This is a genomic window from Brevibacterium sp. AGC70 (assembly GCF_057334195.1).
The window spans coordinates 405,576-462,155 of the sequence record NZ_JBHFIH010000018.1 but is presented as its reverse complement, the minus strand read 5'-3'; the positions used below and the strand labels follow the sequence as shown (position 1 = coordinate 462,155).

Here is a 56,580-nt window from a genome sequence, read left to right as displayed (position 1 = left end):
GGGTGGCGAAGCTCTTCCATTCGCGTTCGTTCTGGATCGCCAGCATGATCTGGGTGCCGTCGCCGCAGGTGAAGGCGCCATAGGGGGCGATGGCAGCGTGCGAGGTTCCGGCCCGAGTGGGGCGGGTGCCGCTGCCGTGGGTGAAGTAGAGGGGGTAGCCCATCCATTCGACGAGGGAGTCGAAGAGGCTGATCTGCAAGGTGGCGCCCTCGCCGGTGCGTTCACGATTGAACAGCGCGGTGAGAATGCCGGAATACGCGTACATTCCGGCGGAGATGTCCGCCGTTGAGATTCCCGTCTTCGCGGGATGATCCTCAGTCCCCGTCACAGAGACCAAACCTGCCTCGGCCTGCACAAGTGCATCGTATGCCTTGGCATCTTTGTACGGTCCGTCTGGTCCGTATCCGGAGATCGAGGCGTAGATGAGTCGATCGTTCATGCCGCGCAGCTCTTCGGCGCCGAAGCCCAGTCGCTCGGCGGCGCCGGGGGCGAAGTTCTGGATGAACACGTCGGCCTCAGCGACGAGGTTGTTGAGGATCTTCTTACCCTCCGGGTGTTTGAGGTCGAGGCTCAGGCTCTCCTTGTTGCGGTTGAGCCACACGAAGTGGCTCGCCATTCCGTTGACCGTGGTGTCGTAGCCGCGAGCGAAGTCCCCGGTTCCGGGTCGTTCGATCTTGATCACACGAGCACCGAGATCGGCGAGTTGCCGAGACGCGAAGGGAGCGGCCACAGCCTGCTCGCAACTGATGACGGTGATCCCGGATAAGGGAAGTTCAGCGTGCAAGGGGCCTCCACAGCGAGTTTTCACGAGTTGACGTTCAAATAATACATCTTCTGACTGAGAATGCATTATTAACGATAGAATCTATTGATCGGGATAGACTCATCAAGTCAGACGTGACGATCGTAAGCACGTGTAGTGAGAGCGACGAGCAGAACGAAGGAAAACGGCAGATGGATCAAGAGTCGGCTTCAACGAAGCGTGACATGATCGTCCTCGGCCTGCGCAGGAAGATCCTCGGCCGCGAACTCGAACGCGGCGAACGCCTGCGCCAGGACCAAGTGGCAGAATGGTTCAGCGCCTCGATCACCCCGGTCCGTGAAGCCCTGCGGATTCTCGAGTCCGAAGGCCTTGTGTCCTCCGAGGCTCACCGCGGTGTCCGTGTCGCCGGCGTCGACATCGACCGGCTCAAGTCTCTGTTCATCACCCGCAAGCTCACCGAGACCTTCGCTATCGCTCGCGCGACGACAAGGATCTCCCGTCACGAGCTGCGCCAGGCAGAGAAGCTCCTCGAGGCCCTGGACTCCGCCAGCGAGGAGGGCGATGCAATGGGACGCAATACCCGCAACGAGGAGTTCCACTTCTTCTTCTACGACCGGTGCGGACTGCCTGCCCTGCGTGATGACATCGCGACCCGGTGGCGAGCCTTCCCATGGGACCTCACTCTTGACAGCTCGGACCGTCTCAATCAGGTCCACAGTGAGCACCAGGCCATCGTCGATGCCGTGAAACGAATCGATCCGGATGCTGCGGCGACCCACCTCGGCGATCACATCACGAACGGTTTCCTCCGCCTGGCCGAGTCAACGACGGGTGAGCCGATCGCCGACCCCTTCGACTTCGACGCGGACTGAGCACAGATCCGGTGAGGAGAGCCAAGTCTGCTGTGAATCGAGACAGATCAGGTCCCTCCCGCTTTGAGCTCCTTCATGATCCTGCGTGCGTCTCCGCATCTCCCGAAGCCAGTTGCGGATCTATCCGCAACAGGAGCTGGGCGGCGAATCGCGCATCCGGATCCTCGAGATCCAAATCGGCGATCTCTGCCAGGCGCCGCAGTCGATATCGCAGAGTATTCGCATGGACGTGGAGAAGATCGGCTGCTTTGCTGACATCGCCCATGCAGGCCAACCAGGTATCGAGAGTCAGCACGAAGTCGGTGTGATTGCTCAAGTCGTAGTCATGCAGTCTGTGCACTGGTCCGGTCAATTGATCATGACGCAGTGACACCTGGTCGCGCAGGTCCAGCAACAGCGAATCGACATAGACTCGTGAAAGCACAGCCACCGAAACACTGCGGTCTCCACGGTCAAGGCAGACGCGCAGAGCTCGACGCGCGCCCTCTCTCGCGCTGAGCAGGTCCCGCGAATCCGTGACGATCGGTCCGATCCCGCCGCAGACCCTGACACGAGTTCCCACCCGGGCAACTAGGTCGTTGACCAACCTCTGCGTCTGAGCCTCCCCGGCGTCTACGTCGTTGACCGGAAGTATCCCGAAGATTGTGCCGCCCAGGCGCGCCGCACTTGCCTGCGGGCGCACCGCGGCTAGGTAGACGTTGATGGCGTCGGCGATCCTCTGAGTCTCGATGGCTTCGTCCAATTGCGAACTCTCGTCCGGGTCGACTCCGAGCGCGAAGACCGCGATCGGAGACGATTCGACGCCCAGCTTTCGGATCGCGTACCCGGCACCGTCCCCGCCCTCGAGCGCGGTGGCGAGGAGGTCGGCCCTCAGCCGGCGATCCAGTCCGTCACCTGCTCGAAGCCTGAGCATGTGCAAGGCTGCGATCTTGGCCATGTCCTTCAGTATCTGCGCCCGCTCCTCGTCGATCTCATCGGGCAGGGCTGCCCAAACTGAGCCGAGAATCTCTCCCCCGGCACGGACCGCGATCGCCACACGGTTCTTGATCTCGACCCCGTCGACATCGAGTCTGATTGATACCGGATCAGTCGAGGAATACAACCTGGTGAAGAACCCGGCAGACTGCAGCCTGCGCGTGTATTCGACGGGTACCTGCCTGTCGAGGATCGTTTCGATACGTGGGCCATCCGCGGCGTCCTGACCCGAGGAGAAGGCGAGAACCCGGGAATTGCGATCCTCGATGGTAATCGGGGCACCCAGCAGCGAGCCGATCGCATTCGCTACTGCGAAGAGGTCCCCGCCGGGGAGCCCATCAATAGTTTCAGTGTCATCGACCCCGCGCGGATCGACGAGCAGAGAATTGATGAGATTGCTCAGCTGCGTCCACGAAGCTCCGGACACCAGGGTGAACACGCAGATCCCGTGTCCATAAGCGGCCCGGGAGAGCGGCTCCAACACTTCCCCCGGTCCTCGCACGATGAGTACACGCGCGCCCGCTGCCGCCATGCTTCCCAGACATCGCCGGATATCGGCGGAATCAGCAAGACCGATGCCCAAGACGATCGACCCGGCGGGAATGATCTGATCATCGTGGGGGTCGAAGGCAACCACGCCGGTCACCGCTTGATGAGGCTCAGCGATTGTGGTGAGCGGATTGAGCAGAGTGGAACCGAGGTCATCGAGGATTCGTTCGAGGGTCAGTTGTGAGGACAGCCGCGGCAGAGGGGAACGCAGAGATGAGGATCCGGGCGACGTTTGGGTGAGACGCACATGTGTGGGGAAATCAGGCACCATCGATTCATCCTAGCGGCAGACGCCGGCTCTCTGCCGCTCGTTGGTCACTTGGACAAGTCGCCCATCGGATCGCTGGGGGATTCGACGAAGTGGTGCCGGTCATCACATTGGAATACTCGAGACTGGAGGTACTCACCAACTCAACGAGGAGGTTGGAGTGACAGGACAATCACCCTTGACCGTGCAAACAGCCCCCGGCCAAGCACCACCGGGCCACGCCGCACCCACACGGGCATCGGCTCTCGTCGGGCATCCGATGACGATGTACCTGCTGCGGAGATTCGGATACATCCTCATATCCCTGTTCGTCCTGGTCACGATCTCTTTCCTGCTCGTACAACTGATACCCGGTGACCCGGCCCGAGCCTCGGCGGGGGAAGCCGCTCCCCCCGAAGCAGTGGAGGCCAGAAGGGTCGAGCTCGGCCTCAACAAACCTCTGATCATCCAATACCTGGCGTTCTGGAGAGGTCTCTTCTCCGGGGACCTCGGAGACTCGATCAGCCTGCGCATTCCAGTCATCGATGTCATCACCGGGAGGGCACCGGCAACACTGGAGCTCGCCTTCATCGCCGTGGCGATAGCGCTGGTCGTGGCAGTGTGTCTCGGGCTCATGTTCGGTGCCCTCACTCGTTCCGGCAAACGGCACGGCACCGAGATCGGATTCACCTCCGTCACCGCGGTCGTCGCCGTGATTCCAGAGTTCCTGGCCGGTATCATTCTCGTCTATCTCTTCGCTGTGAGCTTCGATCTTCTGCCTGTGGCCGGGCGGACCGGTCCCGCTTCCTATGTACTGCCGGTCATCGCACTGGCGATCGGGCCTACAGCGGCGCTGACCAGGATCGTTCGAGCTGAGAGCCTGACAGTTCTGCGACAGGACTACATCCGCACCGCGCGCTCGAAGCGAATGTCATCGATCCGCCTGTACGGCAAACATGTGCTGCCCAATTTGCTGACCTCGACCCTGACGATCTCCGGTCTGCTCCTGGGTGGAATGATCGCCGGGACTGTGTTGGTCGAAAGCATCTTCGCCTGGCCGGGGCTCGGTGGAGTCATCGTCGATTCCATACAGGGCAAGGACTATCCGCTCATCCAGGCGATCGTCATCTTCTACGGTCTCGTCGTTCTGCTCATCAACCTAGTCGTCGATATCGCTCTGATTCTGCTTGATCCCCGAACCACATTGGATGCAGCATGACTACTTCCCGCAGACTTATCGCTTCCCTGCGCACACCATTAGGAATGCTCGCCCTCCTGGCGTGCGCGGCGCTCTTGTTCCTCGTCGTCCTGGGACCTGTGATCTGGGGGACCTCAGCCGCCGCCACCGACACCTCCAAAATCGCCACCGGAGCGAGTCCGGAGCATCCGTTCGGCACCGACGGCAGCGGCCGCGATATCCTCCTGCGCACGCTCGTCGCCGCCCGCCTTTCCGTGACGATGGCGCTGGCAGCCACAGCAGTCGGCGTCAGCGTCGGAATCGTCGTCGGACTGCTGCCATTCATCCTGGGCGGCCGATTCGGTCAGTGGATTGTCGCGGGCATCAATATCGGTGTGGCCTTCCCCGGGCTTCTGCTGGCCATCTCCTTTTCGGTGATTCTTGGTCAAAGCGGGCTCGCCGCTACCCTGGCGATCGCCATTGCCATGGTCCCCTCATATGGTCGGCTCACCCACAACCTTGGAGCCTCGGTGTGGGGCCGTGATTTCATCTCCGCGGCCCATGTTCTCGGTGTGCCGGTCTGGAAGACGGTGCTGCGTCATGTCCTGCCCAATGTCCGAGACCCGCTCATAGTCAATGCCGCGGTCACCTCGGGCAATGCACTGGTCTCGTTCGCCGGTCTGTCGTTTCTGGGCCTCGGCATACAGGTGCCTCACTACGACTGGGGGCGGATGCTCAGCGAGGGCATGAGCCGGATCTTCGTGAACCCTGCGGCAGCTCTGGTTCCGGGAATAGCAATCATTCTTGCGGGACTCACCTTCGTGCTCCTCGGCGAGGTGCTGGGCGCCGCGCTGGGCACCGGAGCCCGCAGTTCGGTCATCGCCAAGTTCCGCCGACGTCAGAAGGCCCGGGAGGCAGTTCTCGAATCTCCCGCCTCCTCCACCCTCTCTCTGTCAGAGGACGCGGTGTACTCCGTGCGCAATCTGCGAGTCAGCGCATCTGGGCATCATGGAGAACCGAACGACCTCGTCAAAGGTGTGTCCTTTGACATCGGCCGGGGCGAGATCGTTGGCATCGTCGGCGAATCCGGTTCCGGCAAGAGCCTGACGCTCATGTCGCTGGCAGGGCTCATCGAGTCCCCACTGTATGTGAGTGCCGATTCCGCTCACTTCGACGGAGAGGACCTCACAATCAGGGCCGATGGACACCCCGCACGTTTGGACCGCCATTTCGGTGAGAAGCTGGCCATGGTTTTCCAGGACCCCATGGCGTCACTCAATCCTGCCCTCCATGTCGGTGGTCAGGTCGCCGAAACTGGTCTCCTGCACTTGGGGCTGAGCCGCGCCCAGGCCCGTGATCGCGCGATCGAGCGCCTGGAAGATGTCCGCATCCCCGACGCCCGCCGTCGTTACGGGCAGTATCCGCACGAGTTCTCCGGCGGAATGCGTCAGCGCGCAATGATCGCTGCCGGACTCATGGGTTCTCCTTCCCTCATCCTTGCCGATGAGCCGACCACTGCTCTCGACGTCACGGTTCAAGCGGAGATTCTCGCCCTCCTGCGTCAGATCAATGCAGATGTGGGGACATCGATCGTCTTCGTCTCCCACGACATCGCCGTCGTCACGTCGCTGTGTACACGTGTTCTCGTGATGTACCGGGGCCATCTGGTGGAGAACATTTCCGCAGAAGCTCTGCGTGCAGGTCACGCAGAGCACCCCTACACCCGGGCTCTGCTGGCAACGGTTCCCACCATGTCGACACCCCGTGATGTGCCGCTGCCGTCGATCCCCGATGGCACGGACTTCCTCGCCGAGGCGGATCAGCAGGAACGGTCCGATGCGGAATGTGCCCCCGGCCCGGAGGCCTCCTCGACAACCAATTCAGTGTCGGGGACCCCCGCGGCATCTGCACCCATCTTCGAGGAGGAGTCACGATGACCCGAGCACTGAGTTTCGATTCCGTGAGTATCAGCTACGGTCGCGGGGCAAACACATTCACAGCCGTCGATTCGGTCAGTCTGCGCCTAGTTCCCGGGGAGATCCTCGGGCTCGTCGGGGAATCAGGCTCTGGCAAATCAACCCTGGCCAGAGCCGCTGTCGGTCTGACTGAACCAGCGGCAGGACACATCCGCCTCGGAGACACTGTGATCTCAAACGCCACGGGAACGGCGGTGAAGGAACGCAGACGCATTCAGATGGTCTTCCAGGATCCCCAATCCTGCTTCGATCCTCGCCGGACGATTGGCGAATCCCTCGACGAGGCAATCGTCGCGGCTCATCGCAGAGAGAACGAACCTCGCCCCTCAACACGGTCGCGTGCCGCCCGTGTGAGCGAACTTCTCAACTCCGTGTCACTACCGGCCGATCGCGCCGCCAGTATGCCGGCTGAACTCTCGGGTGGTCAGCGGCAGCGGGTGGCAGTGGCCCGATCCATCGCAGCCAAACCCGAAGTCATCCTGGCTGACGAGATCACCTCGGCTCTCGATGTCTCGGTCCAGGGCACGGTACTCAATCTGCTGCGAGAACTGCAACAGGAGCTCGGGTTCTCACTGCTTTTCATCAGCCACAACCTGGCGGTCGTTCGGGCAATCTGCGAACGAGTCGCGGTGATGAGAGGGGGACGACTGGTGGAAGTGGGCGAAACCCTCGACATCATGGAGTCTCCGAAGCAGGAATATACGCGCGAACTCATCGCCGCCGTCCCCTCATTGTGAGCGACGTCCTCCCCTCCGCCTGCGTGGAGCCATCCCCACTCCGAGCGGCGTCCTCCCCGTATATGTGCGGAGTCGCCCCCCTCCTCCTGAGCAGCGCCGGGAGACAGCAGCGCGCCCGGTGCCCCAGGACATTAGGGCCAGGGGCACCTAGCGTCCGCAACGGACAGATCAGGCAGAAGGAGTGTGCGTCCTCACCCATTCGATGACCCGTTGGTTGTAGTCTCGGCGGTGCGTCACAGGTCCGTTGAGAATGAACACATGCGAGCTCTGCGGGTAGACGACGAGCCTGGTCTCAACTCCATTCCCCCGGATCCTCGAATACCACAGCTCCGCTTGGTCGACGGGGCAGCGCTGATCCTCCTGACCGTGGAGAATGAGTGTGGGCATAGCGACCCGGTCCACGTGATGGATGGGCGAGAGATGGTCGAAGGCCTGCGAACCGAACTCAACCTCGCACAGGTGCGGCCCCATATCGCTGGTGGCTGCGAACATGTCCAGATCGCAGATGAGCCCTCCAGGAACGGCCGCAGTGAAGCGTTCAGGATGCTTCGATGTCAGCCAACAGGTCATGTAACCGCCGTAGCTGTATCCGGTGACGGCAACCCGATCCGAGTCGACCAGGCCCTCTTCGATCAAGGCGTCGAGCGGTTCGAGGAAGTCCTTCTCATCGGCCTCGCCCCATGCGCCTCGGGTAGCTTTCAGGAACCGGGAACCATAGCCATCGGAGGCCCGTGGATTGAGAGTGAGGATGTTCCACCCCTCCGCTGCCAGCACCTGATGGTAGATATGTGCGATGTCAGCGACTCCGGTCCAGGCATTGTGCGGGCCGCCATGAATGTCGAGCAGCGTGGGCGCTGGCCCTTCCGTCGACTCGGCACGCAACAGCCATCCGTGGACCTCGAAGCCATCGGAGATGGAAAATCTCAAACTCCTCGGCCGGATGAAAGCGGCGTCGGGAATGTCCTCGTCCCAGAAATGCGTCAGCTCGCGCACCTCACCCGATTCGACGTCGAGCGCCATGATCTCACCAGGTCGATCAGCATCAGACACTCGCATCACGGCAACGGTGCCGACCACATCGAGGCCGCTGATAACCGCGGTCGCAGAAATTGGGTGGTGGAGAACCTCCACTCCCCCGCCAGCGCCCCGCGGTGCGTCGAGGTCGATCGACACCAGTATGCTGCGCCCCCTTTCACGCACGCAGAAATAGAGACGAGCGTCCTCACCGAAGACTGGAGCACCCCCGGGGTATCCGGACCCACCGCCCATCACCCCGAGATCAAGGTCATCGGTGAGCATCGTGATCCTTGAGGTGTCCAGATCAAGCCGGGTCAGCCTGGGCAGTTCGATACCCGGAACCATCTGACCGATCGCGATCACGGCGGTGCTCTCGGGCGTCCACACCAGTGGCCCACTCAGGCTGTGCGCGGCCCAGGGGAAACGCAGGCTTCTGGTCACAGCATCGGTGTCGACGAGGCCGATCTCCTGCGCCGGCACTCGCGCTGAGGCGGTGGCGCGGGTGCGCACGAATGCCAGCATGCGTCCATCCGGTGACCACTTCGGGTCAGTGCTGTTGCCATCGGTGAGGATGTCCGTGCTGTCTCCACCGCCGACTGGAATTAGCCGGATTCGGCTGCGTGCCGTTCCGATCCATCCCAGACCATCGATCTTATGAGCAGGTTCGCCATCAACCACCAGCGCAGCCCGAGGCTCCGTTGGTTCCTCGTCGACAAGGCAGGGCAGCGCTATCGTGGTCCCGTCCGGAGAGAACACAGGGGTGCCGAGCGCCGCCAGTCCAGTGGTGTGAATGGTGACCTCACCGCCGCTTACCGGGACCAGGCAGAGATCGGAGCTGCCGGCGTTCGCTCTGAGGAATGCGACCATCGTCCCATCCGGAGACAGTGCGGGCGCGGTGTCATTGTGCCCGGATGTCAACGACCGGGCAGGTCCTACGCTGGTCAGGGGCAAGACGCGCAGTTCCGATACGCTTGGCCCTTCCACCGGGTGCCGTGCGGCGACGATGAGCACGCCATCGCCTCCGAGCAGGATTCGCGCGGCCTGCGGATCGGTGATCCGGTTGAGAGTATCGAGGTCGGGGGCCTTCATGGCAGAGGCACCTCCTGCAGACGCGTCCGGTATCTCTCGACCTTCGCCCTATCGACCTCTATGCCCATGCCCGGCCCGCGGGGCACATCGACGATGCCGTCGTGCATTCTGATCGTAGTGGTTGTGATGTCTTCGGCGAAGAAGCGGTCCGAGCCGGAGATATCACCCGGCAGAGTGAACCCGTCGAGGGCGGCGAGCGCAGCATTCGCGGCGCGTCCCAGTCCGGTCTCCAGCATGCCTCCGCACCACACTGCGATGCCGTTGGCCACGGCGAGATCGTGGATCTTGCGGGCGGCGAGATATCCGCCTACACGGCCGGGTTTGATGTTGATGATATCGACAGCACCGAAAGCGATGGCATCCGCTGCAGCTTCCGGGGAGTCAATGGATTCATCAAGGCAGATGGGTGTGCGAAGAGTTGATCTCAGCAAGGAATGCTGCCTCAGATCGGCTTCACCCAAAGGCTGCTCGATGAGGAGGAGTCCGTAATCATCGAGTTTGGCCAACGTGGTGGCATCGGCCAGTGTGTATGCGGCATTCGCATCAACCTGGAAAAGGAGATCATCGCCGAATTCCTTTCGCACAGCCGCCACCGGAGCGATATCGGCGCCCGGCTGAATCTTCAGTTTGATCCGTGCATAGCCTTCGTCGACGTATCTGCCGATCACCCGCACGGTTTCGACGGTGGACTCCTGGATGCCGACAGAGACGCCGGACGGAACCGTGGTCCGCACGGCTCCGAGATAGTCGTGGAGCGATCGATCCTGTGATCTCAAAGCGGCGTCGAGGATCGCCATCTCCATCGAGGCCTTCGCCATGGGCTGACCGATGACATGGGACAACAGGCTCGACACTCGTTCTGGATTGAGGTCTTCTCTCTCGGCGAGCACCGGTGCCAGCCAACGCATGACCACCTCGGCGGCGCCGTCAAGGTGCTCTGCGGAATAGAAGGGCCGGTCCAGGGCCACGTTCTCGCCCCACCCTGTGACGGAGCGTCCATCCTCGGTCTCGACCTGCGCTTCGATGAGGAAGCAACGTTTATGGGTTTGGGTCATAAAGGAGGTGGTGAACGGTGAGACCAAGGGCAGCTCAAGGTGGTGGATACGCAGAGTTCTCAGTTTCATTAGGGTCCTCTCTCAATATTGGTGAGCGGTTGATGGTCACGGGCGGCGCAGCACATACTGACCGTGGTGGGGACTGTGGCGGGAGAATCCGACGACTCGCCAGTTGTTGCCGAGCAGATCGGTGAAGGCGTCCCGGGTGACCAGGCGCCACGCATGTGCTCGGACCGGGTCCTCCTGCCGCAGTGCCTCGATGTCCCACGGAACGGCGATGCTCACGGCGTCGACTCCGACTGTGGGCGGGACGTAGAGAGACGGTGTCCCTCCCCTGTCCTCGATCGCCGAGGTGATGCCTGCGTCAGTCTCAAACGTCGGCGCGGTGGGATCGCAGGTGAGATCCCAGAGGATGAGCATTCGGTCCGAGAGTTCTCCGGCGTTGATCGAGTCTGTCATCTGACCGTAGAAATTCTGGAGGTATTCGACCGGGATCGCTCCGAGGCGTCCGATATTGAAGTAGGCGTTGCGACACACCAAAGGGTCATAGGTCCAGGTCATCTCCACGATTCCTTTCTCCAGACACCACGCTCGCTGCCGCAGCTTGATCGCATGCCCGAACCCACGTCCTGCAGAGCCTGGGAGAAAGCCGACGATGTGGGAGTGGAACGGAGATCTGGCCGGACCGCAGAAACCCACGGCGGCTCCGACCGCCTCGGCACCTAGGCGGGCCAGGAACACCGGGTTGCCGGCATGCGACATGGCGGTAAGCGCCGAATGGTCGATGATCGGTGCTCCCGGTGTCTTCCAGATCCGGGAAAAGATTTCCACGACCGTTCGCAGATCCTGAGGATCACGGACCTCCTGGATATCGAGGCCAAGCTCCGCACATCGCGCATCTGCCATGAATTCGGCCTCGAGCACGACGGACCGTGGAGGAGCCAGACGATTCATACTGTGTCCTTTCACCGTAGGAAACTGTGCTCCCAGCATTTCGTGTGTACGTGGCCGCGCACATCGGCGGATCGGAGCAGGGTTCGTGTCTGCGATTGTCGGGAACGACAAAACCGCCTCGTCGCCTACTCCAGCCGCCGAGGGCCCTGTCGACTTGGACGAAACAGGTATCGCATCTTTGTCCTGAACTCCGAAGCCGACCCCCGGTGCCTTTGAGGAAGATGAGAATATGATCCTCGACACAGTGATCGGACGACTCGAAGATGAGCTGGGCATCACCTCTTTTGTCCATGCCCGCGACCTTGATCAGGTCCACGGCTCGCATGAAGGCTCCGGAGTCGGAGCCAGAGAAGCAGAGCCCGTAGTCACCGCCAGCGTGTTCAAGCTCCCGGTGCTCGTAGAAGCCTGCATCCGAATGAGCACTGGCAGCATCCCGGGCGATTATCGGATCAGCCTGAATCCGGACGATTTTCCTGTGCAGGGTGGGACCGGACTGGCGGTCTTCACCGATTCGGTGTCCGTGTCCTTCCGAGACCTCTGCCTGTCGATGATGACCGTCTCGGACAATCGCGCCACCGATGTCGTCATGAACATCCTCGGCCGCACCTCCATCAATGCACGGATGCGAGAGCTTGGACTGACTTCCACCGTGCTCGAAGGAGACTGCCAATATCTCTTTGACACAGCGGCTGCCGATCTGGCATCCCTGGAGCCTCCGGTGGCCTACGATGCAGAAGGTTCCAGCGAGGCTTGGTCGGAGACTCGAACCCTAGATCCGGATCGAACGAACCGTTCAACTCCAGCCGAGACGACGGCACTGCTCGCCGCGCTGTGGAACGAGGTGGGCATACCCGCTGCCGCCTGCACAGAGGCCAGGCGAATCCTGGGGCTGCAGGTGTGGCCACATCGTCTGCGACGGGGATTCGGCGACGAGGTGTCCGTGAGCGGAAAGACCGGAACCCTGCCTTTCATCCGCAATGAGTCCGGGGTCGTCGAGTTCCCGGAAGGCGACAGATACGCCGTGGCTGTCTTCCTACGTACCCCTTCGTCCCTGTCGATCAATCCCAGATACGACGACGCCATCGCCGACCTCGCTGCTGCTGCAGTTACTGATCTTCGCTCGGTTCGAAAACTCACTCAATGAAGAGGACATCATGAAGAAACGCTTGCTCGCCGCCGTTGCCGGACTCTGCGCACTCACCCTCACCGCCTGCGGTGGAGGTGGCGGAAGCGGAGCCTCAAACGGTGAAGGAGACCCCGTCATCGACGGCACCCTCAAGGTTGCCGTCAATGAGGATCCTGGCAATCTGTTCCGACACGTAAATACCTCGGCGACTCTCAGCTATGTCTATCCCTGGGCCTACGAATCCCCCGTCTACTTCGACGATGATGGCGAGCCCCAGGGGTGGCTGGCGGAGAAGTGGGAAGAGACTCCGACATCGCTGAGCTTCACCATTCGCGAGGGAATCACTTGCGAGGACGGGTCACAATTGACAGCCGAGACCGTGGCGAACAATTACCGGTGGATCCTCGATCCCAAGAACTCATCCAGCTTCAAGGGCCTCGTCGTCCCAGCCGATGCGACTGTGAAAGAGGACGAGGACGCACGGACCGTGACCGTCACGACGAAATCTCCCAATTCCTTCCTCCTGCCCCAGATGGGAATCCAACCGATCTACTGTCAAAGTGCCTTGGATGATCCGAAGAGTGTGGAGACCGCCACGAACGGCACCGGCATGTACTCGCTCAAGCAGGCGGTTCCCGGAGATCACTACACCTTTGAACGTCGAGATGATTACAACTGGGGTCCCGAAGGTTCTCCGACAGGAAAGACACCCGGCGTGCCCAAAGAAGTCGAGATCAGCATCGTCGACAATCCGAGTACTCGCGCCAACCAGCTCATGTCCGGCGAACTGAATATCGCCGCGGTGCAGGGTCCCGATGAGGAACGTGTGGCCTCCACCCTCCAACCGTTCTACCAAGACGACCTCATCACCGGCGGATTCGCCTACAGTCAAGCCAAGAGCGCGCCGACAGCCGATGAGAACGTGCGCATCGCCCTCACCGAGGCTCTCGACCTCGACGCGCTCATGCAGGTCCAAACGGCAGGCCAGGGCAAACGCGCCGAACGACTGGCAGTGCTCAAACCGACGATCTGCACCTATGATGCGGCAACCACTAATCTGCCGAAGTCCGATATCGCCGATGCTGAATCACGACTCGATGCGGCCGGCTGGAAGAAGGGGTCAGACGGCAAACGCAGCAAGGACGGGAAGCCTCTGACTCTCGATTTCGGATGGTACACGCGTTGGCCCGAAACCTCGTCGACAGCCGAACTCATGGCCGAGCAATGGTCGAAGATCGGCGTCGGAGTGAAGCACCACGGTACGGATGCAGGCGCCTTCCTCGAGAAGATCAATTCGCCCGGCGCCGCCGAGGATTTTGATGTGATCTGGTTGGCCTCGAACTACTCGGTGCCCAATGTGCTCGCGACCTTCGTCTCCGGCCAAGCACCGCCCAAAGGATCCAACTACGCCAGCATCTCCAACCCACAATTCGACAAAGAAGTGAAGGAAGCATCGAAACTCAGTGGCAAAGAGGCCTGCGGCAGCTGGGAGAAGGCAGAGGCCTCGATGTACCAGTCTGCGGATTATGTTCCCTTTGCCGTGCGACCGGATATCACCTTCGGCCAAGGCGTGAAGAACTCACTGGGCCAGGGCTGGACGAACGTCAACGGCATCACCTTGGTCGAATGAGACGACGCTCGACTCAACAGCAATATGATGGCAATGCAAAGGAGCACCACATGACAGCCCGACTTGATCCACAGATCTTCGATCCCACCCGGTGGGAGGGAATCCTCGCCGATGTCGCTCGCAGGCACCAGGTGCCGGGGATCGTGGCAGGCGTTCTGCACGTCGATCCCACCAGCGATACGGAGCAGCGGTTCGTCGCAGCCGCCGGGGTCTCGAACCTGCGCACGGGCGTGGAGACCGATCGGTCCACGCTGTGTCAGATCGGATCGATCACCAAACTGCTGACGTCGACGATGATCATGCAGCTCGTGGACGAGGGGAAGCTGACCCTCTCCACCTCGGTCTCTGAGGTCCTCCCCGACCTGAGATTGGCCGACCTAGATCCCGCCGAACTCACCGTTGCTCATCTGCTCACGCACACCTCGGGCATCGACGGCGACCTCTTCACCGACACTGGCCGCGGAGGCGACTGCGTGGAGAAATACATCGCCACACTGTCCGAGGCGAAGTCCCTGTTCAGCCCGGGCGAGGGATTCTCCTACTGCAATTCCGGCTTTGTCATCGCCGGCCGCATCATCGAGGTCATCGACGAGGTCACGTGGGATCAAGCCTTGGACATCAGGATCTGTCAGCGGTTGGGCATTGAGCATATGTTCACCCTGGCCGAAGACATCATCTCCCACCGACATCAGCATGGACATGTCGTGGTGCCGGGCACCCGAGCTTGGGCTCCTGCACCGGTCTCACAGATCACTAGATCCATGGGTCCCGCCGGACTTGTCACTTGCAGCGCAGACGATCTGCTCAGTTTCGGTGCCGCAATCCTGCGCTCGGGACAGACGAGCACTGGGGTGCCGATCCTCAGCGAAGCCTCCGCTTCGCTTATGGCCGAGCCCCAGCACACTCTCATCGATCAAGCCGCCAGCACCGCACCTCAGTGGGGGCTGGGGTGGATGCTTGATGAGTGGGAGGGTCAGAAGCTCCAGTGGCATGGCGGTACGACCATCGGCAACAACGCCTGGTTCCAGGTCCTGCCGGAGGCCGGTCTCGTGTTCGTCGTCTTCTGCAACGGCGGAGTCGCACCGCACGCCGCGCCCGAAGTCTACGGAGCCTTCGCCCGCACCTTCGCAGGGATCGATGCTCCGCCGGCCCACCACCCCCGATCGATCCCGGACACATTCACGATCCCCGAGGTCCACCTCGGCGAATATGCCGATGCCAGCACCACTCTCACAGTTATGAAAACCGAAGACGGTACCTACCAGGCACGAATCGGCAGCTCACTCGGCGAAGGTAATGACAACCCACCGCAGACGATGAATCTGTATCCTTCCGAGTCCGACACATTTGTCCTGGGTCGGCCCGATGGCCTCAGTGCATGGTCACCCTTGGCCTTTGCCGACGTCGGTGGCCGAGAGGTCGCCTATGTAGGCATCCGCTGCCTGCCACGTGCCGAAATCGCTATGCCAGTAAACGGAACATCGGCGAAGCCAGCCGCAAAACAAGCCACGGAGGCCGGCGTATGAAACCGACGATCATCTTCACCGGCGGACGGTACATCGACCCCGCCAGCAAGGTCGATGAGATCACCGATGTGCTCATCAAGGACGGTCGCATCGCCGAGCTGGGGTCTGGTCTGCGTCATGTTGATGCCGAGGTCGTCGATGCCACCGGTCTCATCATCGGCCCGGGCTTCATCGATCTCCACTCCCACGTGAATTCCATTGCCGGGCAGCGCCTGCAGGCCATGGACGGTGTGACGACTGCACTCGAACTCGAGGCCGGTTTGCTCCCCGTGGAACGCGCCTACACTCAAGCCGCGGAGGAGGGGCGCCCGCTGCACTATGGGTTCTCCGCATCGTGGGGTATGGCGCGAGCTGCGGTGCTGTCCGATCTGCACTTCGACGCGGATCTGGTCAGCGGCCTGTCCATGCTCGCTGATCCTCATTGGCAAGCCGACTCAAGTCCCGCTCAACTCACTCAGTGGCTGGGACTCCTGGAGACGGAACTGGAAGCCGGGGCTCTGGGCATCGGGATTCTGCAGGGGTACGCTCCCCGCACCGATCCACGCGAGTATCTCGCAGTGAACGAACTGGCGGCCAGGGCCGGGACACCGACGTTCACCCACGTGCGGGAGATCACCGAATCGGACCCGACGACTCCATTCGACGGTACCGAGGAGGCTGCCAGGGCTGCAATGGAGTTCGGCGGTCAGGTGCACCACTGCCACGTCAACAGCACCTCACGCCGACACATCGATCGAGTACTGTCCACCATCGACCGTGCACAGGAAGGCGGGGCGAAGTTCAGCGTAGAGGCCTATCCATACGGGGCCGGCAGCACCGGGATCGGTGCGGCCTTTCTGGCTCCGGAGAGGCTGCCAGCCTGGGAGCTGACTCCCAGCAGTATCATTCTGGTCACCACGGGAGAGCGCATCCGCGATGAAGCTCATCTCCGTCATGTGCGAGACGCGGATCCAGGAGCCGCATGCATCGTCGAGTACCTCGATGAGGATAACGATGCGGATCGGGACCTGCTGGCGAGGTCACTGGCGTTTCCCGATAGCATCGTCGCTTCCGATGCAATGCATGTGACTTGGCCCGATGGTTCCACGGACACCCGTCAGTGGCCGTTGCCTCCCGGCGGTCGGACCCATCCGCGCACGGCGGGCACATATGCTCGGTCGTTGAGAATGATGGTCATCGATCATGAGGTGTGGACGTGGATTGAAGCCTTTAGACGCTGCAGCCTGCTTCCGGCTCAGGTGCTCGAAGGGATGGTTCCCGCGATGCGCAGAAAAGGTCGAATCGGAATTGGGGATGATGCCGATGTCGTCGTCATTGACCCTGCAACGCTGCGTGATCAGGCGACGTATATCGACAGCACCCGCCCGTCGAAGGGCGTCACTCATCTGCTGGTCGACGGCCAGTTCCTGGTCCGTGATTCCCAGCTCGTGCTCGATTCATACTCAGGGCAGGGTCTTCGCGCTAAAATTTGGTGATCATCTTCGCCCTGCCTGGCTGGCGAGATCGCCGAAACCACGGACTATATCTGGAGTCACAACCACCGAGCGACCCAACCTAGGTTGACGGCGAGCGGACTCCACTGCCTGGCCGCGTCAACGACGGGTGAGCCGAGCTTCGACCCGCTCGACGTCGACGTGGCTGGAGCAGCCGACAACAGCGAGTGCGCCCCCGGTTCAAGAGCGTGCCGAATTTCTCAAGTAATTCGAACCGGGGGTGTAAGCATCGTGGCACCAATCGTGTGATCGACCGCGTTTAAGCCCGGCTGACCGCACCCATCCCATAACCAACCGCAGCTCAGCTTGGTCTGCCGTAGGTCTCGAGGAGCCGGAGCCACACCTCGCTGATGGTGGGATACGAGGGCACTGCATGCCAGAGACGGTCGAGTGTCACTTCACCGACGATCGCGATCGTCGCCGAATGCAGAAGGTCCGCGACGTCCTGACCGACAAATGTTGCGCCGACGATGAGATGACGCTGCTCGTCGATGACGAGCTTCGCGCGCCCGGTGTAACCGTCGGCGTGGAGGCTTGCGCCGGCCACCGAACCGAGATCGAATTCGACTGTCCTGATCCCGATTCCTGCTTCGCGGGCCTGCGCCTCCGTGAGCCCGACAGCCGCAACCTCGGGGTCGGTGAACACGACGCGAGGCACAGCATGGTGGTCGGCGGTGGCGACGTGTCGCCCCCACACCTCCACCGACAGCGGGGTGCCGTTGGCACGAGCGGCGATGGCCTCACCCGCGGCACGAGCCTGATATTTGCCTTGATGGGTCAGCAGTGCACGCCCGTTGACATCACCGACGGCGTAGAGCCAATCGGTGCCCTCGACGAGCATCGTGTCATCGACATTCAACTTGGCCTCGATGCCCACGACGTCTAGCCCCAGTCCACTGGTCGCAGGCCGCCGTCCGGTCGAGACGAGCATCTCCTCAGCCTGCAGGGTCGTGCCGTCCTCGAACGCAACGGTGATGCTTCCGTCACTCTCCCGGTCGACGCGCACGGGTGATGGGCCGATGCGCACATCGACGCCTTCGTTCTCGAGTGCCGCGGCGACGTGCTCACCGACGAACGGTTCTTCCCGGCCGAGCAGGGCTTCACGGGAGAGCACGGTGACCTCGGTACCGAGCGCGGAGAAGGCGAAGGCCATCTCGGAGCCGGCGACGCCGCCGCCGAGGATGATCAGACTCTGCGGCACATGGTCGGCAGCGGTGATTTCGCGGGTCCCCCACGCTCGAGACTCAGCAATCCCCGGAATCGGCGGGATGACCGGGACCGATCCGGTGGCCAACGCGACTGCCCCAACCGTGTAGACACGGTCTCCGACCTTCACCCGGCCGGTTCCGTCCAATGCGCCGAATCCGCGGATCAGATCGATGCCGGCAGACTCGAGCCAGCCGACCTGACCGTCGTCCTTCCAGTTGTCGGTGAACGCAGTGCGTCGAGCGAGCACGGCGTCTGCATCCAGCCCACCGGTGATTGCTTCGCGGGCGCCAGGGACGCGGCGGGCGGCGCGGATCGCGTGTCCGCTGCGCAGCAATGCCTTCGACGGCATGCAGGCCCAATACGAGCACTCGCCGCCGACCAATTCGGACTCAACGATTGCCACACGCAGACCTTGCTGGGTGGCACTGCCGGCGACGTTCTCGCCGACAGCTCCACCGCCGATGACGATCAGGTCGTAGTCGACTTCGGTGTTTTCCTGGCTCATGCGCTCTGTCCCTTCAGTTTCACGCTCAGTCGGATAGCCGAGACGAGGAAGAAGATCGCGCCGAGGCTTGCGTATCCGGCCGCGCCTGAAATCATGCCGCTGCCCTGGAGTCCCTGGAATAGGAATCCGGCACCGGCGAAGACCGAGATGCCGCCCGAGAGCATCTGTGCGACCTGGCCGCCGTTGCGGCGGTTGCGAATCGCGGCGATCAGCTGCGGGACACCGACGATGATCGCCCACACGCCCCAGACCGCAAGAGCTGCGGGGATCGCGATCGAGGATGAGACGCCGAGGGCGATCGCAATCGCGACGCTGATGACGACATTGAGCCATTCGACAGTCTTCGAGCGCTGCTTATCCGGGTCTGCCCGCAGCTGCCACAGCACCGCAGCGGCGTCGAAGACGGGGTAGATGACGAGGAGGACTGTCAACAGCGGGGTCGGGTCGGTGGCCTTGGCGGCGGTGGCGAACATGATCCCCACCCAGACGGCGGCGAAGGCGAAGCGGACGAAGTACAGCTTGCGCAGCGAACGGCTATAGGCCGCCGAGGTGTCAGATTGCACGTCCGTGGACTGTGCTGCGGTGGATTGCGTGGTCATTGTTCTGCTCCTGGTGATTTCGCGTGGTCGCTCAGGCGACGGTGGTGGTGAGGGTGACGGGAATATTGCCGCGGGTCGCGTTCGAGTAGGGGCACACCTGGTGCGCAGCGGCCACGAGCGCCTCAGCGGCGTCCTGGGCGATGCCGCCTCCAATGTGCACACGCATCGTGGCGTTGAGGACCAAGTTGCCGTCGTCGGTCTTCGTCAGCGACACATCCGCGGTGACAGTGGAATCGGTCACGGGCGTCTTCTGCTGCGCAGCGACCATCTTCAGGGCTGAGTGGAAGCACGATGACCATCCGGCTGCGAAGAGCTGCTCGGGGTTTGTCGCGCCGCCGGGGCCGCCCATCGAAGTGGGAGTGGCCAGAGTGATGTCAAGCAGGCCGTCGTCGGTGACCGCGCGGCCTCCCGCGCGGCCCTCGCCGGTCGAGGTGGCGGTGGTGGTGTAGAGCGTGGCGGACATGCGGTGTCTCCTTTCGGATGATGATGCGAACTAAGTAGAGTTACTAGTTCGTCTACTTCAATAATGTAGACTACTTCGTATACCGACGCAAGCAGCACAGACGAATTCGGAGAAAACGGATGCCACAGAAGGCCTCAGGAAGCACTCGCAGCAGATCGGGTCCCGCCACGCGTGAACGCATTCTTCAGGCCGCGAATGAGATGTTCTACTCGCACGGGATCCGCGGCACGAGCGCGGATCGCATCATTGCGCAGGTGGGCATCACGAAAGTCACCTTCTATCGCCACTTCCCCACGAAAAGCGACCTCGTCGTCGCCTATCTGCAGCAGCAGGCAGCCGGAGAGCGCGCATGGTTCTCCTCGATGCGCCAGGTCGAGGATCCGGAAGGCTCGCTGCATGCGATCGCCGAGGGTGTCGGCACGGCGAGCTGCAGCCCGGGGTTTCGGGGCTGCGCGTTCATCAACGCCGCCGCAGAGTTCGCAGACCCGCAGGATCCGGTGCGTGCGGTCGTCGATGAGCATCGGCAGTGGATGCTTGACGAGTTCGCCTCAATCGCGACCGAGGCCGGGGCCTCAGATGCCGGCCTCACGGCCCAGCAGCTCATGATCCTGCGCGACGGTGCAATGGTCAACGGCTATCTCGGCGAATCTGCGTCCGTCACAGCGGCACTCTCCACCGCATTCGCCTCGGTGATCGCCGCAGCGAACCTCTGAACCGAGCCCAGAGGGGCATCCACGATCACTGTTGAGGCGAACCTGTTACGCACGGTACCCGCCGTCGATGTTGAGCACCGTGCCCGTGACGTAGGACGCTTCCGGGCTGGCGAGGAAGACAACACCCGCAGCAATCTCCTCTGGCCTGGCGTATCTGCCGATCGCCGTCGTGGAGAGGAACATGGGTGCGGCAGCACTGTCGGCAGGGTTCATCTCTGTGTCGGTAAAGCCGACTTGGACCACGTTCACCGTGATTCCTCGGTGCGCGAGATCGCGCGCCGCGCCGCGACTGTAGCCCTCGAGAGCAGACTTGGACGCTGCATAGTCAGCCATCCCGGAGAAGCCTGTGCGCGTGGCAACTCCACTGCTGATGCTCACGATCCTCCCACCCTCAGGCAAGATCGGGAACGCCGTTCTGATCGCTGCGACTGGACCGGTGTAGTTCACCGCGAACTGGTGGTCGATACTGGACTCATCGACATCCTCGCTATCGATAAGGGCTGGAGCACTGACGCCCGCATTATTGACCAGGATGTCGAGGCGCCCGAAATGTTCCTTCACGCCGTGGATGAGACCTGCCGCCTGCGCTGCATCAGCCTGGTCGGCGCGAAAGGCTGCCGCGCGCACTCCTTTCGCCTCCAGATCAGCGACCACTGCCTTGGCGCGATCCGCCGAGAATGAGTAGCTGATCGCGACATCAGCTCCTTCATCAGCCAGCGCCCGGGCCGATGCTGCCCCGATCCCTCGTGATCCGCCCGTGACGATCGCTACCTTGCCATTCAGCTTTCCCATGATCTCCCTGCCTCCATTTCGATTCACGCCGCCATTCTTGACCGCTCAGTCCACAATAGAGAGTTCTGGACCATTGAGTCAAGAACACGTACGCTGGGGCCATGGCACGTCCACGAGCATTCGACGAGAAGCAGATACTGGATGCGGCTCAGGAGCAGTTCTGGGACGCAGGCTACGCCGCGACCTCGATGGAGGACCTGATGCAGGTCAGCGGGCTGGGCAAGGGCAGCATCTACGCGGCATTCGGCGACAAGCGTCAACTCTTCCTCCGAGCGCTGCGGAGCTACATCGACAGCAATCATGAGAATCTTCGGAAAGTCCTGGGCGAGACTCCACAAGCGATCAGTGCTCTGCGAACGCTGCTCGAGGCGCCGGTCGACGAGGGGGACGACTCCGGTGTTCGGCGCGGTTGCCTGCTGGCCAATAGCACCTCCGAGCTGGGCAATGCCGACCCGGAGGTTCTCACCCTCGCTCATGCGACCTACGAAACATCGACTGAACTTATCGCCGATTGCATTTCCCGTGCCCAGAACGAGGGGGATCTGCCAATCGAATCGGACGCGACTACGCTGGCACGCGCCATTCTCACCGCTCAACAAGGAATCGTGTACATGAGTAGGACGGGACTGAGCACGGCCGCGCTCAAGGCCACTTCCCGGTCACTCGCAGATCACCTTCTGCCAGCCCGTTCCAGCGACTGAATCGACAGGCACCGAAAAACGGGCAGACGGGCCATTGCCACAACAGCGCCTTCATCCGCCCTTGCCTTGCAATTTTCCGCACTGCGCGGGCCCGAGATCCCGCTTCACGAGAAACAATGCATTCTTTTTCAGATAATATTGGAAATCGCTGAGATCTCGTCTAAGCTCAAAAACGTTTGATCGTGCGGGTGATGCAGCCCACTGATCTCACACACCGATTCCTACAACTGGAGCTGACGATGACGTCGATACGACGATCCGGGTGGAAACCTTTGGTTGCCTGCCTGTCGATCTGCCTGCTCGTTCTGAGTGGCTGCAATCCCGCGCGCAGCGGCAAGCAGGAGAAGTTCGAACTGCGCTTTGCCCATGTGACGTCGACGGGTACGCCGAAGGGACTCGCCGCCGACTACTTTGCGAAGCAGATCGAGGAGAAATCCGACGGTCGTATCCAGGTCGAGGTCTTTCCGAACTCGGAGCTCTACGGCGACAAGGATGAGATGCAGGCTCTGCAGTCCAACGCCGTGCAGATGCTCGCCCCGGCGAGCGCGAAGTTCACGACGATCGCACCGAGCCTGCAGGTCCTCGACCTGCCATTCATCTTCGACGAACCCGATGAGATCCCGGACATCGTCAGCCCTGAGACCGAAATCGGGAAGGCGATCTACGCCAACCCCGACCTCGAGGCCAACGGGCTCAAAGTCCTCGGCCTGTGGGACTCCGGAATGAAGCAGATCCACTCGAACAACCCGACGCTCTCGCCCAAGGACATGAAGGGCAAGAAATACCGCATCCAGCCTTCCGACGTTCTGCGCACCCAGTTCGAGACCTGGGGCGGAATCCCCTCTCCCCTGGCCTTCGCCGAGGTCTACAACGGTCTCCAGCAGGGTCTCATCGACGGCGGTGAGAACACCTACTCGAACATTGAGTCACAAAAGATGCATACGGTCCAGAAGTACGTGACCGAACTCGACCACGGGTACATCGGCTACATCCTCACTGTGAACAAACGGTGGTACGACGAACTGCCCGCTGACCTGCAGGCAGTCGTCGACGAATCCGCCGACGAGGCCTCCGCATTCAACCGACAGGAGTCACAGAAGGTCAACGCAGAGTCGAAGCGACTCATCGAGGAATCCGGTGGCACGACAATCGTCGTGCCCACGAAGAAGGAGCGCCAGTCGTTCAAGGACATGGTTGTGCCCTCCGAGTACGAGAAGTACCGGGATGTCATCGGCCCCGAGGTCGTCGACGAGCTCCTGCAGCGTGACAAGGAACGGGAGTGACGATGAGAACCTTCGACAAGTATCTGAGCCGGGTGGAGAACTTCCTGGCCGGCGCCAGCCTCATCGGCGCCACAGCACTCGCGGTCTTCGCCGTGCTTCTGCGCAATATCACCGGTGATGTCCTGTTCTGGTCCGAAGAGGCAATCATCTACCTCATCATCTGCTCGACCTTCTTCGGCGCAGTCGTGACCCTGCGACACAACGATCACGTCGCCGTCGACATCATGCCGACGCTGCTCAAGGGCAAGAAGAAGAAGTTCTTCGTTGTCCTCGGCGGCCTGGCCACCCTCGTCTACGCGGGGTTCATCGCCTACCTGTCCTGGGCACTCATCAGTGAGCCCTTCTCAAGGACGACGATCACCCCGGCACTCAAGCTGCCTCTGTGGGTCGTCGAACTCTCGCTTGCGGTGGGGATGACGATGTTCTTCATCCGTGCCGCCGAAATGCTCATCCGTGCCATCAAGGCCCCGGCCGAGGAACTCGACAAGGACGTGTTTGCTGAGGAAGCCGCGGCGGTCGGCATCGACGTCAACGACATCGCCATCGACGACACGAAGGAAGGGGATCGCTGATGCTCGAAGCAACATTCGTTCTCATTGCAGTCCTCATTCTGCTGCTCGTCACCTCGGCGCCCATCGCGGTGGCACTGGGCCTGACCAGCCTTGTCTACTTCTACTACTTCACGCTCATCCCGATGACTCAGGTCTCGGAACGGCTGTTCAATGCGCTCAATTCGTTCCCGCTCATGGCGATCCCGTTCTTCATCCTCGCGGCAAACATCATGTCCCGCGGCGGAATCTCGCGCCGGCTGACCGATTTCGGTGCCGCAATGGTCGGGCATCTGCGCGGCGGAATGGCGATCACCACGGTGCTCGCGTGCATGTTCTTCGCCGCGGTCTCCGGCTCGTCGCCTGCCACGGTCGTCGCCGTCGGCGCGCTGATGATCCCGGCCATGATGCGAAACGGCTATCCGAAGGAGTTCTCCACCGGACTCGTGGCCACGTCGGGGTCCTTGGGCATCCTCATTCCCCCGTCGATTCCGCTCATCGTCTTCGGCATCGCCACCGAACAGAACATCGGCGATCTGTTCCTCGCCGGCATCCTGCCGGGCATCCTCGCCGGCGTCATGCTGCTGGCCATGGCCGTGTTCGTGGCATGGAAGAAGGGCTACGGACACGCGGGAGCCGGCTTCAAATTGTCGAATGCCGACAAACTCAAGGCCTTCCGCGACGCTATCCTCGCACTGGCGCTGCCGTTCCTCGTCCTCGGCGGAATCTACTCCGGCTGGTTCACCCCCACCGAGGCGGCGGCCGTCGCAGTCGCCTACTCCCTGGTGGTGTCCCTGGTCATCTACCGCGAGATCAAGATCTCGCAGCTCTGGGAAGTCACGCTCTCGTCGGTGAAGACCTCGGCGATGGTCATGTTCATCATCGCCAACGGCATCCTCTTCACCTTCGTGCTGGCCAGCGAGCGGATTCCGGGGTCGATATCGGCAACGATCACCGACTGGGACCTGCAGCCCTGGCAGTTCCTCATCCTCGTCAACATCCTGCTGCTGTTCGTGGGATGTGTGATGGAGACGTCCTCAGCGATCCTCATCCTCGCTCCCATCCTGCTGCCGATCGCCATGGAGCTGGGCATCGACCCGATCCACTTCGGCATCATCGTCGTGATGAACCTGGAGATCGGCATGATCACGCCGCCGCTGGGACTCAACCTGTTCGTCGCCTCAGGCATGTCGGGCATGAGCGTGATGAGCGTGGCGAAGGCCGCCATCCCGAGCGCCCTTGTGCTCCTGGCGGCCCTGGCGCTGGTGACCTTCGTGCCGTTCTTCGCGACGGCGTTCGTGGGGTCGTAGAGCCCTGAGAAGATCGATCACTTTTGGTGCAGGTGGACAGTTTGCGGACTGGTCACCTGCACCAAAAGTGTTCAGTGGTCATGGAAGCGTGACGAAGGCCGCCTCCCCTTCGCACTGCCTGCCCACCCACAGCGTGCTGTCAGCTTTCATCTGGATAATCGTAGTCAGCCGCCTACATGCAGACTTCCGGAAGGAACATGGACGACTATCGAAGTCCCGGCTGGGACATCATTGGCAGTATCAGACCTCAGCAACATCCCGCGCGGGCAGGTGAACTCCGTTGACCTGGCTTCTCTCGCTTCTCATCGGCCTGCTCGTCGTCCTGCTCATCACAGTGGCCACCGGCTACTTCGTGGCCCAGGAATTCGCCTATATGGCCGTCGACCGTTCTCGCCTGGCCGCCCGGTCGGCCGCCGGCGACAAAGCTGCCGAGCGCGCTCAATCGATCACTCGCCGCACCTCTTTCATGCTCTCGGGTGCTCAGCTGGGCATCACCGTCACCGGGTTGCTGGTCGGCTATGTCGCCGAACCCCTCATCGGCACTGCCATCGGCGAGGCCCTCGGTGGGACGTCGATCCCCACCGGCACCGGAGTCGTCATCGGCACCGTGCTCGCCCTGGTCGTGGCGACGATCATCCAGATGGTCTTCGGCGAACTCTTCCCGAAGAACCTCGCGATCGCCCGCCCCGAACCGCTGGCTATCTGGCTTGCACGATCGACTGCGATCTATCTCGCCGTCTTCGGTTGGCTCATCACGATATTCGACAGGGCATCGAACGCCCTGCTGAAGGTCCTGGGAATCGAACCTGTCCACGATGTCGACCACTCCGCGACCCGTCGCGATCTCAAACATATCGTCGCGGACTCACGCCAGAGCGGGGATCTCGTCGACGAGGATTCCCTCATCCTCGACCGCATCCTCGACTTCCCTCAGCAGAGTGTCGACCACGCCACCGTGCCCCGGTCTCGGGTCGATGTCATCGGCGAGGACACGCCGCTACATCAGGTGCGAACCCTCATGCAGACCGGTCATTCCCGGTACCCGGTACTCAACGACGCCGAGGAGGTGGTCGGCACGATCGATCTCCTCGACGTCCTCTCCGCTGCTGATGACGAGGATCTGCGTCTCTTGCTCAAATCGCCGGTCTTCGTTCCCGAGTCCCTCCCCCTGCCCGACGCCGTGCGCACTTTGGCTGAGAACCGGGCCCAGATGGGCTGCGTCGTCGATGAGTACGGAGGGTTCTCCGGCATCGTCACGATCGAGGACCTCGGCGAGGAACTCGTCGGTGACATCGTCGACGAACACGATGAGGCGATCGAGGAGATCGTCGCAGATGATGACGGCACCTGGACGGCTCCGGGGGCGATGCCCCTCGACGAGCTCTCCCGCGCGCTCCACCGCGAACTGCCCGCCACCTCGGCGCAGACGCTCTCAGGCCTTGTCATCGAACAGGCCAAGGGCTTCCCCGAGGTCGGTGACCGGATCGAGATCACCTTGCCCATCGACCCAGCCGAGCTCGCCGACACACGAGCGCCGAGTCCGGTCAGGCTCACCGTCGACGTCCTCGAGGTGTCCTCCCATGTGCCCTCCCAGCTGCGGATCGGAATCGAGGTTCAGCGATGAGCAACCCCTGGGTCATTGTCACCCTCACTGTTCTCTTCATCGGCCTCAGCGCGTTCTTCGTCGCCGTGGAATTCGCCCTCATCGCCGCCAGACGCCACCGGCTGGAAGATGCAGCGGCCGACAGCCGCTCGGCCAGAGCGGCGCTGCGCAGCTCCACCGAGCTCTCCGTCCTCCTCGCCGGTTCCCAGCTGGGCATCACGGCATGCACCCTTGCGCTGGGCGCGATCACGAAGCCCGCGGTTCATCATTGGATCACGCCGGTCGCCGAGGCTCTGGGTCTGCCGCTGTGGATCGCCGACCTCACCGGATTCGTCCTCGCCCTCATCATCGTCACGTTCCTCCATCTCGTCGTCGGTGAGATGGCCCCGAAGTCGTGGGCTGTGGCGCACCCGGAGCGCTCCGCGATCATGCTCGCGCTGCCGATGCGGGCGTTCATGTTCCTCACCCGGCCTCTGCTCCACGTGCTCAACAACGCGGCCAACGCCTGCCTGCGACTCGTCGGCGTCGAACCCGTCGACGAGGTCGATCAGGGCCACACCTCGGACGATCTGCGGGAGCTGCTGCGTCATTCGGCGCAGGCGGGAACCATCGAACGGGAGTCTTCGGATGCACTGCTCGGTGCTCTCGAGCTGACTCAGCTCAGCCTCGGCGAACTGGTGGCAGAACGTGGTCAGCCGACTGCTGTCGGACCGGGTGCGACGGCGGCTCAGGTACGTGACGCCGCACAGCGCGATCGCCACCGACGCATCCTCGTGCACACTGTGCCTGGGCAACCACCGACCCACGTGGTCCATGTCCGCGATGTCCTCGGCCTCGCCGGCGGGGACACCATCACCGAGGCGGCTCGCTCGGTCGAGGTCCTGCCCGCAACGATGACCGTCGGCCGCGCCTTCGGTGCAATGAAGGATGCAGGGACACAGCTGGCACTGGTCGAGCGATCTGATGGCAGCCATGCGGTGGTCACGGTCACCGATGTGCTCAGCTACCTGCTCTCGGCAGACGATTCCGGCAGACGCAGTGCCGAATTCTGAGGTTCACCACCTCGGCGATCCTCGAGCCTGGATCGCTCGTCCGCGTCGGCCTTACGGTCAATATGCCACACTGGCCCGTATGGTCCCCGGCACCGTGAATGAACTCTCAGCGCACGATCGAATGATCCTCGACCTGGAGAAGACAGAGCACACGTCAGCTGCTCGCGACGCGCTGTGCCGACGCATCGAGCTGCCGCCAGATGAGTACACCATCGTGCTTGAGGGGCTTGTCGATACGGATGCTGCCTATAGCTACGCCCCAGACGTCGTGGATCGAGTCAGGCATCTGAGAGCGGAGAGGTTTGCATTCGAACGACGGCACGGGCGGTGGAAGAGCCCCCGCTCTTAGCTCGGCGCGTCACCACTCTAGTCTCACCCTGTAAGAGGAGAAACGCCCCGAACAGACCGTCCTACTCGGACGTGTGAGGCGTTGGTCCGCCCAAAACTCGATAGGTGGTCTGGACCATCCCGCCGTCGAGGACTGTGGTGCGCACGTGCTCGAGATCCACATCTCCGCCAAGTGACCCGAACAGTGATGGCCCATCGCCGATGAGCACAGGTACTTGGGAGAGCGTGAGCTCGTCGACAAGCTTGGCGGCAAGAAACCATCGGACGGTCGCCCCACCGTCGACGTAGACGCGCTTGCAGCCACTTCGCTCCGCTGCGTCGATGGCAGCCTCGGGTGAGCGGTGCACGATGATGCGAGGGTCTGCATCTGCGTCGAGGGTCGTACTGATGACGTGGATCGGGCGACCGAGGTAGGGCCACTCCTGGATGGAAGCGATCGCCTCGTAGGTCTTCCGGCCCATCACCACCGCGTCAACCGACTCAAGGAACGGCGTGAAGCCCGCATCTCCGGCGGCCTCGCCGCGGCTGGTCAGCCACTCCAAGTCCCCGTCCGGCCGCGCAATGCGGCCATCGACACTCAACCCGAGAAAGACAACGGCACGGAGGGACTGCTGCGACGCGGACATAGGGTCAAGTATGTCTGCTGCGAGCGAGAACAATCAAGGAAAACCGGCAATACTCAGGCACCGCTATCGGTGGCTCGCAATGAGGTTCACCCCTGCCCCTTGACTTAGAGTGCACTCACAGTCGTAGGTTTGTTTCTATGAGACAGCACACCGCAGACCCTCCAGTCCCTGAAAGACTCCGGCGAGCGCTTTCGGTCGGTGACGGTGTGGAGCTGTCGATCTCAGACGTCTGTGAACTCCTCGACATCACCGCACACACCGCCCGCTACTACGAACGCGCCGGGCTCCTCGAGGTGCCTCGGAGACAGTCGGGACACAGAATCTACGATCAGAAGGCCGTCGCTCGCCTCGACTTCCTGGTTCGCATGCGGACTTCCGGCATAGGTATCAGCGAACTCCGTCGATATGTCGACCTGGTCCGTGCTGGAGATGCGACAACCGAGCAGCGCCTCCAGATCATGCTCGACCAGCGCGAGCGCATCGTCTCCCAACTTCACGAGCTGGAACTGGCCCTACTCACAACTGACTACAAAATCGCCAATTACGGCGGTGTTCCCGATGACAACCGCGTACCGGCAGATACCCCACCGAGCTCCCACCACCAAGAAGGAGAACCATCATGACCACCACCCGCCTCGGCGACCTCACCGTCTCCCCCATTGGCTTCGGCTGCATGGCCCTGTCCCACGTCTACGGTGGCACCACCGATGAAGCGGCACGGGAAACCCTGAGCACCGCGGTCGACGCCGGCATCACCTTCCTCGACACCTCCGACGTCTACGGCAAACCCCGCGAAGGATCTACCGGACCAGCCGGAACCAACGAGGAGATGCTCGCCCCCTTCCTCGCCGAACGCCGCGCCGAGGTACAGCTCGCCACGAAGTTCGGCATCACCGCACCCAGGGATGGGACGGATGCCGCGGGCAAGCGCACCGACGGACGCCCGGAATACGCTCGCTCAGCCTGCGATGCGTCGTTGGCCCGCCTCGGCGTGGAGACGATCGATCTCTACTACCACCACCGCCCGGATCCCGACGTTCCGATCGAGGAGACCGTCAGTGCCATGGCCGAGTTGGTCGAGGCGGGCAAGATCCGCCACATCGGCCTCTCAGAAGTCACCTCCGAAGAACTGCGGCGAGCACACGCCGTCCACCCGATTGCCGCACTTCAGTCGGAGTGGAGCCTGTGGTCGCGTGATGTTGAGAACCATGTCGTGCCCACCTGCGCCGAGTTGGGTGTGGGGTTCGTGCCCTACAGTCCCCTGGGCCGGGGCTTCCTCACCGGCACCCTGACCAAGGAGCAGGTCGCCGATGACTTCCGCGGTGGCACCTCCCGTATGGGTGAAGCGTGGGATGCCAACCAGAAGATCGTCGATATCGTCGCCGAGGTGGCTCGCCGTCACGACGCCACAAACGCTCAGGTCGCGCTGGCTTGGCTTCTGCAGCGCGCGGACCAGATGGGAGTCTCCGCGGTACCGATCCCAGGATCGCGCAAGGCCGAACGTGCGTTGGAGAACCTCGGTGCCGTGGAGTTGCCTCTCGATGCCGAGGACATGACGAAGCTCGACTCCATCCGGTCGCTTGTCGAGGGGACTCGCAATATCGTCGACAATCCGACGTGGATCAGCTCGGGGCGGGAGTGAACCGACAGCGTCTGCGTGAGAAGTACAGTTCAGGACCGCGAACTGCGAAGCACTACGCCCGCAGAAGGTAGCGTATATAGCCCGCAAAAGGTAGCGTAAGAGTTCCGCGAAAAGTAGCGTAGTCGCACGTATTTCCCGGTGTAATCCCTGGTCAGACGGCAAATATGGGCGCCTACCCCAGAAGCCCCATCACTGACTCCTTAACCTGCAGCACCGCTAGGGCGCCGAAGAGCAGGAAGCACACACTCAGGAGCACATTCGACAGTCGGCGATTCCGGAGTGCCGCCGGCACCGAAGTTCGATTGAGGATGACAAGAAGGGCAATCGCGAGCACCGGCAGGATGAAGGCGCTGATCGCGGCGTAGATGAGCACCAGGGTGACCGGTTTGCCCAGGCCCATGATGATCAATGTGGCGACGGACAGGTAGACGATTGCGCCACGGAACTCGACGGACTTCGCCGACATCTCGAACTCAGGCTTGTCCTGATGCGGGAAGCGGCGCAGCACCCGGATGCAGTCGGCGGTGACATAGGCGATGCCGGAGAATCCGCCGAGCACGCTCGTGTAGACCACTGCGAGGAAGCTGATGAGGAAGATGATGCGACCCGGTTCACCGATGCGGGTGACCAGGCTGTCGGCGATGGCGAAGAGCGAGCCGTTGTCGGCGATCGTGAAACCCTGCCCGTAGAGGATGAAGGCACCCACGGCGCTCATGGCTACGGCGAAAACGAACACCAGTCCGTAGCTAATGAACAGGTCGATGCGCACGACCGGTTTCCACTGGGCGTCACGCCAGGACTTCTCACGGATCCAGTACGAGTAGGCGAGGATTCCCGTCGCACCGCCCACGCCGCCGATGAGCGACATGACGGTGATGATCGACCCGTTCGGGAAGGTCGGGGCAATGGTCTCTGCAGCGACCTCCTGGGCACTCTGGCCCTGGAACACGGAGATCGCGAGGGCAAGAATGCCGAAGAACATGATGATGCCGAAGCCGATCATCGCCTTCTCAACCAGACCGTAGCGTCCGATGCCGACGAGGACCGCAGCGGAGAGCAGGACGACGACCGCCGTCGGCCAGAACGGCAGTACCGGAAAGAGCGCCTGCAGGATGTTCGTCGTCACGGCGATGACGCCCGCACCGAAGAAGAGACCGACGAGCAGCTCGGCGATGAGGAACAGAGCTGGGAAGAGACGCCCGCCGAATGAGGTCAGGTGGGACAGCAGCGATCGGTCACCGCTCATCTGCAGGCGGGAGACCGCCTCGGAAAGGACGAATTTGAGGAGGATGCCGACGGTGAAGACCCAAATGAGCGCGAGCCCGTACTCGGCCCCGGAGTTCATCGTCGTGATCATGTCCGAGGCTCCGACGCTGGCCAGGGCCAGGACGATGCCCGGTCCGATCAGCCGCAGCCGTCCGGTCAATGTTGCCGGCGCCGAGGTGGTGGCGCCCTTTGTCTGCGGTGTCGTTTCGGCGGACATGAGTGGGGTGCGGCTCCTTCACAGGCGTTCGTCGACGACGGCGCTGGCGTCGTTCGCCCGGGTGTCGTCTGCTCAGGTGAGTATGGCCGATCCTCGAGATTCCCACGGTCTGGTCTCACCACCCGGGAAACCACTGGGCCAGGAGCACTCAACCACGGTCACTGAGATCGCCGTCAGACTTCTGCCCCGCTCGGAGTACAGTAGTCCAGCGTGAGTACTGTCGCTGTCCCACCAGGCCCGACGCGGCCTCCGGTGCCCGTCTCCTTAGCCGCGTTCGTCAGCAGCTTCGATCGTTTCGCGATCAGTCCTCTGATCGTTCTCGTCGCGGCCGATCTGGGAGCGACTCTGACTCAGGCACTGACGATCGCCAGCTCCTATTTTCTGGCCTATGGCATCAGCCAACCCGTCTGGGGAGTGCTCTCCGATCGCATCGGGCGCATCCCTCTGATGAAAGCGACTCTGATTGCCGCGGCGGCGGCAGGAGTGGTGGCGACCTTCGCGCCGACCCTGACGATCCTCGTCATCGCTCGCGCCTTATCGGGTGCGTTCTACGGAGCAATCGTTCCCACGTCCATGACCTATGTCGGGGACACCGTCGCCGAGGCTCATCGGCAGCCGGCGCTGACCGATCTCATGGCCGCGATCGCCCTCGGAACTGCCAGTGCCACAGCGCTGGCCGGGGTCCTCGCGCACTTCGCCGATTGGCGAATCGTCTTCGCCATTCCCGCGGTTCTGGCCGTGGGCTGTGTCTTCGGTCTTCGGCGACTGCGCGAACCCGCCCGCGAGGAGCGGATCGGAGTCATCTCGACCCTTCAGGCGGCGGTGACCAACCGCTGGGTCCTCATCGTCATCAGTCTGGCGTTCGTGGAAGGCGCTGTGGTCCTCGGCGTTCTGACCCTGCTCGCACCAGCACTGCAATCTCAGGGAGTCGGCGCGGCAATCGCAGGTCTTGCCACTGCGGCCTATGGGGTCGGCGTCATCCTCACCAGCCGCATGGTCAAGGTGCTCAGTCGCAGGCTGAGCATGCCCCGGCTCATGGTCATCGGCGGCGCGGCGACCGTGATCGGATTCGCCGTCCTCACCGTTCATCTGTCCACGCTGACAGTCATCATCGCCGCACTCCTGCTCGGAGCAACCTGGTCCTTCCAGCATTCCTCGCTGCAGACCTGGGCCACGTCTGTCCTCCCGCGGGCGCGCGGAACCGTCGTCGCGCTCTTCGCAGGATGCCTGTTCGCCGGCAGTGCACTGGGCACATCGGTCGGAGGCACTCTCGGCGACAACGACCAGTGGACTCTGCTGTTCGCGATGACCGGCCTCGTGGCACTCGGGCTCACGTTCACCATCGTCATCAGCCGCCGCACCTTTGCCGGACCGCGGAACGGCTGAGCCGACGAAGAGACTACCGCCCGAAGTACTCCTTGCACGCCCGCCGCACTGACTCGATCGCTTCATCGTCGATGTCCAGGTGCGTGACCCACCGCGGCCTTCCGTGTCCGGCACCGGTGATGATGCCGCGTTCGGCGAGGAAGGCTGCGAAGGCGGGCATGTCGACGCCGTCTGGGGAGAGGAAGACCATATTGGTCCGCGCCTCACCGGCACCGAGTTCGGGAAAGTCCTTGAACACCTCGGAGAGACGATCTGCCCGATCGTGATCCTCACGCAGACGGTTCACGTTGTTCTCGAGCGCATAGATGCCGGCTGCAGCGAGCACCCCGGTCTGGCGCATTCCGCCGCCGAGCAGCTTGCGGATGCGTTTGGCTCGATGAACAAGATCTCTGGGGCCGGCGAAGACAGCACCGACGGGTGCGCCGAGGCCCTTCGACAGACACAGAGTGGCCGAGTCGAAGTCTCCCGCGACGGATGATGGCCTGTTGTCCGTGGCCACGGCTGCGTTCATCATTCGCGCCCCGTCGAGGTGGGTCGACAAGCCGTGGCTGCGCGCCAGCTCGGTCGCCTCCGCGACGTAGCCCTCGGGCAGGGGACGACCGTTGAAGGTGTTCTCCAAGGTCAGCAGTCGGGTGACCGGATTGTGAAAATCATCGGGCTTGATCGCCGAGGTGATCGCGTCGAGATCGATGATGCCCTCGGGTTCGTTGGGCAGGGGTTGGGGCTGGATCGATCCCAGGACTGCTGCTCCCCCGCCTTCGTCGCGGTAGGCGTGTGCGGTCTGACCGACGATGTACTCATCGCCGCGTCCGCAGTGGGCCATGATCCCGGCGAGGTTGGCCTGAGTTGCCGACGGGAAGAACAGTCCCGCTTCCTTGCCGAGGATTTCGGCGGTCATCGCCTCCAACCGGTTGGTCGTCGGGTCTTCGTCATAGACTGCGTCGCCCACCTCGGCGTCGGCCATGGCCTTGCGCATTCCCTCGCTGGGCCGGGTCACCGTGTCCGAGCGGAAGTCGACGTCCGGGATCATTCTGTGGCCCATGTGATCACACTGCTTCCGCGCCGACGACCGGGTGATTGCTCGCGATCGAGATTCTGTTGAACGCGTTGATCAGCGTCACTGTCCATTCGATGGCGGAAATCTGATCGGTGCTCAGATGCTGTCCCGCCTCGGCGGCGATATCGTCACGATCAGCGCTCTTGTCGAGGACGGTCAGCGTCTCGGCGATGAGCAGTGCGGATTTCTCGCTGTCATCAAAGATCTCGGCCTCACGCCAGCTGGGCAGCACGTCGAGCTTGAGCTGATCGATACCGGCCTTCCGTGCGGCCGGGGCGTGGATACTCAAACAGGTCCGGCAGCCGTTGATCTGAGAGACCCTCATGTTGATGAGTTCGATGAGACCGTCGCCTAGCCCGGCCGCCCGAGCGGCTTTGCGGGATGCGGTGGCGGTCTGCGCCAGGGCCTTGTAGACCTCTGGGTGGGTCTTGTCCACATACGGGCGATTGGCGTTCATTCAGCGTGCCTCTTGACGATGTCGATATCCGCACCGGTTGCCTTGCGGAATCGACCGCCTTCAGTTTGATAGTCGTCTCCGGTGTCATTGAGCTTCTTCACGAACAGCGGGCAGACCGGCACCACGGTGATGCTCTTCTCCCGGGAGTCGGCCAGGGCCTGTGCGACGAGAACCTTCGACAGGCCCCGACCGCCGAAGGCCTCATCGACGACCGTGTGGTAGAAGATCCGTTCAGTCTCGGCCTCCGGCCCGGGAAGGAAGTAGGCGTGACCGGCGACCTCACCGCCGTCGACTGTGATGACGTAGGACTGTCCCTGATCATCGAGTTCCACATGCACGTCTGCGCCCGTGGAATCCTTGAGTGCTTCGCTCATTGCTTTCTCCTCTGCTCTCATCACTATGGTGAACTCACAATCGCTGAGGTGTGCTCAGCTGCTCTCGGGCCCGCCCTGAACCTGCGGCGGCGGATTTCTGCGCGCTTTGATGGTCACGTCGGGCAGCCTCGGCGCGGGGAGGCGTCCGAGGCCCTCGGCGTTGGATCCTGGCCCGCCCTGGCCGACGTAGCCCTCGACCTCTCCGAACCGATCACCCTCGTCTTGCCATTCCTGCCGGAACCGGCTGATCTCCTCGTGGGTGCGGCCCACGAAGTTCCACCACATGACGATCTGCTCGGGGAACGGCTCACCGCCGAGGAGGACGACCCGTGCCGTGGTGTCTGCGCGGTTGCTGATGCGCATCTCCTTCAGGCCGACGCCGGTGTATCCGATGGAGTTGACCGGCAGCGGAACGTTCTCGAGGGTGATGTCGCCGGCGTCGACGAGGACACCGTGTTCGAAGGTCTCATCGACGGGCAGGTCGACGCTTGCGCCGGGATCCAGACGGATCTCCGCGCCAAGAAGCGGCGAATGGGTGCTCACGGGTGAGGCCGAACCCCACAGCTGGCCGAGGAAGACGAGGAACTCGCCTCCGTCGAAGCTCGTGACCTCGGGTGCGAAGTGCTCGAACTCGCGTGCTTCCTGGTGGCGGGTGTGATCAGGCAGGGCCAACCACAGTTGGACCCCGTGGAGATTCGACGTGTCTTCCGTCGACACCTCCGAGTGGCAGATGCCGCGCCCTGCGGTCATGAGGTTCACTTCCCCGGGCAGCACCAGGCCGGCATGTCCGCCGGAATCGATGTGCTGGACCGCTCCTTCGAAGAGCCAACTCACGGTCTGCAGACCGGTATGTGGGTGCGGTGCGACGTCCATACCCGCTGAGCCTGAAACATCATTGGGACCGTAGTGGTCGACGAAGCACCACGGGCCGATGAGCGAACGCTGCCTCTGGGGCAGGGTCCGGCGCACGGTCATCGCCCGGGGCCCGCCGAGGGGCACGTCTCGAGATGGGATGATCTCGACCGGCGAGCGGCCTCGCTCATCACATTGCGGTCCGGGCAGGCCACCGGCCCGGCAGACCACTTGGTCAGGTTGGGCTTCGACGTTGCTCATTGGTGTCTCCTTCTCACTGCCGACCCACCTCGGCGGTCATCGTGGTTCGCTCGGTTCTGCTGGACTCGGTTGGATCTGATCGACCAAATCGAGGAGGACGCTGAGATTCTCTTCCGTCAAACCAGCGAAGGCGGTTCGGACGATGTCTGCGTTGGTGCGTGCAGATTCGCGTTTCAATCGCAGTCCATCGGGTGTCAGTTCCACACAGACTCCGCGTTGGTCGGTCGAATCTGAGGTCTGGGTGACGAGTCCACGTGTCTCCAAGCGACCCAGCAGTCGTGAGAGCGCACTGCGGCTGAGCACAATCTGGTGCAGAAGTTCGCGGTGGCGGATCGTGGTCGTCGACGGGATATTGATGAGGACGTCGAACTCGGTGGCCGTGAGGCCGTGATCGGCGCGGAGCTTGGCCTCCAGAGTGTCGACGAGGTCTGCGTGCTTCTCAAGCATCCGTCGCCACACGGTGATGGGCCCACAGCCGGCCAGATCCATGGGTCGTTTCCTATTTCCCGGCCTTGTCGAGTTCGTTCTTCAGCGGGAAGTACCAGTTCATGATCTCGCGCAGATTATCGGAGTCCTCTCGGGCCCAATTGCGCATGAGTTCGGAGGCGAAGGAGATCGCGGTGAGCGGCGATGCACCCGCGGAGATCATGCGTTCGAGGGCCCAGTGGTGGGAGTCGCTGCTGATTCCGCCCACGGCATCGGCGACGGGATAGACCTCGAAGCCTTCAGCGAGCATGTCCAGCGTGGGGAAGGTCAAGCAGACTTCCGTCCACAGGCCGGCCATGACGACCTTCTTCCGGCCGGTGTCTTCGACCGCCTGTCGGAAGTCTTCGTCTTCCCAGGCATTGACGCCAGTCCGGTCGATCTCCTCGACTCCGGGCAGCTCGGCTCTGATCGCCTCGGCAGTGGACTTATTGACCCCCAGATCAACGCCGACAGTCGACAGGATGACCGGGACTTCATACTTCATGGCCGCTTTGCACACGGCGAGGACGTTGAGGTCGATGCGTTCCTTGGTTGCCGAGCGCACAGTTCCGTACTGCTCCGGCTGGTAGTCGATGAGCGCGACCACACAGTTCTGGGGAGTCAGCAGGCGGTCAGTGGATGGATCGCGGACCGGTTCGGGTTGAGTCTTGGAACGAGCGTCGGTCATATCGGCAACTCCTCAGGGATCGGGGTCGAACTCGTGGTCCGGCCTGGTGCATACGCACAACTTGTTGCATTGACAACAATTCCATAGTTGGATGGACATGTCCAGGGTTGTCGGCGCTGACCGCTTGACGATCGCACTCTTCGAGAAGGGCACCCATGCGAACACCGATCCCTGACTATCTGACCGAGATTCTCGACAGTCTTCGCTCTGAGGACGGCGGTGCCGTCGCGGACTACATTCCTAGCCTCAAGACCGCCGATGCTGAGCTGTTCGCGGTCGCGATCACAACAGTCGACGGGCGCTCCTATACCGCCGGCGACTGCGATGTCGAGTTCTCCATCCAATCGATGTCGAAGCCCTTCGCCTATGCGGCGGCGCTGGCCGATCGCGGAGAGGACATCGTCGCCGATCATGTCGGAGTCGATCCTTCCGGAGAGGCATTCAACGAACTGTCTCTGGAGACAGGTTCCCACCGTCCCCGCAATCCGATGATCAATGCCGGTGCGATCACGGCTCACAGCCTCCTCGTAGGGCCCGGAGCATCCATCGAGGAGAGGGTGGAGCGCGCCCTCGGCTTCTTCTCGCAGCTGGCGGGACGCAGGCTGTCGATCGACGAGTCCATTCGCGAATCCGAATTGGCCACGGCCGACCGGAACCTGTCGATCGCTCATATGCTGCGCAGCTACGGCATCATCGACGATGATCCGCATGACGTTGTGGCCGGGTACACGGCCCAGTGTTCGATCACTGTCAATGTGCGCGATATAGCGATGATGGCGGCAACACTCGCTGCCGGAGGAGTCCACCCCGTGTCCGGGCAGCGAATCATCGACCGCCATGCGTCCCGGCGCACGTTGTCCGTCATGGCTGCGGCCGGAATGTATGACGCGGCAGGGTCATGGTTCAACGATGTCGGCATTCCGGCCAAGAGCGGCGTCGCCGGCGGTCTCCTCGGCGCGCTGCCGGGGCAGGTCGGGATCGGGTCCTTCTCACCTCGCCTCGACGATCACGGCAACAGCGTCCGGGGTGTGAAGGTGTTCCGCCGCCTGTCAGCGGATATGGGGCTGCATCTCATGGAAACGGAGGCGTTCGGCTCTCGCGCACTGCGAGGGGTTCGCGATGACGGCGACCTGACGATCGTCGAGCTGCAGGGCGTTGTCAATTTCGTCGGCGCCGAAGGACTCCTCGACAGCCTCGATTCTCACCAGCCGTCGACCGCGACCGTCATCTTCGACACCAGTCGCGTCGACGACTTCACCGATGTCGGCCGGCGTATGGCTCTCGAAGGCATGCGCCGTCTCGTACTCGATGGGCACAGTGTCGGCCTCATCGACCCGGGCAGGAAGCTGCCGGAACCCGACTTAGGCGACGGAACGCGACCGTTCGACGCAACCGAGTGAGACCACCTCGGCGCAGGATTCGCTGACACCCCGCACCTCTGGGCCGACACGGCCTGTCGACGGCGTTTCAGACGTGGTGCTTCACGAACTCCACGTCGTCTTCGGTGGCCCAGCGGAATCGGCCGCCGATGGCGAGGAAGTCGTTGCCGTGCTCTTTCAGACGTTTGGCGAACAGCGGGCAGACCGGCACTACCCTGATGCCTCTGTCGCTGCTGTCCTTGAGCGCGTGGGAGACGAGGATCTTCGCCAGGCCCCGTCCTGCGAACTCCTCACCGACTTCCGTGTGATACATGATCCACTCGGGTCCAGCACCGGCTTCGGCACCTGGTCCGGGACCGGGGAGGTAGTGGGCTCTTCCTGCCACTGCTCCGGTATCGACCGTGACCACAAACGCCGAGGCTTCTTCGTCGAGTTCAACGCTCACCCTGGCACCGGTGGCATCCTGCACTGTTTCAGACATGCTCCAGCCTCCTCGATCGGCATCACTTCCATTGTGCACTTTCGCGACGGCTTTGCCCATCCCTGCGCTCAGTCGACGGGAATCCGCTTGCGCCACGGCCACCATACACTTCGGCCGATGTCGTGGACGAGGGCCGGGACGACGAGTGAGCGTACGAGGATGGCGTCGAGGAGGACGCCGAAGGTGACGATGAAGGCCAGTTGGAACAGGAACATCACCGGGATGACCGCGAGAGCGGCGAACGTCGCCGCGAGGACGATCCCCGCCGAGGTGATCACCCCACCGGTGGCCACGAGCCCGGACAGCACGCCCTTGCGAGTGCCCACGCGCAACGATTCCTCGCGCACGCGGGACATGAGGAAGATGTTGTAGTCGATGCCCAGCGCCACAAGGAACACGAACGCGTATAGCGGCACCGATGGGTCAGCCCCGGAGAAGCCGATGATGTGGTTGAACACCAGAGCGGAGACCCCGAGCGCCGTGCCGAAGGACAGGACGGTCAGCGCCACGAGCAGCAGAGGGGCCAGCAGCGACCTCAGCAGCAGGATGAGGATGACGGTGATGACGAGAAGGATGAGCGGGATCGCCAGGGCCCGGTCCGCCTCGGCGGTGGTGTTCGTGTCGAGGTCGACCGCCGTCTCCCCGCCCACCAGCGCCTCGGAGTCCACATCATGGACGGCGTCACGGATCGAGGTGACGGTGTCCTCGGCCGCGAGGGAATCGGCAGGATCAGACAGGGTGACCTCGAGCAGAACCTGACCGTCGACCTCAGTGGGTGCCGGTGGGGATGCCGGCGGCGCACCCGCACCCTCGGGACCTCCCCCGCCACGTGGTGCCTGGAGAGCTCCCTCGTCGTCGATGGCAACGGTCCCGCTCGGGGAGTCGTTGGCGACGACAGTCATCGACTCAACCCCGCCGAGGCTGCTGACGGCTTTCGCCGCATCCTTGAGCTGGTCCTCCGCCACGACGATCTGTGTCGGCGAACCTGAGCCACCGGGGAAATGCTCGGCCAGGACGTCCTGGCCGTCGCGAGCTTCGGACTCGCCGAGAACGAAGTCGCTCTGCGCCACTCCGGAGGCCTTGAACTGCGGGAAGGCCAGCAGCGGCAGGGCGAGGAGGACGACGAGACAGATCCAGATTGTGCGCGGACGCCGGGCGACCACCTCGGCGATGCGGTTCCACAGACCCTTCTTCGGTGCAGCGGTCGTCTCCGTGCGGACCTTCGGGAGGAAGGGCCAGAAGACGGCGCGGCCGATGACGATGAGGGCAGCAGGCAGGAATGTGAGCGCCGCACACATCGCCACGACGATGCCGATAGCCGCCACGGGGCCCAGGGCTCGGGTCGAGGCCAGGTCGGTGAGCAGGAGGACGAGGAGTCCGGCGATGACCGTGCCACCCGACGCTGCGATCGGCTCGAGGACGCCTTTGATCGCCTTGAGTCCGGCCCTCACGCGATCACGTTCGGTCAGCAGCGCATCGCGGAAACGGGCGACGACGAGGAGGGAGTAGTCGGTGGTCGCGCCGACGACGAGGATGAAGAGAATGCCCTGAACCTGGCCGTTGATGAGGAGGACCCCGGCATCGGCGAGGTGCCAGATGACGAAGATCGAGGCTGAGAGCGCCGCCACCGAGGTGAAGAGCACGATGACCGGAAGCAGCGGTGAGCGGTAGACGATGATGAGGATGACGAAGACCGCGATCAGCGCGACGAGCAGAAGGATGCCGTCGATGCCGGCGAACGCCTCAGAGAGATCGGCTGAGAAACCTCCGGGACCGGTGACGTAGACATCCGCCGAGGTGGTGGCGTCGGTGGTCTCACCGTTGACGCCAGCTGCTGCAGCTGCGATCGGGAAGGTCCCAGCGATGGTCGAGCGGATCTGCTCAACGTCGTCGGCCGTGGTGTCCGTGGAGACCGGGAGGATGAGCTCAAGGGCATCACCGTCCTCGGAGGGGATGATCGGTGAGGCATCGGCTGCGAGCAGCTCCTTGTCCTCGAGCGTCGCGGTCAGGTCCGCGAGATCGCGACGGTCGCTGTCGCTGACCCCGTCCTTGTTCTCGAGCACGACGATGGCCGGAACATAGTCCAGGTCGCTGAACTCATCGATGAGCGCCTGGGCCTTCGTCGACTCAGCCGATTCAGGCAGGAACGAGGAGCGATCGTTCGTGGCCACCTCGGAGATTTTGCCGAAGTAAGGCCCGCCGACTCCCGCGATGGCCACCCATGCGACGAGGAGGACGGCGAAGAGTGCGATGAGTGAGCGGCGCGCGGGGACGCGGGTGGTGTGGGTTTTGCCTGCACTGGGGTCTGTGTCGGCTGGGGACTGGATCGAGTCTGGGGTCGGCTTCGGAGGGGTGCTGGTGAGGAGGTGACGGGGCATAGTCTCAGACTACGTCAGTAGACGCTTCACCTCGACGTTCACAGCCCGTGGGCCTGCACGAAGTTCTTGAGGATCTGACGAATCCAGTTGTGCTCAATGAGACCGTCCACCTCCGTCTTCCAGATAGCTGAGATCGTAAACCGCGGCTTCAAGAGCCGGCGTTGTCGTGGGAACGATATCGATGATGAGGTCATCCAAGGTTGAACCCCACACCTGACTATTCTTCTGGTGGATGGCAACGTTCACTACCCAGAAATGATCCAATTTCTGCCGGACGATCCACGGCCCGAAGAGAACCTCAATGTCATCCGACATCGCAAGATAGTGATCAACGAGGTGCATTCCGTCGGACTCGTCGTAGAAGGAGTAGTTGTCGAACCTATCCGATCGCGCGCTGGAGAGGGTCCTGGCCCACCGCCCGCACCGGTGACCGCTCACTCACCCGCACCCAGCCGCCGACACTCCAGCGCGATGACGACATCGGCCATGACTCTCGGGTCCCCGAGTCGAGATCCGAGAATGCCTTCGATCTGAGTCAACCGGTACCGAACAGTGTTCTCGTGGACCTGCAGACGACGAGCCGCCTCGGCGACGTTCGCACCGCAGTCGATGTATGTGGTCAGGGTCATCCAGGAATCAGGATTGCGGGAGATCCTGTCGAGGTAGCGCTGGACGATGAGCTGATCGAAGCGCGAACTCATCCGCGCCGCCGCCCAGACCACCGGGCGCATGGAGTCGACATAGACGAACTCCCCAGGGCCTGCGGCCCCAAGCGCCACATCTGCCGATCTCAACATCTCAGGGACTTGGCTGAGCGCAGTGAACGGCTCGGAGACCCCAGCGCCGATGATTTCCACGGCGAAGTAGTCCTCGACAGCGAAGTCCTCGGCACATAGCGCGGTATGTTCGACCGCGGAGGTGGTGTAGCCGGTGTCACTGGCGACGATCCCCTGCGTCAAGGTCGGAGATTGCTGAGCAGCGCTCGATGTTCCTGTGTCCGCCCTTGCCCGCACGATGCGCACGGGCTGATAAGGTGCGAATCCGAACTTCTCCAGTGACCTCCACCGTGCGGGTTCATTACCGGGTGACACCCCCGCCTCAAGGTCGCGCATCAATCGCGCGGATTCTTCTCGGCGCGTGCTGATCGAGAATGATTCGAAGCCTTCGAATGCCTGCAGGATCTTCGTCATTGTGTCGAAGACGAGTGCCACATCGGCTCCAGCGCCGCTGCCAGGGCGGCCCGACTCACGAGCAGCCCCACCGGCCTCGAACTCCTCGTGAACGGCAATGACAATCACATGGTCGCGCTGCCTGATCCGTACCGCACGCGCCCGCACAATCCACCGGCCGATCTGAGTCTGCGCGGTATCGGCCAGATCCGCGGAGAGAACCCAATCCGAGATGAGGCGGCTGGGAGCCGACCCGACCGACCGGGTGACTTCGCCGAGTTCATTGACGACCAGGCCCGAACCCCTGCAGATTTTCGCCGCTCGCCGAAGCACCGATTCCAGAGGGTCCGCAGTGCCAAGTGACGCCAACAGCTCGCCGAAGACCCACTCCCGTGATCTCGCCATCGCTTCTCCTCGCCTCTCTGCACCGACGGTCAGTTCACCAGCCCCGTTGCATCGCTTTTGTGTTTTCCACAATATCAGCGGATCTATCCTTCGATTCCTCCATTGACCCGGCGACTTCGACCAGCCCATGATGTTATGCAGATCACAATCAAAGGAGATCCCGTGGCCGATCTGCGAGTCGCCGTCGACGTTGGCGGCACCTTCACCGATATCTGCATATTCGACGAATCCTCCCAGTCCATGCGGGTGACGAAAGTACCGTCCACCCCAGACAATCCCATGCAAGCTGTTCTCAACGGAGTCAGAAGAGCCAACATCAACCTCGGCGACGTCGAGCTTTTCTCTCATGGAACCACCGTTGCCACGAACGCTCTCATCACTCGTAAATTCCCCAAAGCTGCAATGGTGACAACCACGGGCTTTCGCGATGTCATTGAAATCCGCGACGGCACGAAAGATGACCTGTGGGATGCCTATTCCGATGTGTCCGGCCCCTACATTCGGCGCCGCGACCGCTTCGAAGTCCCCGAGCGCATCGACTATGCGGGCAATGTCGTCACCACTCTCGACGAGGATGAAGCCCGCCGGGTCGGGCGCCTGCTGAAGAAGCGCGGTGTCGACACCGTGGCAATCTGCTTCATCAACTCCTACGCCAACGCCGCGCACGAGGTCCGTATGAGGGAGATTCTCACCGAGGAGCTTCCTGGCGCGAACATCTCCACTTCGGCGGAGATCCTGCCGGAGATCTTCGAGCACAACCGCTTCAACACCACGGTCGCCAATGCGGTGCTCGGCCCCCTGGTCTCCGGATACGTCGAAGAACTCGACAGCAACCTCACCAAGGACGGCTATTCCGGAGAGCTGCTCCTCCTCCACTCAGGTGGCGGATCGATGACCTCCGAAATGGTCAAACGATTCCCCGTGCGCTTGGCTGCCTCCGGCATCGCCGCCGGAGCCATCGCCGCTCAGCACGTGGCCGAACAGTGCGGCTACGCCAATGCCGTCGGCCTCGACATGGGCGGAACCTCGACCGACATCTCACTCGTCGCCGAAGGCGAGCTGCGAGTGACCAACGACTGGGAGGTCGAGTACGGGCACCCGATCGTCTTCCCCAGCATCGAGGTCCTCACAATCGGTGCGGGTGGTGGTTCGCTAGCCCACATCGACATCGCTGGATCATTGCGCAATGGTCCGCAATCTGCCGGAGCAGATCCCGGACCGGCCTGCTATCGCCGAGGTGGTGCCGAACCGACGAACACCGACGCACATCTGTGGATGGGACGCCTGGGCACCGACTTGGCCGATGGCGAAATGACCCTGGACAGAGCTTGCGCCAAAGATGCGATCGAGGCGAAGGTCGCCAGCCCCCTCAATCTAGGAGTCGATGCTGCGGCGGATTCGATCATCAAGGTGGCCAACGCCAATATGGCCGACGCTGTCCGGCTCGTCTCCATCAGGCGCGGACTCGACCCTCGCGACTTCGCCCTCATTGCCTTCGGGGGCGCCGGGGCACTGCACGGGGTGGATGTTGCGAAAGAGCTGAACATTCCCACGGTCGTCGTGCCACCGAATCCGGGTGTCACCTCCGCGCTGGGATGTCTCTTGGTCGATATTCAGCACGATCTCTCCCAGATGTTCACCGGAGCCGCCGATTCGGCAGATTCTGAGGCCGTGGAACAGCATTTCAAAGAACTCGAGCTCGAGGGCCAGGAACGGCTGCGGCACGAGAAAGTCGCCGAATCCGACGGTGTATTCGAGCGCGGCATCTCCATGCGCTACCAGGGACAATGGCGGTCCTTGCAGGTCAAGATGGGTGATGGACCCAACGCTCTGCGGGAGGCTGTGCAGCTTTTCCACGAAGAGCACGAGAAACAGTATGCGTTCCGGCAGGACGAAACTCCCGTCGAGATCTACCAACTCCATCTCAAGGCGTTGGGCAAGACTCCCAAGCCGAGCTTCCGCCCATCGCCCATCGGCACGGGTGATCCAGGTGAGCCGCTCGAGGTTCGCGAGGTGTACTTCGAAGGCAAGTGGCATTCCACTCCCGTCTATCAGCGCGAGAATCTGCCTTCCGGCGCCGCATTCATCGGGCCGGCGATCCTCAATCAGATCGATTCGACGACAGTCATCCCACCGGACTCCTCCGCTGTGATTGACGAATGGTTCAACATTCGCATCGCGGTGGACTCCGCCACCAGCGAACCTGCCCTAGCTGCGACTGCGGCCGATTCGCCGCAGTCAGTGAAATGAGGAGAGAACAATGACCACGATCGCTTCTGCGAAAACCGCAACCACTCTCGACCCGGTCACCTTCGAGGTACTCAAGAACGCCTTCGCCACCAGCGTCGACCTGATGAGCGAGCAGATTCTGCGCACCTGCTACTCCTTCGTCATCTACTCGCGCGATTTCTCCTCTGCTCTGTGCGACAGATACGGCAACACAGTGATGCAGGGCAGCGCGGATATCGCGGTGCACGTCGGCACCCTTCATTTCCAGTGCAAGGCAGTGATGGAGGAATTCGGCGACGACATCAACCCGGGCGACGTCTTCCTCATCAATGACCCCTATCGGGGCGGCACCCACTTCAACGATGTCAGCTTCATCCGCCCCATCTTCGCCGAGGAAGAGATCATCGGGTTCGCTCAGAACAAGGGGCATTGGGCCGACATCGGCGGGTCGGTGCCTGGCTCCTTCGACGTCTCTGCCAGTGAACACTTCGGGGAGGGATTGCGAATCACTCCCCTGCGAGTGTGGCGCAAAGGCCGGTTCCTCCATGATGTGGCGCAGCTGCTCGTATCGAATACTCGGGCTCCTGATCAGGCACTCGGCGATCTCAACGCCCAGGCCGAGGCCACTGCGGTGTGCGAACGCGAAGTGCTCCGTCTTGTGGACAAGTACTCGAAGGACACAGTTCTCGATGCCATGCAGGAAACGCAGGACTACGTCTGCCGGACTGTGCTCGCCAGCCTCGGCGACCTTCCACGCGGAGAATGGGAGACGGTCGACTACCTCGATGGCGACCCTGCCAAAGGGGAGGGGCTTATACCGATTCGCGTCAAGCTCACCCTTGATGGCGAAGGCATCCACTACGACCTGACCGGAGCCGCCGATGCGGTCTCAATCTTCCTCAACTCCGGATACGGAACCACCTATTCGGCAATCTACGCCGGAACGAAGACCTTCTTCCCCGACGTCCCACTCAATTCCGGGTTCTATGAGGCCGTCACGGCAGAAATCGGCGAGGAGGGCACCGTCGTCAACGCTGGTTGGCCGCACGCGGTGACCGGATTCTGTTCGGGCCCCTATGAGAAGGTGATGAACGCTATCTTCGAACTTTGGTCCCATATCATGCCTGAAAGGGCCATGGCTTGTGCCTTCAACCTCGAATATCTCCTGGTGGGAGGCCATGATGGGCGAACAAAATCGAAGCCGTATTTCATGTGGTACGACTGGATGGCAGGCGGCTGGGGAGGACGATCCACGAAAGACGGCTCATCGGCGACCTCGCCGGTGTTTGGTACCGGGCTCGCGGTGCAACCGGTCGAAGGGCAGGAACGCCTGACACCCGTCATCACCACACAGCATTCGATCAACATGGACTCAGGTGGACCTGGAAGGTTCCGCGGCGGCTGCGGCGTCAACAAGGGCGGGATCCTCACTGATGCTGCCGGTGCTGTGATGAGTTACTGCTGCGACCGCGGTCGCTCCACGACTTGGGGCATCAACGGCGGGCTCCCATCGATCCCGCACGGTGTATGGCTCAATCCCTCTTCGGACGATTCGAAATACCTGGGCGCAACGTTCTCGAACGTCTCTATCAGCCCTGGCGACACGTTCGAGAGGCCGAGCGCCGGTGGCGGCGGGTTCGGGGATCCGCTCGAACGCCCCAGTGCCGAGGTGCTCGAGGACGTCATCGACGGCTACGTCTCCATCGACCGAGCTGGCAAGGACTACGGCGTCGTCATCACCGAGATCGATGCTGAACTCGATGAATACGAGGTCGACGAGGCCGCGACGACGAAGATGCGTGCGCAGATCCGTTCCGAACGCGCGTCTTGGCTCGATGCCGACCCTGCCGAGGTGGCCCACTGTTATCGCAACGGAGACATCACCGTTCACGACGTCGTCCGGAAACACGGGGTCGTTCTCGATTGGGGCACCGGGGAACTGCTGGAGAAGTCGACCGGCCAGTTCCGTGACAGTATGCGGAAACGTTCGGCGGCACATTGGAAGTGAGGCACTCCGGGTCGAGCTCACTGGGGCTGCACATCGAAGGCGCCTGAACCTCAGACAAGCATCCCGCGACACTGGGACCTGTCGCGGGATGCGTTCTGGCGTACCGTGGTCGGTTGTGGGACGGCCCTTCCGCCAACAACCCGTGAAGGAATCCCGCTAAGAGTCATCCTCATGTGCAAAGAGCTCACGCCTATTGCGCAGACCCAACTTCTGAAACGCATTGGATACGTGAGACTTCACCGTAGTGACGCTGATATAGAGTTCGCGAGCTATCTCGGCATTGCTGAATCGCTGCAACACGAATCCGACAACTTCCGATTCACGTTTGGTGAGCAATGACGAATTGATCCGGTCATCGAGGTCACGCGCTGTGGTATCAGAATCCAGTCCAGTGATCCACACCTTTTTGCCCACCGCTGTCGATCTGATGGTCTCCAGCAGGCTTGCTTGGGATTGATTCTTCGTAAGAAAGCTGTCGGCACCGGATAGAAATGCGAGAGTTGCCTCGCTCGGAGACGTGAACGAGGTGTACATCAGCACCTTCGTCGCCCGTGGCATCGCCTTGATCTCACGGCAGATCTCGAGCCCCTTGTTCTCTCCTTCGAAGCGAAGGGGAATAATCACGAGATCAACCGCTAGCGTCGACAACTGCTCGAAGACTTCTTCAGTCCGGGCGGCTTGTCCGGCAACACTCATATCTTCTTGGGCCGAAACAACGGTAGTCAGACCAAGGCTGACGATGGGGTGGTCTTCGACAATCAGCACCGCAATGCTCGTCATTCCTGGCTGTCCGTTCTACTCACCCGAATTCCATTGGGCACCACTCCGACGGAATGGTGATGCGTGCAGTGTGAAGTGGATTGACCAGTTGGCTGATTTCGGCGTTGGAGACAATGCTGGTCAAACGATAGGCATCATCCCATCCCAGTTCATGCCACAGCCGCATGAGGTCAACCGCTTCTTCGAAACCCGTCCGAACGGCTTCGTGTATGTCCTCTGCACTGGAGAGCACACTCATTCCTGCAGAATGGATCACCACAGGCAGATGTCCTTCGTGGTCGACTTTACGGATGCTCAGTTGGATCTCCCCCGAGATCTCGATGCCAGTTCCGCCGAGTTCTCCATCACCTTGTGCTGCATGCAGATCACCGGCAGACACAAGGCCCCCGTCATGCTGCGCCTGAAGCAGAAGCCCGCTGCCGGGCCTCAACGTACGAGTATCGAGATTGCCACCGTGGACTCCAGGCAACTCGGTATTGATCTCTCCGACCCGAGGCGCGACTCCGAGGACGCCGACCATTGGTGAAATCTCCACCGCCAGTGTGTCCGTGATCCATGCCCGCCCATCATCAACTGGCACGATCCGTGAGCTGGCCTGTTCGATCTTGTCGCCCAGAATGCCCAACCCCGGGGACAGAGCCATGACGCCCCATCGACCGACACTCACACGTTCGATTTTGATCAAGATCCAGTCGCCGGCCTGAACTCCTTCAACCGCGACAGGGCCTGTGGCCCGATTGAACTTGGCCATGTCGACATCCGGCCGCAGAACCCGCTCCGAATCGATCTGTCCTGCGTAGCAGTCAAATGTCTCCAGAACAAAGGATTGGCCAGTCGCAACCGTTGCCACCACATTGTTGATGCCCGATAACGCCGACGATGATTCTGTGTTTGGAATCCTCAGCATCAGGCCCACCCATCGGGAATCAGACCGACCGCATTCAACAGTGAGTAGATGAATGCCAAACCGAAGACGATGATGAGCAGCGCCTGTATCAGCGGATGTGCGATCCACCCGGCTGTCCATGCGGGTTCCTGGTCACCGAATCTGCGTGCACGATGCAACATGAGCACGGGAACTACGGACATGATGGCTCCGGCGAACCCTCCCGCATAACCAAGCGCCGCAACGAATCCGGTGAGATGGAATACACCGACCAGAAACGGTGGGATTGCGACAAGAGCCAATGCGGCGATGCGGTACTCGTTGGCGTTCTCCGCCGGCCATTTGAAACGGTCGAAGATGTTCGTCATCAAGGTCAGGGCGATTGCCCAGAATGACGTCATCATCGCCAACAGAGCGAAGACGTTTGAGAGCACATAGGCAACCTGCCCCAGACTCTGGCCCCACCCGATTGTGACCACTTCGGTGATGCTGTCTGGTCCCAGCATTCCCAGTGCCGCCAATGGGACGATCGCCAGAAGGAATCCTGTGATCCCCATGCCGACGATGACTGCTCGTGGAAGACCCTGCGGATTCGTCTCAGCCAAGCCACGCGCCAATTCCGGAACAGTGTACTGAGCGATGAACGAGAACACCGCCAGGTTCACGATCGGAATGATGAAGAAGGGGTGCACATATGTCAGATGCTCGAGGTGGATCCCCGGCCCGATGAACGTCCAGGCACACAAGAAGAGGATCAGCGCTATCATCGCGATCGACAGCCCCTGCTCAGATCGCCCCGTCGCCTTGAGCCCGAACCACACGACAACGAGACCCGGGATGAAGAACAGGAAGCTGCCGACGGTTACCGGTATCCCCAGAAGGTCGGCGAGAACATTGCCGCTGCCCGAGGTATAGGCGATGAGCGCACCCAAACCGTTGATCACGACACCGGCGAAGATCAGCCAGGATCCGGCCTGCCCAAGATACTTCTCTGCCAGCCCTGACAGCTGCAGAGGTTCTTTCGTGCGCAGGGCAATCTCCGCCACGTAGAGCATCGAGGCTGTGGTCAAGAAGCCTGCCACCAGGAGCGCCACAAGAAGAGCGAAGAACCCGCCGTTCTTCGCCCCGTACGGAAGGCTGAGAATTCCCGCACCGATATTCGCGCCGACGATGATTGAGACACCCTGCCAAAAGGTGATCGTTTCGCTCTTGCGAATATTCACATTCTGTCTGGGTTGGTCAAACGTCTCACTCATTACCAAGCTCCTCCGGCGGTCCGATTCAGGGCGAGAGATCACGCCGAGGTGACGGTGCTCTCCGCAGCTTTCTGCTCATCAGGGTCAAGCATCGTTGCTTTATCAGTTCTCCACTCTATGTGTTCGACGCCACGTCCTTCTTCCTACCTGAGGGAGGAGATTGAGTTCACGAGCAACTGGGGCGAAGAACCCGCCACCTCCAACTTTCCGCAACCCTCTGGTCGAATTCGGGCAAATCCTATAGGATCTATGAAATAGGAATCAGTTCGAAGGGGAACTCGTGACCCGATTATTCAATGACCCGAATGACTTCGTCTCCGACATGTCGCGAGGTTTTGCGCTCGCCTCGTCCCGTTGGGTGCGAGCCGTCAACGGCGGAGTCGTGCGCTCCACCGCAGCAGATGAGCCGACGGTCTCGCTCGTCATCGGAGGCGGCAGCGGCCACTTCCCTGCCTTCTCTGGACTCGTCGGCCCGGGACTGGCCCACGGCACCGCCATGGGCAACGTCTTCGCCTCGCCGTCGACGAAGCAGATCATGTCCGTGGCCCGCGCCTGTGACCAGGGCCGGGGCGTCCTCTTCAGTTACGGCAACTACGCCGGAGACGTCCTCAACTTCGACCAGGCCCAGGAACAGCTGCGGGCCGAAGGCATCGATGCGCGCACCGTCGTCGTCACCGACGACATCTTCAGCGCCCCCAGCGGAGAGATCGAGAAACGTCGCGGCATCGCCGGTGACCTCGTCGTCTTCAAGGTCGCCGGGGCTGCCGCCGAGGCGGGCCTCGATATCGCCGAAGTCGAACGATTGGCGTCATCGGCGAACGATCACACCCGATCGATCGGGGTCGCGTTCTCCGGCTGCACCCTTCCCGGGGCCGATGAGCCTCTGTTCACAGTGCCAGACGGGCAGATGGCCATCGGGTTGGGTATCCATGGAGAACCGGGAATCGACGAGGTCCCCCTCCCCAGCGCAATCCAGCTGGCCGAGCTTCTCGTCTCACGACTCCTCGCCGAGGCACCCGATCAGTCGAAGCGAGTTGTTCCCATCCTCAATGGCCTGGGAACGGTCAAATACGAAGAGCTCTACCTTCTCTACGGGCTCATCGACCCCCTGCTGCGCACCGCCGGCTACGAGCTCGTCGATCCGGAGGTCGGAGAATTCTGCACGAGCTTCGACATGGCCGGCCTCTCACTGACTCTCCTGTGGCTTGACGATGAACTCGAACCGCTGTGGAACGCTCCCTGCTCATCGGCCGCGTTCACCCGCGGCGAACTCGGGACCGCGCATCTGCCGACAGGCCTCGCCGGACAGGAGCTCCCACAGGAACAGGTGAACACCGCAGCACCGGCTGCCGCCTCGGCAGCTTCACAGCAGCTGGGCAGAGAAGCCTCCGCCGCCTTCACTCGAATCGCCGCAGTCCTCGATGACGCTGCCGGAGAACTCGGTCGCCTGGACAGCGTTGCCGGAGACGGCGACCACGGAATCGGAATGCAGCGCGGATCGAAGGCGGCAGCACGCGCCGCAGCTGACGCAACGGCCGCCGGCCACGGTGCCGAGGCGGTGCTGGCCTCAGCCGGTGAAGCCTGGGCCGACGTCGGCGGAGGCACCTCCGGAGCGATTTGGGGACGGATCATCGGCACACTTGCGGCAGGGTTCGCTGGCGACTCCCGCCCAACTCCCACTTCGATGGCTGCTGCCATCGATGCCGCAGTCGATGAAGTTCGCATGTTCGGCGGAGTCGAGGTCGGCGAGAAGACACTTCTCGATGCACTCGTCCCCTTCGCCACCGAGTTCTCCCGTACCGTCAGCTCCTCGGGCGACGACTCCTCGCCGCTGGTTCTCGCCCGGGCGACCACGTGTGCCGCGCACGCAGCGACTCAGGCGGCCCAATCCACTGCAGACCTCGTCGCGATGCGCGGCCGGGCCCGCTCCCACGGTGATCGCAGTGTGGGCACGCCGGATCCCGGCGCGATCTCCCTGGCGATGATCGCCTCGGCGATCGCTGAACAGTTCACCTCCGACACACCCCTACCTACACCCACCGAGCGAAAGGCAGCGCGATCATGACCCTGCGAGTGGTCGTCGGATCCGACGATGCGGGATTCGACTACAAAGAGATCATCAAGTCCGACCTCGGAGATGACGCACGCATCACCTCGGTGGTCGACGTCGGAGTCGACTCCGAGTCGCACACCTTCTATCCCTCCATCGCGACCACCGCAGCTGAGATGGTCGCCCGAGGTGACGCCGATCGCGCGATACTCATCTGCGGCACCGGGCTCGGTGTCGCGATCGCAGCGAACAAGGTCAAGGGCATCCGAGCCGCCACCGCACACGACTCGTTCAGCGTCGAACGCTCGGTCCTGTCCAACGATGCCCAGATCCTCTGCATGGGCCAACGCGTCATCGGCCTCGAACTCGCCCGTCGTCTGGCCCGGGAATGGATCGGCTACACCTTCGATCCGGCGAGCGCCTCAAATGACAAAGTGGCACAGATCAGCGCCTACGAGTCCCGCTGATCCATGCCTGACACCTCCTCGCTCGCACGCTCTTCGCCACCGTCACCCGCTCTTCCGGACCGGCTCATCGGTATCAGCCTGAAGATGTACATGTCCCACGTGCAGACAGTGGACTGGGCCCACAGGGTCACCGAACTCACGCACGCCCACCCGGCAGTAACGTCGGGGGCGGCAGGACTGGCCCTCCTCCCCCAGTTTCCGTCGATCCCCGCTTGTCTCGACGTACCCGGGCCGCTGCAGATCGGAGCCCAGAACCTGTCCGCCGAGGATGCCGGTGCATGGACCGGGGAAGTCTCCGGAGCGGTACTTGCCGAACTCGGCTGCCGCTACGTCGAAGTGGGTCATGCCGAACGTCGTCGCCACTTCCATGAGACCGATGACATCGTCCGCGCGAAGATCGCCGCCGCACTGCGCCACCGATTGTTCCCAGTCCTGTGTGTGGGAGAGAAATCCGCCGGTACACCGGAATCTGCCGCCGCCGAGGTGACCGCCCAGATCCGCTCGGCCCTGCCCACAACGGCTGGTGACCTGCCACCCCAGAGCGGCGTCGTCATCGCCTATGAGCCGATGTGGGCGATCGGTGCGCAGCAGCCAGCCGCCCCGGATTACATCATCGCCGTCTGCGAAGCGGTGCGTGCCCGCACTCGCACCCACTTTCCCAGTCTCGACTTCCGCCTCATCTACGGTGGAAGCGCGGGACCCGGCCTCCTCACCCGCCTCGGCCCCAGCGTCGACGGTCTCTTCCTCGGCCGCTTCGCCCATGATCCCGATTCAGTGCCGAGGATCCTCGATGAACTCGCCGATGTCATTATGCTGAAATCATGAATGCACAGCCTCCGATCCCCCGCGCAGACATCGAACGTCGCGGACTCCGCGACCTCGTCTACGAACACATCCTCGAAATCCTTCTCACCGGAGAGATCTCCCCAGGCGAAAGAGTGTCCATCGACGGATTGGCCAGACAGCTCAATGTCTCTCCCACCCCCGTGCGTGAAGCACTCGTCGACCTCGAACGCACCGGCCTCGTCGTCCGCGAGGCCCTGCGCGGCTACCGCGTCTCACCTCCTCTGGAACGCGGACAGCTGCAAGAACTCTTCATCGCCCGAGAAACGGTGGAAACCGCGGCGACACGACTGGCCACACCGGCCGATGACGAACTGCTCAGAGCATTGGCAGCCGCCCACACCGAACATCAGAAGGCCGGTGACCGGGTGCGGGAGACGGCGGAGCAGGGCAACGAGGCGACAGAGCGTCCCGAAGAGGCGCGCCGGATCCAGGTGAGCGCAGCCCAGGAATACTTCGCCCGCGACCGGGACTTCCACGACAAGATCCTCGAGCACTGCGGCAACCGCTACCTCGTCAAGATGTCGCAGGACCTGGGGGCACAGGTCCACCGCCTGCGACAGGCCCTGCCCCACGGCATCACCGACGTCGACGAAGCTCTGGCCGAACATCGCGCCATCATCGAGGCCTTCGCCTCACCGGACCCGACTGCACCCGAGGCGGCCATGCGCCACCACATCAGGATGGTCGCTCACCGTGCACTCGTCGAAGACCCTCAAACTCCCACCCAAGAGAACCACGAGGACCCATGAGCCCCACCCATCACACCATCGCCTGCTGCATGCACGGCTTCTCCCCCACCGATTCCAACGGCCTGCCGCTCCAGGAGGCTGCCCCGCAGACGTGGGCCGGAATCTTCTCGACTCTGACGGGTCTCGGGTTCACGGCCCTCGAGATCGCCGACAGTCATATCCGTCCCGCCGATCTCTCACCTGAACGTCGCGGACTCCTCAAAGATCTTGCCGCCTCGGCGGGGGTCGAGCTCACCTCCATCCATGTCCAACGCCAGTCGATCATCGACCCCGACCAGGGGGAGGCCAACCTCGACTACGCGCATCGAACGATTGATGCGGCCGCAGAACTCGGCTGTCAGGTCTTCTCCACCGGACTCCATCAGCCCTTCTCCCAGGCCCAACGCGAGGCCCTGTGGTTCTGGACGGCGAAAGGCTGGACCGACCCCGCTGACCCCGAGGTCCGCGCCCTGGCCGTCCGACGACTGCGGGAATTGGGCCAGCACGCCGCCGAGGTGGGCCTGCCGATGTCCTTGGAGATGTACGAGGACACGTACCTGGGTACCGCCGAATCCGCTGTCCGTCTCATTGAGGAGATCGGACTCGACAACGTCGGCCTCAATCCCGACATCGGCAATCTCATCCGCCTGCACCGCCCCATCGATGACTGGCAGGAGATGCACGAACTGACACTGCCCTACGCGAACTACTGGCACATGAAGAACTACCAGCGCGACGAGGCCGCTGATGGCTCCTGGTTCACGTCCCATCCGACGACGATGCGCAACGGACTCATCAACTACCGCGCAATGGTCACTCGCGCCGTGGAGCTCGGCTTCAACGGCCCCTTCCTCATGGAACAGTACGGGGGCGACAGCCTCGGCGTCTGCGCGGAGAACAGAACCTACCTCGCAGGGCTCCTTCCCACCGCCCCATCAACGAAAGGCACGACAGGCTCATGACACCCTCTTCTCCTGGCTCCCAGTCATCGATCTCCCTGGGACCGGCTTTCCCTGCCGAACGCACCGCGGTTCTCACCGGTGTCGGCAGCGTCAACGGAATCGGCCGCCATACCGCGCACCGCTTGGCACGGACCGGCTGGAACCTCGGACTCATTGCCCGCCGCACCGACGAAACCCAGGAACTTGCCGCAGAGATCACCGAAGAATATGGAGTGGCCGCCCTCGGCATGGGCGTGGACGTGACTCGATCAGCGGAGATCGCAGAGGCGGCGGCCGCCTTCGAAGCGGGCCTGCCCCAGATCGTTGCGCTGGCGAACTTCGCCGGAGTCTCCTCCTCGACGACCTACTTCGAGATCACCGACGAGGAGTGGGCTCGGGTGATGACGAACAACCTCACCTCGACCCATCTCGTCACTCAGGCCTTCGGACGCATCATGGCGAACAACGGCTTGGGCCGCATCATCGGCCTGTCCTCGGTCACGGCGCAGAAGGGCGGTGGAACATTCTCCAAGACCGCCTACGCCGCGGCCAAAGCCGGGATCGTCGGCCTCATGCGCGGAGTCGCCCTGGAACTCGGCCCCTACGGGGTCACCGCGAACTCCGTGTCCCCTGGCCCCGTCGACACCGACATCATGGGCGGCCCGCTCGATGACGAACGCCGCGAGGCGATGGGTGCCGCGACCGCCCTGGGACGAATCTCTGTGCCCGAAGATGTCTCTGCCGCCGTCGAATTCCTCATCAGCGAAGGCGCCGGACACATCACGGGCCAGACCCTGAGCATCAATGGCGGGCTCTACTTCCACTGATTTCCCACGCCCACATCAAACCGATCCAATGGAGGATCCATGACCGTCAGCACAGATCACATCACGTTCGTCGGCATCGGGGCCATCGGCCTGCCCATGGCCCTGCGACTGCAGCAGGCAGGATTCCATGTCACGGGCGTCGCCCCC

General features: G+C 62.4%; 52 protein-coding genes (1 of these 52 cut by a window edge). 28 read left to right on the top strand and 24 right to left on the bottom strand.

Features of this window, described 5'->3' with window-relative positions:
• Nucleotides 1-784, bottom strand: partial view of a CaiB/BaiF CoA transferase family protein gene (locus tag ACE03M_RS17465; protein ID WP_485935307.1) — the 5' portion only. Its footprint begins 404 nt before the window's first position; only the first 784 of its 1,188 coding nucleotides appear in the window; the start codon lies at nt 782-784; its stop codon lies beyond the left edge, outside the window.
• A 170-nt stretch (nt 785-954) separates the two neighbouring features.
• Between ACE03M_RS17465 and ACE03M_RS17460 the strand changes: the two genes are divergently transcribed.
• Complete coding sequence (locus ACE03M_RS17460) at nt 955-1,635, top strand: GntR family transcriptional regulator (RefSeq protein WP_186293208.1); 681 nt, start codon at nt 955-957, stop codon at nt 1,633-1,635.
• A gap of 73 nt (nt 1,636-1,708) precedes the next feature.
• Here ACE03M_RS17460 and ACE03M_RS17455 read toward each other — a convergent pair whose 3' ends face one another.
• Nucleotides 1,709-3,430: a PucR family transcriptional regulator gene (locus ACE03M_RS17455; RefSeq protein WP_485935306.1), complete on the bottom strand. Its 1,722-nt coding sequence runs from the start codon at nt 3,428-3,430 to the stop codon at nt 1,709-1,711.
• Between the two features lie 181 nt (nt 3,431-3,611).
• Between ACE03M_RS17455 and ACE03M_RS17450 the strand changes: the two genes are divergently transcribed.
• The 3 genes from ACE03M_RS17450 to ACE03M_RS17440 are packed head-to-tail and all read left to right on the top strand — an operon-like array spanning nt 3,612 to nt 7,296.
• Nucleotides 3,612-4,625: an ABC transporter permease gene (locus ACE03M_RS17450; RefSeq protein WP_485935353.1), complete on the top strand. Its 1,014-nt coding sequence runs from the start codon at nt 3,612-3,614 to the stop codon at nt 4,623-4,625.
• Nucleotides 4,622-6,520: a dipeptide/oligopeptide/nickel ABC transporter permease/ATP-binding protein gene (locus tag ACE03M_RS17445; RefSeq protein ID WP_485935305.1), complete on the top strand. Its 1,899-nt coding sequence runs from the start codon at nt 4,622-4,624 to the stop codon at nt 6,518-6,520. The genes ACE03M_RS17450 and ACE03M_RS17445 overlap by 4 nt, the downstream gene beginning before the upstream one ends.
• Nucleotides 6,517-7,296 carry an ABC transporter ATP-binding protein gene (locus tag ACE03M_RS17440; protein WP_485935304.1) on the top strand — a complete coding sequence of 260 codons (780 nt, stop codon included), beginning with the start codon at nt 6,517-6,519 and terminating at the stop codon, nt 7,294-7,296. Before ACE03M_RS17445 ends, ACE03M_RS17440 begins: the two co-directional genes overlap by 4 nt.
• A 168-nt stretch (nt 7,297-7,464) precedes the next feature.
• On the opposite strand, the gene ACE03M_RS17435 is transcribed toward ACE03M_RS17440, so the two are convergent.
• From ACE03M_RS17435 to ACE03M_RS17425, 3 genes are read right to left on the bottom strand one after another with little or no spacing between them, the layout of a single operon-like run.
• Entirely contained in the window at nt 7,465-9,402 is a 1,938-nt protein-coding gene (locus tag ACE03M_RS17435) for a S9 family peptidase (protein ID WP_485935303.1), read from the bottom strand.
• Nucleotides 9,399-10,526, bottom strand: coding sequence for an o-succinylbenzoate synthase (gene menC / locus ACE03M_RS17430; protein ID WP_485935302.1), 1,128 nt, complete (start codon nt 10,524-10,526; stop codon nt 9,399-9,401). Before menC ends, ACE03M_RS17435 begins: the two co-directional genes overlap by 4 nt.
• Nucleotides 10,527-10,562: 36 nt before the next feature.
• Complete coding sequence (locus ACE03M_RS17425; RefSeq protein WP_101584098.1) at nt 10,563-11,411, bottom strand: GNAT family N-acetyltransferase; 849 nt, start codon at nt 11,409-11,411, stop codon at nt 10,563-10,565.
• 229 nt (nt 11,412-11,640) lie between these two features.
• Between ACE03M_RS17425 and ACE03M_RS17420 the strand changes: the two genes are divergently transcribed.
• The 4 genes from ACE03M_RS17420 to ACE03M_RS17405 are packed head-to-tail and all read left to right on the top strand — an operon-like array spanning nt 11,641 to nt 17,168.
• On the top strand, nt 11,641-12,555 hold the full coding sequence (locus ACE03M_RS17420; RefSeq protein WP_485935301.1) for a serine hydrolase: 915 nt from the start codon (nt 11,641-11,643) through the stop codon (nt 12,553-12,555).
• 10 nt (nt 12,556-12,565) lie between these two features.
• Nucleotides 12,566-14,167, top strand: coding sequence for an ABC transporter substrate-binding protein (locus ACE03M_RS17415; protein WP_485935300.1), 1,602 nt, complete (start codon nt 12,566-12,568; stop codon nt 14,165-14,167).
• 50 nt (nt 14,168-14,217) lie between these two features.
• A complete protein-coding gene (locus ACE03M_RS17410) occupies nt 14,218-15,693 on the top strand; it encodes a serine hydrolase domain-containing protein (RefSeq protein ID WP_485935299.1) in 1,476 nt (491 codons plus the stop codon).
• Entirely contained in the window at nt 15,690-17,168 is a 1,479-nt protein-coding gene (locus ACE03M_RS17405; protein ID WP_485935298.1) for an amidohydrolase family protein, read from the top strand. The genes ACE03M_RS17410 and ACE03M_RS17405 overlap by 4 nt, the downstream gene beginning before the upstream one ends.
• A 319-nt stretch (nt 17,169-17,487) precedes the next feature.
• Here the strand turns inward: ACE03M_RS17405 and ACE03M_RS17400 are convergent, their stop codons facing one another.
• The 3 genes from ACE03M_RS17400 to ACE03M_RS17390 are packed head-to-tail and all read right to left on the bottom strand — an operon-like array spanning nt 17,488 to nt 19,962.
• Nucleotides 17,488-18,900 (bottom strand): dihydrolipoyl dehydrogenase family protein, encoded by a 1,413-nt coding sequence (locus tag ACE03M_RS17400; protein ID WP_485935297.1) that lies wholly within the window; start codon nt 18,898-18,900, stop codon nt 17,488-17,490.
• A complete protein-coding gene (locus tag ACE03M_RS17395) occupies nt 18,897-19,499 on the bottom strand; it encodes a hypothetical protein (RefSeq protein WP_222103679.1) in 603 nt (200 codons plus the stop codon). The genes ACE03M_RS17400 and ACE03M_RS17395 overlap by 4 nt, the downstream gene beginning before the upstream one ends.
• 31 nt (nt 19,500-19,530) lie before the next feature.
• Nucleotides 19,531-19,962 carry an Ohr family peroxiredoxin gene (locus ACE03M_RS17390; protein ID WP_143924120.1) on the bottom strand — a complete coding sequence of 144 codons (432 nt, stop codon included), beginning with the start codon at nt 19,960-19,962 and terminating at the stop codon, nt 19,531-19,533.
• Between the two features lie 119 nt (nt 19,963-20,081).
• On the opposite strand from ACE03M_RS17390, the gene ACE03M_RS17385 reads away from it, so the two are divergent.
• Nucleotides 20,082-20,675, top strand: coding sequence for a TetR/AcrR family transcriptional regulator (locus tag ACE03M_RS17385; protein ID WP_485935296.1), 594 nt, complete (start codon nt 20,082-20,084; stop codon nt 20,673-20,675).
• Nucleotides 20,676-20,720: 45 nt separating this feature from the next.
• On the opposite strand, the gene ACE03M_RS17380 is transcribed toward ACE03M_RS17385, so the two are convergent.
• Nucleotides 20,721-21,467, bottom strand: coding sequence for an SDR family NAD(P)-dependent oxidoreductase (locus tag ACE03M_RS17380; RefSeq protein WP_485935295.1), 747 nt, complete (start codon nt 21,465-21,467; stop codon nt 20,721-20,723).
• 101 nt (nt 21,468-21,568) lie between these two features.
• Here ACE03M_RS17380 and ACE03M_RS17375 point away from each other — a divergent pair, with 101 nt between their 5' ends.
• From ACE03M_RS17375 to ACE03M_RS17345, 7 genes are all read left to right on the top strand, one after another.
• Nucleotides 21,569-22,168: a TetR/AcrR family transcriptional regulator gene (locus ACE03M_RS17375; protein WP_485935294.1), complete on the top strand. Its 600-nt coding sequence runs from the start codon at nt 21,569-21,571 to the stop codon at nt 22,166-22,168.
• Nucleotides 22,169-22,407: 239 nt separating this feature from the next.
• Nucleotides 22,408-23,451, top strand: coding sequence for a DctP family TRAP transporter solute-binding subunit (locus ACE03M_RS17370; protein WP_186293207.1), 1,044 nt, complete (start codon nt 22,408-22,410; stop codon nt 23,449-23,451).
• A 2-nt stretch (nt 23,452-23,453) separates the two neighbouring features.
• The gene (locus ACE03M_RS17365) at nt 23,454-24,023 is read left to right on the top strand and encodes a TRAP transporter small permease (RefSeq protein ID WP_485935352.1); all 570 of its coding nucleotides are present in this window, start codon (nt 23,454-23,456) and stop codon (nt 24,021-24,023) included.
• Nucleotides 24,023-25,309, top strand: coding sequence for a TRAP transporter large permease (locus ACE03M_RS17360; RefSeq protein WP_143924114.1), 1,287 nt, complete (start codon nt 24,023-24,025; stop codon nt 25,307-25,309). The genes ACE03M_RS17365 and ACE03M_RS17360 overlap by 1 nt, the downstream gene beginning before the upstream one ends.
• Before the next feature lie 280 nt (nt 25,310-25,589).
• Nucleotides 25,590-26,933 (top strand): hemolysin family protein, encoded by a 1,344-nt coding sequence (locus tag ACE03M_RS17355; protein ID WP_485935293.1) that lies wholly within the window; start codon nt 25,590-25,592, stop codon nt 26,931-26,933.
• The gene (locus ACE03M_RS17350; RefSeq protein WP_485935292.1) at nt 26,930-27,964 is read left to right on the top strand and encodes a CNNM domain-containing protein; all 1,035 of its coding nucleotides are present in this window, start codon (nt 26,930-26,932) and stop codon (nt 27,962-27,964) included. The genes ACE03M_RS17355 and ACE03M_RS17350 overlap by 4 nt, the downstream gene beginning before the upstream one ends.
• Nucleotides 27,876-28,313, top strand: coding sequence for a DUF3263 domain-containing protein (locus tag ACE03M_RS17345; RefSeq protein WP_313900596.1), 438 nt, complete (start codon nt 27,876-27,878; stop codon nt 28,311-28,313). Before ACE03M_RS17350 ends, ACE03M_RS17345 begins: the two co-directional genes overlap by 89 nt.
• Before the next feature lie 61 nt (nt 28,314-28,374).
• On the opposite strand, the gene ACE03M_RS17340 is transcribed toward ACE03M_RS17345, so the two are convergent.
• Entirely contained in the window at nt 28,375-28,938 is a 564-nt protein-coding gene (locus ACE03M_RS17340; RefSeq protein WP_485935291.1) for a dihydrofolate reductase family protein, read from the bottom strand.
• A 137-nt stretch (nt 28,939-29,075) separates the two neighbouring features.
• Here ACE03M_RS17340 and ACE03M_RS17335 point away from each other — a divergent pair, with 137 nt between their 5' ends.
• Together ACE03M_RS17335 and ACE03M_RS17330 are read left to right on the top strand one after the other, a co-directional pair.
• A complete protein-coding gene (locus tag ACE03M_RS17335) occupies nt 29,076-29,561 on the top strand; it encodes a MerR family transcriptional regulator (RefSeq protein ID WP_485935290.1) in 486 nt (161 codons plus the stop codon).
• Nucleotides 29,558-30,580, top strand: a complete 1,023-nt coding sequence (locus ACE03M_RS17330) for an aldo/keto reductase (protein WP_485935289.1) — start codon at nt 29,558-29,560, stop codon at nt 30,578-30,580. The genes ACE03M_RS17335 and ACE03M_RS17330 overlap by 4 nt, the downstream gene beginning before the upstream one ends.
• 172 nt (nt 30,581-30,752) lie before the next feature.
• On the opposite strand, the gene ACE03M_RS17325 is transcribed toward ACE03M_RS17330, so the two are convergent.
• Nucleotides 30,753-32,063, bottom strand: a complete 1,311-nt coding sequence (locus tag ACE03M_RS17325; protein ID WP_485935288.1) for an Nramp family divalent metal transporter — start codon at nt 32,061-32,063, stop codon at nt 30,753-30,755.
• Nucleotides 32,064-32,273: 210 nt separating this feature from the next.
• On the opposite strand from ACE03M_RS17325, the gene ACE03M_RS17320 reads away from it, so the two are divergent.
• Nucleotides 32,274-33,449 (top strand): MFS transporter, encoded by a 1,176-nt coding sequence (locus tag ACE03M_RS17320; RefSeq protein ID WP_485935287.1) that lies wholly within the window; start codon nt 32,274-32,276, stop codon nt 33,447-33,449.
• A 13-nt stretch (nt 33,450-33,462) separates the two neighbouring features.
• On the opposite strand, the gene ltaE is transcribed toward ACE03M_RS17320, so the two are convergent.
• From ltaE to ACE03M_RS17290, 6 genes are read right to left on the bottom strand one after another with little or no spacing between them, the layout of a single operon-like run.
• Nucleotides 33,463-34,491, bottom strand: a complete 1,029-nt coding sequence (gene ltaE, locus ACE03M_RS17315) for a low-specificity L-threonine aldolase (RefSeq protein WP_485935286.1) — start codon at nt 34,489-34,491, stop codon at nt 33,463-33,465.
• Between the two features lie 4 nt (nt 34,492-34,495).
• Nucleotides 34,496-34,963 (bottom strand): carboxymuconolactone decarboxylase family protein, encoded by a 468-nt coding sequence (locus ACE03M_RS17310; RefSeq protein WP_485935285.1) that lies wholly within the window; start codon nt 34,961-34,963, stop codon nt 34,496-34,498.
• Complete coding sequence (locus ACE03M_RS17305; protein ID WP_485935284.1) at nt 34,960-35,337, bottom strand: GNAT family N-acetyltransferase; 378 nt, start codon at nt 35,335-35,337, stop codon at nt 34,960-34,962. Before ACE03M_RS17305 ends, ACE03M_RS17310 begins: the two co-directional genes overlap by 4 nt.
• A 54-nt stretch (nt 35,338-35,391) precedes the next feature.
• The gene (locus ACE03M_RS17300; RefSeq protein ID WP_143924096.1) at nt 35,392-36,450 is read right to left on the bottom strand and encodes a pirin family protein; all 1,059 of its coding nucleotides are present in this window, start codon (nt 36,448-36,450) and stop codon (nt 35,392-35,394) included.
• A gap of 36 nt (nt 36,451-36,486) precedes the next feature.
• Nucleotides 36,487-36,939, bottom strand: a complete 453-nt coding sequence (locus ACE03M_RS17295; protein WP_485935283.1) for a MarR family winged helix-turn-helix transcriptional regulator — start codon at nt 36,937-36,939, stop codon at nt 36,487-36,489.
• 10 nt (nt 36,940-36,949) lie between these two features.
• Nucleotides 36,950-37,603, bottom strand: coding sequence for an isochorismatase family protein (locus ACE03M_RS17290; RefSeq protein ID WP_143924094.1), 654 nt, complete (start codon nt 37,601-37,603; stop codon nt 36,950-36,952).
• A 155-nt stretch (nt 37,604-37,758) separates the two neighbouring features.
• Between ACE03M_RS17290 and ACE03M_RS17285 the strand changes: the two genes are divergently transcribed.
• Complete coding sequence (locus ACE03M_RS17285; protein ID WP_485935282.1) at nt 37,759-39,003, top strand: glutaminase; 1,245 nt, start codon at nt 37,759-37,761, stop codon at nt 39,001-39,003.
• A gap of 67 nt (nt 39,004-39,070) precedes the next feature.
• Here the strand turns inward: ACE03M_RS17285 and ACE03M_RS17280 are convergent, their stop codons facing one another.
• The 4 genes from ACE03M_RS17280 to ACE03M_RS17265 all read right to left on the bottom strand — a co-directional run bounded on the left by ACE03M_RS17280 (nt 39,071) and on the right by ACE03M_RS17265 (nt 43,415).
• Nucleotides 39,071-39,463, bottom strand: coding sequence for a GNAT family N-acetyltransferase (locus ACE03M_RS17280; protein ID WP_485935281.1), 393 nt, complete (start codon nt 39,461-39,463; stop codon nt 39,071-39,073).
• 68 nt (nt 39,464-39,531) lie between these two features.
• A complete protein-coding gene (locus tag ACE03M_RS17275) occupies nt 39,532-41,841 on the bottom strand; it encodes an MMPL family transporter (RefSeq protein WP_485935280.1) in 2,310 nt (769 codons plus the stop codon).
• A 93-nt stretch (nt 41,842-41,934) separates the two neighbouring features.
• A complete protein-coding gene (locus ACE03M_RS17270) occupies nt 41,935-42,156 on the bottom strand; it encodes a hypothetical protein (protein WP_485935279.1) in 222 nt (73 codons plus the stop codon).
• A 119-nt stretch (nt 42,157-42,275) separates the two neighbouring features.
• Nucleotides 42,276-43,415 (bottom strand): PucR family transcriptional regulator, encoded by a 1,140-nt coding sequence (locus tag ACE03M_RS17265; protein ID WP_186293205.1) that lies wholly within the window; start codon nt 43,413-43,415, stop codon nt 42,276-42,278.
• Nucleotides 43,416-43,577: 162 nt separating this feature from the next.
• On the opposite strand from ACE03M_RS17265, the gene ACE03M_RS17260 reads away from it, so the two are divergent.
• Complete coding sequence (locus tag ACE03M_RS17260) at nt 43,578-45,665, top strand: hydantoinase/oxoprolinase family protein (protein ID WP_485935278.1); 2,088 nt, start codon at nt 43,578-43,580, stop codon at nt 45,663-45,665.
• Between the two features lie 10 nt (nt 45,666-45,675).
• Nucleotides 45,676-47,652, top strand: coding sequence for a hydantoinase B/oxoprolinase family protein (locus ACE03M_RS17255; RefSeq protein ID WP_485935277.1), 1,977 nt, complete (start codon nt 45,676-45,678; stop codon nt 47,650-47,652).
• 156 nt (nt 47,653-47,808) lie between these two features.
• Here the strand turns inward: ACE03M_RS17255 and ACE03M_RS17250 are convergent, their stop codons facing one another.
• From ACE03M_RS17250 to ACE03M_RS17240, 3 genes are read right to left on the bottom strand one after another with little or no spacing between them, the layout of a single operon-like run.
• Nucleotides 47,809-48,432 carry a response regulator gene (locus ACE03M_RS17250; RefSeq protein ID WP_143924087.1) on the bottom strand — a complete coding sequence of 208 codons (624 nt, stop codon included), beginning with the start codon at nt 48,430-48,432 and terminating at the stop codon, nt 47,809-47,811.
• A gap of 19 nt (nt 48,433-48,451) precedes the next feature.
• Nucleotides 48,452-49,447: an acetamidase/formamidase family protein gene (locus ACE03M_RS17245; protein WP_485935276.1), complete on the bottom strand. Its 996-nt coding sequence runs from the start codon at nt 49,445-49,447 to the stop codon at nt 48,452-48,454.
• Nucleotides 49,339-50,574, bottom strand: a complete 1,236-nt coding sequence (locus tag ACE03M_RS17240; protein ID WP_485935275.1) for an aromatic amino acid transport family protein — start codon at nt 50,572-50,574, stop codon at nt 49,339-49,341. Before ACE03M_RS17240 ends, ACE03M_RS17245 begins: the two co-directional genes overlap by 109 nt.
• A 280-nt stretch (nt 50,575-50,854) precedes the next feature.
• Between ACE03M_RS17240 and ACE03M_RS17235 the strand changes: the two genes are divergently transcribed.
• From ACE03M_RS17235 to ACE03M_RS17210, 6 genes are read left to right on the top strand one after another with little or no spacing between them, the layout of a single operon-like run.
• Complete coding sequence (locus ACE03M_RS17235; protein WP_485935274.1) at nt 50,855-52,639, top strand: dihydroxyacetone kinase family protein; 1,785 nt, start codon at nt 50,855-50,857, stop codon at nt 52,637-52,639.
• Nucleotides 52,636-53,091: a ribose-5-phosphate isomerase gene (locus ACE03M_RS17230; protein ID WP_143924083.1), complete on the top strand. Its 456-nt coding sequence runs from the start codon at nt 52,636-52,638 to the stop codon at nt 53,089-53,091. Before ACE03M_RS17235 ends, ACE03M_RS17230 begins: the two co-directional genes overlap by 4 nt.
• Nucleotides 53,092-53,094: 3 nt before the next feature.
• A complete protein-coding gene (locus ACE03M_RS17225) occupies nt 53,095-53,916 on the top strand; it encodes a triose-phosphate isomerase family protein (protein ID WP_143924082.1) in 822 nt (273 codons plus the stop codon).
• On the top strand, nt 53,913-54,686 hold the full coding sequence (locus ACE03M_RS17220; RefSeq protein WP_485935273.1) for a GntR family transcriptional regulator: 774 nt from the start codon (nt 53,913-53,915) through the stop codon (nt 54,684-54,686). The genes ACE03M_RS17225 and ACE03M_RS17220 overlap by 4 nt, the downstream gene beginning before the upstream one ends.
• On the top strand, nt 54,683-55,627 hold the full coding sequence (locus ACE03M_RS17215; protein WP_485935272.1) for a sugar phosphate isomerase/epimerase family protein: 945 nt from the start codon (nt 54,683-54,685) through the stop codon (nt 55,625-55,627). Before ACE03M_RS17220 ends, ACE03M_RS17215 begins: the two co-directional genes overlap by 4 nt.
• A complete protein-coding gene (locus tag ACE03M_RS17210; protein WP_485935271.1) occupies nt 55,624-56,433 on the top strand; it encodes an SDR family NAD(P)-dependent oxidoreductase in 810 nt (269 codons plus the stop codon). Before ACE03M_RS17215 ends, ACE03M_RS17210 begins: the two co-directional genes overlap by 4 nt.
• The last annotated feature ends 147 nt before the right edge of the window (nt 56,434-56,580 follow it).

Bases quoted from the DNA above. Each gene is read 5' to 3' on its own strand.
- ACE03M_RS17325 (WP_485935288.1), bottom strand. From the start codon at position 32,063: ATGTCCGCCGAAACGACACCGCAGACAAAGGGCGCCACCACCTCGGCG.
- ACE03M_RS17460 (WP_186293208.1), top strand. From the start codon at position 955: ATGGATCAAGAGTCGGCTTCAACGAAGCGTGACATGATCGTCCTCGGC.
- ltaE (WP_485935286.1), bottom strand. From the start codon at position 34,491: ATGGGCCACAGAATGATCCCGGACGTCGACTTCCGCTCGGACACGGTG.
- ACE03M_RS17270 (WP_485935279.1), bottom strand. From the start codon at position 42,156: ATGTCGGATGACATTGAGGTTCTCTTCGGGCCGTGGATCGTCCGGCAG.
- ACE03M_RS17420 (WP_485935301.1), top strand. From the start codon at position 11,641: ATGATCCTCGACACAGTGATCGGACGACTCGAAGATGAGCTGGGCATC.
- ACE03M_RS17440 (WP_485935304.1), top strand. From the start codon at position 6,517: ATGACCCGAGCACTGAGTTTCGATTCCGTGAGTATCAGCTACGGTCGC.
- ACE03M_RS17265 (WP_186293205.1), bottom strand. From the start codon at position 43,415: ATGGCGAGATCACGGGAGTGGGTCTTCGGCGAGCTGTTGGCGTCACTT.
- ACE03M_RS17395 (WP_222103679.1), bottom strand. From the start codon at position 19,499: ATGACCACGCAATCCACCGCAGCACAGTCCACGGACGTGCAATCTGAC.
- ACE03M_RS17375 (WP_485935294.1), top strand. From the start codon at position 21,569: ATGGCACGTCCACGAGCATTCGACGAGAAGCAGATACTGGATGCGGCT.
- ACE03M_RS17310 (WP_485935285.1), bottom strand. From the start codon at position 34,963: ATGAACGCCAATCGCCCGTATGTGGACAAGACCCACCCAGAGGTCTAC.
- ACE03M_RS17445 (WP_485935305.1), top strand. From the start codon at position 4,622: ATGACTACTTCCCGCAGACTTATCGCTTCCCTGCGCACACCATTAGGA.
- ACE03M_RS17340 (WP_485935291.1), bottom strand. From the start codon at position 28,938: ATGTCCGCGTCGCAGCAGTCCCTCCGTGCCGTTGTCTTTCTCGGGTTG.
- ACE03M_RS17365 (WP_485935352.1), top strand. From the start codon at position 23,454: ATGAGAACCTTCGACAAGTATCTGAGCCGGGTGGAGAACTTCCTGGCC.
- ACE03M_RS17255 (WP_485935277.1), top strand. From the start codon at position 45,676: ATGACCACGATCGCTTCTGCGAAAACCGCAACCACTCTCGACCCGGTC.
- ACE03M_RS17330 (WP_485935289.1), top strand. From the start codon at position 29,558: ATGACCACCACCCGCCTCGGCGACCTCACCGTCTCCCCCATTGGCTTC.
- ACE03M_RS17240 (WP_485935275.1), bottom strand. From the start codon at position 50,574: ATGAGTGAGACGTTTGACCAACCCAGACAGAATGTGAATATTCGCAAG.
- ACE03M_RS17295 (WP_485935283.1), bottom strand. From the start codon at position 36,939: ATGGATCTGGCCGGCTGTGGGCCCATCACCGTGTGGCGACGGATGCTT.
- ACE03M_RS17385 (WP_485935296.1), top strand. From the start codon at position 20,082: ATGCCACAGAAGGCCTCAGGAAGCACTCGCAGCAGATCGGGTCCCGCC.
- ACE03M_RS17220 (WP_485935273.1), top strand. From the start codon at position 53,913: ATGAATGCACAGCCTCCGATCCCCCGCGCAGACATCGAACGTCGCGGA.
- ACE03M_RS17215 (WP_485935272.1), top strand. From the start codon at position 54,683: ATGAGCCCCACCCATCACACCATCGCCTGCTGCATGCACGGCTTCTCC.
- ACE03M_RS17285 (WP_485935282.1), top strand. From the start codon at position 37,759: ATGCGAACACCGATCCCTGACTATCTGACCGAGATTCTCGACAGTCTT.
- ACE03M_RS17300 (WP_143924096.1), bottom strand. From the start codon at position 36,450: ATGAGCAACGTCGAAGCCCAACCTGACCAAGTGGTCTGCCGGGCCGGT.
- ACE03M_RS17250 (WP_143924087.1), bottom strand. From the start codon at position 48,432: ATGACGAGCATTGCGGTGCTGATTGTCGAAGACCACCCCATCGTCAGC.
- menC (WP_485935302.1), bottom strand. From the start codon at position 10,526: ATGAAACTGAGAACTCTGCGTATCCACCACCTTGAGCTGCCCTTGGTC.
- ACE03M_RS17370 (WP_186293207.1), top strand. From the start codon at position 22,408: ATGACGTCGATACGACGATCCGGGTGGAAACCTTTGGTTGCCTGCCTG.
- ACE03M_RS17225 (WP_143924082.1), top strand. From the start codon at position 53,095: ATGCCTGACACCTCCTCGCTCGCACGCTCTTCGCCACCGTCACCCGCT.
- ACE03M_RS17455 (WP_485935306.1), bottom strand. From the start codon at position 3,430: ATGGTGCCTGATTTCCCCACACATGTGCGTCTCACCCAAACGTCGCCC.
- ACE03M_RS17360 (WP_143924114.1), top strand. From the start codon at position 24,023: ATGCTCGAAGCAACATTCGTTCTCATTGCAGTCCTCATTCTGCTGCTC.
- ACE03M_RS17350 (WP_485935292.1), top strand. From the start codon at position 26,930: ATGAGCAACCCCTGGGTCATTGTCACCCTCACTGTTCTCTTCATCGGC.
- ACE03M_RS17345 (WP_313900596.1), top strand. From the start codon at position 27,876: ATGGCAGCCATGCGGTGGTCACGGTCACCGATGTGCTCAGCTACCTGC.
- ACE03M_RS17210 (WP_485935271.1), top strand. From the start codon at position 55,624: ATGACACCCTCTTCTCCTGGCTCCCAGTCATCGATCTCCCTGGGACCG.
- ACE03M_RS17305 (WP_485935284.1), bottom strand. From the start codon at position 35,337: ATGAGCGAAGCACTCAAGGATTCCACGGGCGCAGACGTGCATGTGGAA.
- ACE03M_RS17425 (WP_101584098.1), bottom strand. From the start codon at position 11,411: ATGAATCGTCTGGCTCCTCCACGGTCCGTCGTGCTCGAGGCCGAATTC.
- ACE03M_RS17275 (WP_485935280.1), bottom strand. From the start codon at position 41,841: ATGCCCCGTCACCTCCTCACCAGCACCCCTCCGAAGCCGACCCCAGAC.
- ACE03M_RS17335 (WP_485935290.1), top strand. From the start codon at position 29,076: ATGAGACAGCACACCGCAGACCCTCCAGTCCCTGAAAGACTCCGGCGA.
- ACE03M_RS17435 (WP_485935303.1), bottom strand. From the start codon at position 9,402: ATGAAGGCCCCCGACCTCGATACTCTCAACCGGATCACCGATCCGCAG.
- ACE03M_RS17280 (WP_485935281.1), bottom strand. From the start codon at position 39,463: ATGTCTGAAACAGTGCAGGATGCCACCGGTGCCAGGGTGAGCGTTGAA.
- ACE03M_RS17380 (WP_485935295.1), bottom strand. From the start codon at position 21,467: ATGGGAAAGCTGAATGGCAAGGTAGCGATCGTCACGGGCGGATCACGA.
- ACE03M_RS17230 (WP_143924083.1), top strand. From the start codon at position 52,636: ATGACCCTGCGAGTGGTCGTCGGATCCGACGATGCGGGATTCGACTAC.
- ACE03M_RS17400 (WP_485935297.1), bottom strand. From the start codon at position 18,900: ATGAGCCAGGAAAACACCGAAGTCGACTACGACCTGATCGTCATCGGC.
- ACE03M_RS17410 (WP_485935299.1), top strand. From the start codon at position 14,218: ATGACAGCCCGACTTGATCCACAGATCTTCGATCCCACCCGGTGGGAG.
- ACE03M_RS17290 (WP_143924094.1), bottom strand. From the start codon at position 37,603: ATGACCGACGCTCGTTCCAAGACTCAACCCGAACCGGTCCGCGATCCA.
- ACE03M_RS17415 (WP_485935300.1), top strand. From the start codon at position 12,566: ATGAAGAAACGCTTGCTCGCCGCCGTTGCCGGACTCTGCGCACTCACC.
- ACE03M_RS17390 (WP_143924120.1), bottom strand. From the start codon at position 19,962: ATGTCCGCCACGCTCTACACCACCACCGCCACCTCGACCGGCGAGGGC.
- ACE03M_RS17405 (WP_485935298.1), top strand. From the start codon at position 15,690: ATGAAACCGACGATCATCTTCACCGGCGGACGGTACATCGACCCCGCC.